Source organism: Pseudomonas laurentiana, assembly GCF_014648275.1.
Classification (GTDB): Bacteria; Pseudomonadota; Gammaproteobacteria; order Pseudomonadales; family Pseudomonadaceae; genus Aquipseudomonas; species Aquipseudomonas laurentiana.
This window is the reverse complement of record NZ_BMQU01000009.1, coordinates 57672-114463: the sequence shown is the minus strand read 5'-3', so window position 1 is coordinate 114463 and position 56792 is coordinate 57672. Positions and strand designations below refer to the sequence as shown.

51 protein-coding genes (2 of these 51 cut by a window edge) are annotated in these 56792 nt (G+C 60.4%); 25 read left to right on the top strand and 26 right to left on the bottom strand.

From position 1 onward, the window contains the following. The 4 genes from ccmI to IE038_RS11430 form a co-directional block, all read left to right on the top strand. Positions 1-1129 carry the 3' portion of a c-type cytochrome biogenesis protein CcmI gene (gene ccmI / locus IE038_RS11445; RefSeq protein ID WP_163939534.1) on the top strand. It extends 80 nt beyond the left edge of the window, so the window shows 1129 of its 1209 coding nt (coding positions 81-1209); its start codon lies beyond the left edge, outside the window; it ends in the stop codon at positions 1127-1129. Positions 1130-1141: 12 nt separating this feature from the next. Beyond that, positions 1142-1555: a hypothetical protein gene (locus tag IE038_RS11440; RefSeq protein WP_163939533.1), complete on the top strand. Its 414-nt coding sequence runs from the start codon at positions 1142-1144 to the stop codon at positions 1553-1555. A gap of 48 nt (positions 1556-1603) precedes the next feature. Further along, positions 1604-2542, top strand: coding sequence for a 2-hydroxyacid dehydrogenase (locus tag IE038_RS11435; RefSeq protein ID WP_189395649.1), 939 nt, complete (start codon positions 1604-1606; stop codon positions 2540-2542). A 98-nt stretch (positions 2543-2640) separates the two neighbouring features. Beyond that, the gene (locus tag IE038_RS11430; protein WP_163939935.1) at positions 2641-3507 is read left to right on the top strand and encodes a TylF/MycF/NovP-related O-methyltransferase; all 867 of its coding nucleotides are present in this window, start codon (positions 2641-2643) and stop codon (positions 3505-3507) included. Positions 3508-3520: 13 nt separating this feature from the next. On the opposite strand, the gene IE038_RS11425 is transcribed toward IE038_RS11430, so the two are convergent. Next, entirely contained in the window at positions 3521-4414 is an 894-nt protein-coding gene (locus IE038_RS11425) for a LysR substrate-binding domain-containing protein (RefSeq protein ID WP_189395648.1), read from the bottom strand. Between the two features lie 83 nt (positions 4415-4497). On the opposite strand from IE038_RS11425, the gene IE038_RS11420 reads away from it, so the two are divergent. The 11 genes from IE038_RS11420 (at position 4498) to IE038_RS11370 (ending at position 15840) form a co-directional block, all read left to right on the top strand. Then, positions 4498-5505, top strand: a complete 1008-nt coding sequence (locus IE038_RS11420) for a DMT family transporter (RefSeq protein ID WP_167524157.1) — start codon at positions 4498-4500, stop codon at positions 5503-5505. A 223-nt stretch (positions 5506-5728) separates the two neighbouring features. Beyond that, positions 5729-6610: a carbonic anhydrase family protein gene (locus IE038_RS11415; RefSeq protein ID WP_189395647.1), complete on the top strand. Its 882-nt coding sequence runs from the start codon at positions 5729-5731 to the stop codon at positions 6608-6610. Positions 6611-6811: 201 nt separating this feature from the next. Continuing rightward, positions 6812-7153 carry an FKBP-type peptidyl-prolyl cis-trans isomerase gene (locus IE038_RS11410; protein WP_065759838.1) on the top strand — a complete coding sequence of 114 codons (342 nt, stop codon included), beginning with the start codon at positions 6812-6814 and terminating at the stop codon, positions 7151-7153. Between the two features lie 232 nt (positions 7154-7385). Continuing rightward, positions 7386-9479: a putative bifunctional diguanylate cyclase/phosphodiesterase gene (locus IE038_RS11405; protein WP_189395646.1), complete on the top strand. Its 2094-nt coding sequence runs from the start codon at positions 7386-7388 to the stop codon at positions 9477-9479. A 19-nt stretch (positions 9480-9498) separates the two neighbouring features. Beyond that, complete coding sequence (locus IE038_RS11400; protein ID WP_163936933.1) at positions 9499-9909, top strand: hypothetical protein; 411 nt, start codon at positions 9499-9501, stop codon at positions 9907-9909. Between the two features lie 206 nt (positions 9910-10115). Next, positions 10116-10742 carry a CDP-alcohol phosphatidyltransferase family protein gene (locus IE038_RS11395; RefSeq protein ID WP_163936936.1) on the top strand — a complete coding sequence of 209 codons (627 nt, stop codon included), beginning with the start codon at positions 10116-10118 and terminating at the stop codon, positions 10740-10742. A gap of 8 nt (positions 10743-10750) precedes the next feature. Next, positions 10751-12505 carry a bifunctional alpha/beta hydrolase/class I SAM-dependent methyltransferase gene (locus IE038_RS11390; protein ID WP_163936939.1) on the top strand — a complete coding sequence of 585 codons (1755 nt, stop codon included), beginning with the start codon at positions 10751-10753 and terminating at the stop codon, positions 12503-12505. Continuing rightward, a complete protein-coding gene (locus tag IE038_RS11385) occupies positions 12505-13830 on the top strand; it encodes a phosphatase PAP2/dual specificity phosphatase family protein (protein WP_167524073.1) in 1326 nt (441 codons plus the stop codon). Before IE038_RS11390 ends, IE038_RS11385 begins: the two co-directional genes overlap by 1 nt. Continuing rightward, positions 13820-14275 (top strand): hypothetical protein, encoded by a 456-nt coding sequence (locus tag IE038_RS11380; protein WP_163936942.1) that lies wholly within the window; start codon positions 13820-13822, stop codon positions 14273-14275. Before IE038_RS11385 ends, IE038_RS11380 begins: the two co-directional genes overlap by 11 nt. Positions 14276-14285: 10 nt before the next feature. Then, a complete protein-coding gene (locus IE038_RS11375) occupies positions 14286-14909 on the top strand; it encodes a lysophospholipid acyltransferase family protein (protein ID WP_163936945.1) in 624 nt (207 codons plus the stop codon). 1 nt (position 14910) lies between these two features. Then, on the top strand, positions 14911-15840 hold the full coding sequence (locus IE038_RS11370) for a phosphatidate cytidylyltransferase (RefSeq protein ID WP_163936948.1): 930 nt from the start codon (positions 14911-14913) through the stop codon (positions 15838-15840). A gap of 16 nt (positions 15841-15856) precedes the next feature. Here IE038_RS11370 and IE038_RS11365 read toward each other — a convergent pair whose 3' ends face one another. After that, positions 15857-16294 carry an Lrp/AsnC family transcriptional regulator gene (locus IE038_RS11365; RefSeq protein WP_163936951.1) on the bottom strand — a complete coding sequence of 146 codons (438 nt, stop codon included), beginning with the start codon at positions 16292-16294 and terminating at the stop codon, positions 15857-15859. A gap of 131 nt (positions 16295-16425) precedes the next feature. Between IE038_RS11365 and IE038_RS11360 the strand changes: the two genes are divergently transcribed. After that, positions 16426-17334, top strand: coding sequence for a DMT family transporter (locus IE038_RS11360; protein ID WP_189395645.1), 909 nt, complete (start codon positions 16426-16428; stop codon positions 17332-17334). A gap of 31 nt (positions 17335-17365) precedes the next feature. Further along, on the top strand, positions 17366-18295 hold the full coding sequence (locus IE038_RS11355; protein ID WP_163936954.1) for a class I SAM-dependent methyltransferase: 930 nt from the start codon (positions 17366-17368) through the stop codon (positions 18293-18295). On the opposite strand, the gene IE038_RS11350 is transcribed toward IE038_RS11355, so the two are convergent. The 9 genes from IE038_RS11350 to gcl all read right to left on the bottom strand — a co-directional run bounded on the left by IE038_RS11350 (position 18292) and on the right by gcl (position 28889). Continuing rightward, a complete protein-coding gene (locus IE038_RS11350; RefSeq protein ID WP_163936957.1) occupies positions 18292-18615 on the bottom strand; it encodes a DUF3077 domain-containing protein in 324 nt (107 codons plus the stop codon). The two genes, IE038_RS11355 and IE038_RS11350, sit on opposite strands and share 4 nt — an antisense overlap. A 922-nt stretch (positions 18616-19537) precedes the next feature. Further along, a complete protein-coding gene (locus tag IE038_RS11345) occupies positions 19538-20536 on the bottom strand; it encodes a sulfate ABC transporter substrate-binding protein (protein WP_163935643.1) in 999 nt (332 codons plus the stop codon). A gap of 92 nt (positions 20537-20628) precedes the next feature. Beyond that, positions 20629-21453: an ion transporter gene (locus IE038_RS11340; RefSeq protein WP_163935646.1), complete on the bottom strand. Its 825-nt coding sequence runs from the start codon at positions 21451-21453 to the stop codon at positions 20629-20631. Positions 21454-21498: 45 nt separating this feature from the next. Further along, positions 21499-22386 (bottom strand): urea transporter, encoded by an 888-nt coding sequence (locus IE038_RS11335; RefSeq protein ID WP_163935649.1) that lies wholly within the window; start codon positions 22384-22386, stop codon positions 21499-21501. 98 nt (positions 22387-22484) lie between these two features. After that, positions 22485-23900: a pyruvate kinase gene (gene pyk, locus IE038_RS11330; protein WP_163935652.1), complete on the bottom strand. Its 1416-nt coding sequence runs from the start codon at positions 23898-23900 to the stop codon at positions 22485-22487. After that, positions 23890-25170 (bottom strand): glycerate kinase type-2 family protein, encoded by a 1281-nt coding sequence (locus tag IE038_RS11325; RefSeq protein ID WP_189395644.1) that lies wholly within the window; start codon positions 25168-25170, stop codon positions 23890-23892. Before IE038_RS11325 ends, pyk begins: the two co-directional genes overlap by 11 nt. A gap of 143 nt (positions 25171-25313) precedes the next feature. Then, positions 25314-26207 carry a 2-hydroxy-3-oxopropionate reductase gene (locus IE038_RS11320; protein WP_163935655.1) on the bottom strand — a complete coding sequence of 298 codons (894 nt, stop codon included), beginning with the start codon at positions 26205-26207 and terminating at the stop codon, positions 25314-25316. Between the two features lie 66 nt (positions 26208-26273). Then, complete coding sequence (hyi, locus tag IE038_RS11315) at positions 26274-27056, bottom strand: hydroxypyruvate isomerase (protein WP_163935658.1); 783 nt, start codon at positions 27054-27056, stop codon at positions 26274-26276. Positions 27057-27113: 57 nt separating this feature from the next. Beyond that, positions 27114-28889: a glyoxylate carboligase gene (gene gcl / locus IE038_RS11310; RefSeq protein WP_189395643.1), complete on the bottom strand. Its 1776-nt coding sequence runs from the start codon at positions 28887-28889 to the stop codon at positions 27114-27116. A 257-nt stretch (positions 28890-29146) separates the two neighbouring features. Here gcl and IE038_RS11305 point away from each other — a divergent pair, with 257 nt between their 5' ends. Continuing rightward, complete coding sequence (locus IE038_RS11305; RefSeq protein WP_163935661.1) at positions 29147-29587, top strand: GlcG/HbpS family heme-binding protein; 441 nt, start codon at positions 29147-29149, stop codon at positions 29585-29587. 34 nt (positions 29588-29621) lie between these two features. Here the strand turns inward: IE038_RS11305 and IE038_RS11300 are convergent, their stop codons facing one another. Then, complete coding sequence (locus IE038_RS11300) at positions 29622-30230, bottom strand: TetR/AcrR family transcriptional regulator (protein ID WP_163935663.1); 609 nt, start codon at positions 30228-30230, stop codon at positions 29622-29624. A gap of 154 nt (positions 30231-30384) precedes the next feature. Between IE038_RS11300 and IE038_RS11295 the strand changes: the two genes are divergently transcribed. Next, positions 30385-31293, top strand: a complete 909-nt coding sequence (locus IE038_RS11295; RefSeq protein ID WP_163935666.1) for a DUF808 domain-containing protein — start codon at positions 30385-30387, stop codon at positions 31291-31293. Between the two features lie 37 nt (positions 31294-31330). On the opposite strand, the gene IE038_RS11290 is transcribed toward IE038_RS11295, so the two are convergent. Next, positions 31331-33277 carry an LTA synthase family protein gene (locus tag IE038_RS11290; protein WP_163935669.1) on the bottom strand — a complete coding sequence of 649 codons (1947 nt, stop codon included), beginning with the start codon at positions 33275-33277 and terminating at the stop codon, positions 31331-31333. Positions 33278-33535: 258 nt separating this feature from the next. On the opposite strand from IE038_RS11290, the gene IE038_RS11285 reads away from it, so the two are divergent. Together IE038_RS11285 and IE038_RS11280 are read left to right on the top strand one after the other, a co-directional pair. After that, entirely contained in the window at positions 33536-33841 is a 306-nt protein-coding gene (locus IE038_RS11285) for a hypothetical protein (protein ID WP_163935672.1), read from the top strand. Between the two features lie 66 nt (positions 33842-33907). Continuing rightward, entirely contained in the window at positions 33908-35584 is a 1677-nt protein-coding gene (locus tag IE038_RS11280) for a phosphoethanolamine transferase (protein ID WP_163935674.1), read from the top strand. A gap of 61 nt (positions 35585-35645) precedes the next feature. Here IE038_RS11280 and IE038_RS11275 read toward each other — a convergent pair whose 3' ends face one another. The 8 genes from IE038_RS11275 to puuE all read right to left on the bottom strand — a co-directional run bounded on the left by IE038_RS11275 (position 35646) and on the right by puuE (position 43797). Beyond that, the gene (locus tag IE038_RS11275; RefSeq protein ID WP_189395642.1) at positions 35646-36431 is read right to left on the bottom strand and encodes an outer membrane protein OmpK; all 786 of its coding nucleotides are present in this window, start codon (positions 36429-36431) and stop codon (positions 35646-35648) included. A gap of 506 nt (positions 36432-36937) precedes the next feature. Further along, the gene (locus tag IE038_RS11270; protein ID WP_163935677.1) at positions 36938-37723 is read right to left on the bottom strand and encodes an outer membrane protein OmpK; all 786 of its coding nucleotides are present in this window, start codon (positions 37721-37723) and stop codon (positions 36938-36940) included. A 127-nt stretch (positions 37724-37850) separates the two neighbouring features. Next, positions 37851-39206: a nucleobase:cation symporter-2 family protein gene (locus tag IE038_RS11265; RefSeq protein WP_189395641.1), complete on the bottom strand. Its 1356-nt coding sequence runs from the start codon at positions 39204-39206 to the stop codon at positions 37851-37853. Between the two features lie 88 nt (positions 39207-39294). Beyond that, entirely contained in the window at positions 39295-40623 is a 1329-nt protein-coding gene (locus IE038_RS11260; RefSeq protein ID WP_189395640.1) for a urate hydroxylase PuuD, read from the bottom strand. A 47-nt stretch (positions 40624-40670) separates the two neighbouring features. Next, positions 40671-41174: an ureidoglycolate lyase gene (locus tag IE038_RS11255; RefSeq protein ID WP_163935680.1), complete on the bottom strand. Its 504-nt coding sequence runs from the start codon at positions 41172-41174 to the stop codon at positions 40671-40673. 95 nt (positions 41175-41269) lie between these two features. Beyond that, positions 41270-42265 (bottom strand): allantoicase, encoded by a 996-nt coding sequence (gene alc, locus IE038_RS11250; RefSeq protein ID WP_189395639.1) that lies wholly within the window; start codon positions 42263-42265, stop codon positions 41270-41272. Between the two features lie 90 nt (positions 42266-42355). Next, positions 42356-42871, bottom strand: coding sequence for a 2-oxo-4-hydroxy-4-carboxy-5-ureidoimidazoline decarboxylase (gene uraD, locus IE038_RS11245; protein ID WP_163938822.1), 516 nt, complete (start codon positions 42869-42871; stop codon positions 42356-42358). Then, complete coding sequence (puuE, locus tag IE038_RS11240) at positions 42871-43797, bottom strand: allantoinase PuuE (RefSeq protein ID WP_163938823.1); 927 nt, start codon at positions 43795-43797, stop codon at positions 42871-42873. Before puuE ends, uraD begins: the two co-directional genes overlap by 1 nt. Before the next feature lie 386 nt (positions 43798-44183). Here puuE and uraH point away from each other — a divergent pair, with 386 nt between their 5' ends. Both uraH and IE038_RS11230 read left to right on the top strand, forming a co-directional pair. Further along, positions 44184-44537 carry a hydroxyisourate hydrolase gene (uraH, locus tag IE038_RS11235; protein ID WP_163938825.1) on the top strand — a complete coding sequence of 118 codons (354 nt, stop codon included), beginning with the start codon at positions 44184-44186 and terminating at the stop codon, positions 44535-44537. Positions 44538-44709: 172 nt separating this feature from the next. Further along, positions 44710-49935, top strand: a complete 5226-nt coding sequence (locus IE038_RS11230; RefSeq protein WP_189395638.1) for a DUF6543 domain-containing protein — start codon at positions 44710-44712, stop codon at positions 49933-49935. A gap of 53 nt (positions 49936-49988) precedes the next feature. Here the strand turns inward: IE038_RS11230 and IE038_RS11225 are convergent, their stop codons facing one another. Together IE038_RS11225 and IE038_RS11220 are read right to left on the bottom strand one after the other, a co-directional pair. Next, positions 49989-50615: a LysE family translocator gene (locus IE038_RS11225; protein WP_163935614.1), complete on the bottom strand. Its 627-nt coding sequence runs from the start codon at positions 50613-50615 to the stop codon at positions 49989-49991. A gap of 65 nt (positions 50616-50680) precedes the next feature. Then, positions 50681-52030 (bottom strand): NCS2 family permease, encoded by a 1350-nt coding sequence (locus tag IE038_RS11220; protein ID WP_163935617.1) that lies wholly within the window; start codon positions 52028-52030, stop codon positions 50681-50683. Between the two features lie 356 nt (positions 52031-52386). Here IE038_RS11220 and IE038_RS11215 point away from each other — a divergent pair, with 356 nt between their 5' ends. Then, positions 52387-53154 carry a GntR family transcriptional regulator gene (locus IE038_RS11215; RefSeq protein WP_163935619.1) on the top strand — a complete coding sequence of 256 codons (768 nt, stop codon included), beginning with the start codon at positions 52387-52389 and terminating at the stop codon, positions 53152-53154. A 163-nt stretch (positions 53155-53317) separates the two neighbouring features. Next, positions 53318-54016 carry an aquaporin Z gene (gene aqpZ / locus IE038_RS11210; RefSeq protein ID WP_189395637.1) on the top strand — a complete coding sequence of 233 codons (699 nt, stop codon included), beginning with the start codon at positions 53318-53320 and terminating at the stop codon, positions 54014-54016. A gap of 4 nt (positions 54017-54020) precedes the next feature. Here aqpZ and guaD read toward each other — a convergent pair whose 3' ends face one another. The 3 genes in view from guaD to xdhB are tightly spaced (at most 49 nt apart) and all read right to left on the bottom strand, a layout consistent with a single transcriptional unit that may run on beyond the window. Then, positions 54021-55325, bottom strand: coding sequence for a guanine deaminase (guaD, locus tag IE038_RS11205; RefSeq protein ID WP_163935622.1), 1305 nt, complete (start codon positions 55323-55325; stop codon positions 54021-54023). A gap of 10 nt (positions 55326-55335) precedes the next feature. Continuing rightward, positions 55336-56181 (bottom strand): xanthine dehydrogenase accessory protein XdhC, encoded by an 846-nt coding sequence (gene xdhC, locus IE038_RS11200; RefSeq protein ID WP_163935625.1) that lies wholly within the window; start codon positions 56179-56181, stop codon positions 55336-55338. 49 nt (positions 56182-56230) lie between these two features. Continuing rightward, positions 56231-56792, bottom strand: the 3' end of a protein-coding gene (gene xdhB, locus IE038_RS11195) for a xanthine dehydrogenase molybdopterin binding subunit (RefSeq protein WP_189395636.1). 1835 nt of this gene lie beyond the right edge of the window; the window shows 562 of its 2397 coding nt (coding positions 1836-2397); its start codon lies beyond the right edge, outside the window; its stop codon occupies positions 56231-56233.

Genomic DNA, 56792 nt, shown 5'->3' with positions numbered 1-56792 from the left:
TCGCGCGCAACTGGAAGAAGACCGTACGGCACTGAACGTTGCCTTGTATCAGGAGCGCGTTGCTGAACTGCAGGCCCAGCAGGCGGCGGGTGTACTCAGCGCGGAACAACTGGCGAGTGGGCGTGATGAAGCGGCCCGCGAACTGCTAGAGGATACCGAAAATGCCGAGCCAGCACGCTTGGCTCGCCTCGGTAAACCGTTGCCGCTGCTGGCTGCTGTACTGGTGCCGCTGATGGCTATAGGCCTGTACCTGCACTTTGGTGCCAGTGACAAAGTGGCGCTGACCCAGGAGTTTGCTCAGGCACCACAGTCAATGGAAGAAATGACCGCACGCCTGGAGCGCGCCGTTGCTGCCCAGCCCGATTCGGCCGAGGGCCTGTACTTCCTCGGTCGCGCCTATATGGCGCAGGAGCGTTCCGCCGATGCCGCCAAGACCTTCGAGCGCGCCGTAGGCCTGGCCGGGCGTCAGCCTGAGTTGCTCGGACAGTGGGCGCAGGCGCTCTACTTTGCCAACGGCAAGCAGTGGACTCCGCAACTGCAGGCCTTGACCGACGAAGCCCTCAAGGCTGATCCGCAGGAAGTCACCAGCCTCGGGCTGCTGGGCATTGCGGCGTTCGAAGGCCAGCGCTACCAGCAGGCCATCGATTACTGGAACCGTTTGCTGGCGCAACTGCCTGCCGGTGATACCTCCCGTGCGGCGCTTGAGGGTGGCGTGGCACGCGCTGCCGACAGACTCAAGGCCAGCGGTGTTCAACCCGTGACAACCCCCGCCATTAGCGACAAGGCACCGGCGCGGCTCAAGGTAAGGGTCGAACTGGCTGCGGCGCTGAAGGACAAGGTTCAGCCTGGCGACAGCGTGTTTATCTTTGCCCGTGCAAGTGAAGGCCCGCCCATGCCGTTGGCGGTGAAGCGGGTGACGGTGGCCCAGTTGCCAATCGAGGTCGAGCTTGCCGATAGCGACGCAATGATGCCGAGCATGAAACTGTCGAACTTTCCTGAAGTCCAACTGGTTGCGCGCGTCTCCCGCGCAGGCCAGCCGACCAAGGGTGAGTGGATCGGCCGCAGTTCGCCGCTGGCCAGCAGTACCGAGGCGCAGCAGCATCTGACCATCGACAGCCCGGATCCTTAAGCGAGTAGCCTCATGAACAGCACCGTCCGCCTCACCCTGATTACCTTGGCTCTGGGCTTGAGTGCGTGTACGGTGCAGCAGCCTTCGAGCTACCCTGAACCGCCCATAGGGCGGCAGCCGCCAGGCACGGTGATCAAGCCGACGCCTCGCCCAGGGGCAGTACCGAGCAAGCCAACGGTTACCCCTTCGCAGAAACCGATGCCGCGGACCTCGGCCAGCTTCGCACCGCCGCCCGGTGGTGCCAGCCACTGGGATCCGCGCCTCGGGGTCTACGTGCTCGAAGGCCAGACCAACACCTTCTACCGGCAGCGCACCTACTACCGCTGGAACAATGGCTGGAGCTGGTCGACCAGCCTTCAGGGGCCCTGGCAGGAAACCGATAGCAGCGGTGTCCCGGGCGGTCTGGGACGGGCCTTTTCCAACTAGTCCGGGCTGGCGCACAATGCGCCCTCGCGGACAGCTCTGGAGCAAGGCATGACAAAGACGGTACTGGTGCTGGTAGAAACGGTCGACGACTACCTGCCCCTGTTGCGCAACAACGGTTTCAACCTGATCCTTGCGCAGACGCCTGCGCTGCGGCGAGAGGCCATTGCTCGCCATGGCAGTGAAATCGATGCCGTGCTTACGCGTGGGCCGTTGGGCCTGTATGCCGATGAGATGGCGGCCCTGCCACAGCTTAAAATCATCTGTGTGATTGGTGCCGGCTATGAGCAGGTCGATCTTGCGGCAGCGGCAGCACGCGGTATCACCGTCACCAATGGAGCAGGGGCCAACGCCTCGACCGTGGCGGACCATGCCATGGCCTTGCTATGTGCAGTGGTTCGCGATATCCCCCGTGCCGATGCCTCTACCCGTCGTGGTGAGTGGAACCGGGTCATCAGCCCGTCGCTGGCCGGCAAGCGCCTGGGAATTCTCGGGTTGGGTGCGATTGGCCGGGCAATCGCCAAGCGTGGCGCTCTCGGGTTCGACATGCAGGTCCGTTACCACAGCCGCCAGCCACGTAGCGACGTGCCCTACAGCTATTGCGACAGCGTGCTGGCGTTGGCACAGGCATCGGACTTCCTCGTTATCGCCACGCCGGGCGGTGCCAGTACCCAGCACCTGATCGACGCTACCGTGCTGGATGCACTTGGTGACCAAGGCTTTCTGGTGAACATCGCCCGTGCCAGCGTGGTCTGTACCGCCGACCTGGTCGATGCGTTGCAGCGAAAGCGCATCGCCGGTGCTGCGCTGGACGTTTTCGATGAAGAACCTGCGGTACCTGACGCGCTCAAGGCACTGCCGAATGTGGTGTTGACCCCGCATGTGGCCGGGCAGTCGCCGGAAGCGGCGGGTGATACGGTGCAACTGGTGCTGCGAAACCTGCAGGCGTTCTTTTCCGGCAAGCCTGTGCTGACCCCGGTAACTGCCTGATATTGCTGACTGATGGTCCATCGCTTAAGGTTTTTTGATGGTGGCCGATACGTTCTATGCCTTGATATTCAACGAGTTTTAGACTGGAGTGTCTGCTGATGTTGCCGGATGATTTTTCGCCCGAAGTATATTTGGAGCTGCATGCCGATGTTCGGGCCGCTGGCATGGACCCGACTCAGCACTACCTTAAATTTGGCAAAAGTGAAGGTCGTCCTTACAAGCATGGCGCTGTTGCCACCCGTGACAAAAGCCTGCTCCATCCTAAGCTCGAAGGTCACTATCAGTACGACGGCCTTGCCTCGAAGCACAACCATGACTTCATGATCGACCCGTCCTACGTTGCTGCCTATCAGCGTGGCATCGAAGCGACAGGGTGTGATTACAAGTGGTACTGGCGTGTCCATATCGGGCTGTGGGCTGCCCGCTCGGCAGCCAAGCACGAGGGCGATTTTGTCGAGTGCGGTGTCAACTATGGCTTTCTGAGTTCAGCCATCATGAAGGACTTGGACTGGGACACTACTGGCAGGCAGTTCTACTTGCTGGATACCTTTACCGGGCTGGATGAGCGCTACCTGTCCGAGAATGAAAAAAACGGCGGGGTGATCGAGCGCAATCAGAGCGAAATCGAGTCGGGGTTCTATACCACCAACCTCGATTCTGTGAAGAAGAACTTCTCTGAGTGGCGCAATGTGCGGATCGTACCGGGAAGCATTCCCGATACCCTGGAGCACATAGACGCCACCCGTATTGCGTTCTTGCACATCGATCTTAACTGCACGATACCTGAAGTGGCGGCTATCGATTATCTCTGGGACCGCCTGGTTTCTGGCGCCTTTGTACTGCTCGACGATTACGCCTACTTCGGCTATCAGCCACAGAAGGAAGGCATGGATGCCTGGGCAAAGAAAATGAACCTTTCGATTGCCAGTTTGCCAACCGGTCAGGGCTTGCTCATCAAGCCCTGATACCCGGGCGTGTTCAGCCGTTTGCGATAAGCCAATCCGCAAAGACCTTCGCCGCAGGCGAAGGCATCACCTGTTTGTCGTGTACCAGGTAGTCGGCCTGCCCGGTACGCACGGCAAAGTCCGAAACCGTGCGGATCTGCCCGCTGTCGATCCGCTCGCGTGCCATGAACTCCCAGCCCAGCCCCACCCCCATGCCCTGCATGACTGCGTCGAACACCAGGTTGACCTGATTGAACGTCACCGCATCGGCTGGTGCTTTGTAGCGCACGCCCTGGTGGTTGAACCAGTCGTGCCAGTCCAGGCAGTTCCAGGCTGAGGCGTCCAGTTGAATCAGAGGCAAGGCCTGCAGCTCACTCAGTGAATGCACCGCTGGCAGCGGGCGTTGGGCACTGACAATCGGGTAAATGCATTCGTCAAACAGCTTGCTGGCCTGCAGCGAGCGCCAACGGCCATGACCGTAGAGGATGCCGAAGTCGTAGTCGGTGATGACGCTCTCGCTGATCTCGTTGCTGGCGTGGATGTTCACCGTCAGTTCTGGGTGCTGTTCGTTGAAGCGCAGCAGGCGCGGGAACAGCCAGTACTGCGCGACAGCGTGTGTGCAGATAACGCTGACATTGCGGCTGCCATGGCCGCTCTTGAGCCGCAATACGTTAGCCAGCAGGCTTTCCAGCAGGGGTTCAACGATGGCATTGAAGGCCGTGCCGGCCTGGGTCAGCGCGATGCCTCGTGCGCGCCGCTCGAACAACGGCGCTGACAAGTGCTCTTCCAGTGTCTTGATTTGCTTGCTGACGGCGCTTTGGGTCAGGCACAGCTCGCTGGCGGCGCGGGTAAAGCTGCCGGTACGGGCTACCGCCTCGAAGGCAATCAGCGTGTCGAGAGGCGGCAAGTGTCGGTTGAAGCGGCTCATGTTCCAGGCCTGCGTTTACGGAATGCCCTGATCATAAGACCGAAGGCTGAAGGGTAAAAGGTATTCCGCAGGGGAATGGCTGCATGCCGAATGATCTTTTGTCGAGGCGCCTGCGAGCGGCTAGCCTGCTCGCTTCAATCGATCAAGAGGTGAATGCGGTGAAACGGGGTGTGGCCTATGCCGGCGTGGCCGGTGCGATGTGGGGAATGGTACTGATGGTGCCGCAGTTGTTGCCGGAGTTCAGCCCGGTGCTGCTCAGCTGCGCGCGCTTCGTATTGTTCGGTGTGATTTCGCTGGTGCTCGCCATTCCCTTGCGTCAGACCTTGCGCACGTTGACCCTGGGCGATCTGTGGATGCTCATGCGGCTATCTGTGATCGGCAACCTGATCTATTTCATCTGCCTGGTCGCCGCGATTCAGCGCCTGGGTGTGGCACCAGCCTCGCTGATTGTCGGGGTATTGCCCTTGACCATTACCCTGTACGGGCGCCATGACAGCGGCGCAATCGCCTTGTCGCGGCTGGCTGGCCCATTAGGTTTGATTCTCGCCGGAATGCTCTGCATCAATCTGCAAACCTTCGCCGTCGAACCGGGCGCCATGGCCGACAAGTTTGTCGGTGTGCTGTATGCCTTGGGGGCGTTGCTGAGCTGGACCTGGTACGCCGTTCACAACAGCCGTTACCTCAAGCAGTCCGGGCATTTCGACAGCCATCAATGGTCGGTGTTCTGTGGCGTGGCCACGGGCGTGTTCAGCCTGCTGCTGGTCGCTGCGATCTGGCTGTGGCAACCCGCGCAGTTGCAGGTCGAGGCGCCCGCTGGCCGCTGGAACCTGTTCTGGCTTTACAGCCTGGGCAGCGCCTTGTTTGGCTCGTGGTTGGCCGCGTTGCTGTGGAATGCAGCGTCCAAGCGAATGCCGTTGACCATGAGCGGGCAGTTGATTGTGTTCGAGACGCTGTTCGCCCTGCTGTATGCCTTCATCTGGCGCCAGAGTGGGCCGAGCGTACTGGAAGCCGCTGCGATCGTGCTGGTGATCGGCGGCGTGTGCTGGTCGATGCGTCAGCATGAGCCCCAGCGGGCGGTGAGCGTTGCCTGAGTCGAGGGTGTTGCCGGGTTGCGTGAATCGGCTGGGATGAGAGACTGATGGTGGCGCTCGGAGCGGGTCGATGAGGTGGTACGTAAGACGTTGAAATGATTGTTTTGGGGTGCTTGAATTTTGCGTGTCTATACTGCACCCGGTTTTGCTCTTGGGTGCCAGGGCGCAGGGCAACAGGGCGCATTTTTTGCGATTAATGCGTTTCTGAAGCTCGTTGGTGTGTATGAAAAAACTGGTGTTCGTGTTGGCTTTTCCGTGGTTGTTTTCTTCTGCCGTACAGGCGGGCGATGGGCATGTTGAACGTGGTTCGGATACCTCGTCCGCCGCCAGTGTCAGTATCTTGCCCATCACGGCCGACCCTCATCCCGCCCGGCCGCGTCCTCAGCCGTCGCGCCCGGATCACTCGCGGCCAAGGCCGAATGGCAGCCCCGCCATTCCTGTCAGGGAGGTGGAAGGGGTCAACTATTCCAACCCGGATAGCTGGGGTGCACGTTGTACAAGGCCGAGAAAGCCATCGCCGATCGACATCAATACCCGATTTTCGAGCCATTCTTCCTTTGCACCAACGTTATCAATCGCATACCGGGATGTACTGATCGATGAAATAGAACGGGGACCGCGCTACTTGGCGTTGTTGCCTGCCGAAGGGCATGACATTACGTTGGACGACCGGTTCAGGGCAGAGACCTATGAACTGGAATCGGTCGTTTTCCATGCGCAAAGTGAACACTCTGTCGATCAGGCCTTCTATCCCCTGGAGGTTCAGTACATCCACCGCTCGGCGAAGGGCAAGGTTGCCATAGTCTCGGTGCTGTACCGGCAAGGGCGCGCTGATAATGTGCAACTCGGCGCATTGCTGGACTACCTGGCAGGTACGAGAAAAACCAGGATGGACCGCTACTTCGATCAGTTCCCGCGCAAGCTCGGCAGTTACTGGACATACGAAGGCGCTGAGACATTACCACCTTGCGATGACGCCACCTGGATCGTCATGAAAGAGAACGCAACACTGTCGTCACAGCAGGCTCGGGCCTTCAGGCAGTTGCTGAGAGGTAATGCGAAGCAGCAGGGGTCGGTGAGCGGGTTTGTATACTCCAGGCAATGAATGATCGAATGGTCGCCCATTGTCAAAACGCTGCTCACTTACGACCTTTGAGTGGCTGAGTGTGCTCAATCAACCACATCAAGATCGAGAAAAGCGCTGTTGCCCTTTACGGTGTGTCAATGTTGTCGGTGCTTGCCAAACGCGCGCATTCCTGAGAAAAGGCTGCGGCAATAGCGTACGTACGTTTCAACGAGGACAAGCATGAGCAGCGAACTGCAAATTACCGATATCCAGGTGGGCGAGGGCAAGGCCGTGGTCAAGGGAGCCTTGATCACTACCCAGTACCGTGGTTTTCTTGAAGACGGCACTCCGTTCGATTCTTCCTATGAGCGCGGCAAGCCTTTCCAGTGTGTCATTGGCACCGGGCGGGTGATCAAGGGCTGGGACCAGGGCCTGATGGGCATGAAGGTGGGCGGCAAACGCAAGCTGTTCGTGCCATCGCACCTGGCCTATGGCGCACGCAAGATGGGCCCGGTGATCAAGCCTCACTCGAACCTGGTCTTCGAGATCGAATTGCTGGAAGTACTGACTCGCGACGATTGATCGCGGTGCCAGGCTGGCACGACCATCACTCATTCGGCCGTGTCAGCGCTCGCCCATTCTACCGGCCATCTGTTTGCAGGTTGCCTGCCCCTCCTTTGTGCGGATTTTCTGTCTGTCTGTAGGACAAGATTGGTAGCATGGTGCTATCGACTTGGTCTCGTTGCTCGCGTCTTCGGACACTGGGTTCTTGCTCGGTCGACGTGTTAATGGACGATTGGCGGCAATGAGTGCAATGACCTTAGATAATTCAGATGTGATGTACAGGTTGCTGGTGCAGGGTGTGGTCGATTATGCGATCTACATGCTAAGCCCAGAGGGCACGGTGGCGAACTGGAACGCCGGTGCCGAGCGAGCCAAGGGGTATCGGCAAGAGGAAATAGTCGGTCGGAATTTCGCCTGCTTTTACTCCCTGGAAGACCAAGCGGCAGGTGTGCCTCAGCGAGGCCTTGAGATCGCACGTCGCACGGGCCGCTTCGAGGCCCAAGGCTGGCGTTTTCGCAAGGACGGAAGCTCGTTCTGGGCGAACGTGGTCATCGACGCCATCTACGATGAGCAGGGCGTGTTCATCGGCTTCGCCAAGGTCACCCGGGATATCACTGAGTTGCGCAACCGAGAGCAGCAACTGCTCGAAGCCAAGGAACTGGCGGAACGCTACAGTGAACAGATGGCATCGATGTCGATGTTCCTGGATACAGTGATTTCCAATATCCCCTCCAGCGTTGTGGTTCAAGATGCCGTGACGCGGCAGATCCTGTTGGCCAATCGACAGGCTGAAACGCTGTTCGATTGCCCGCACGCGGACATGATCGGTAAACGCAGTGAGGAATGCCTGACCCCTCAGATAAGCGAGTACTTTGAGCAACTGGCGGATATAGCCGTGCGTACCGAGGTTGCACACCGTTCTGAGGAGCAGCTTGAGACGCCGCGCGGTGCTCGCACGCTGCGCTCACGCGCCCTGAGCATTCACGGCCATGAGTCAGGCAAGCGCTACCTGATGTTGATTGCCGATGACATTACTGAAGAGAACGCGGCCAACGAAAAGATTCGCTTTCTGGCGCATCACGACATCCTGACGGGCTTGCCCAATCGCGTGCAATTACGCCAGCGGCTGAATGACGCTTTGCTCCTCGATAACCTGAAGTCCTGTGCGACCGCCACCCTTTGTCTGGACCTGGACAACTTCAAGAACGTCAACGACGCCCTCGGGCATCAATACGGCGATGAACTGCTGCGCCAGCTTGCCGAACGATTGCGCAAGGTGTTGCGCAGCCATGACACCCTGGCCCGTCTGGGTGGGGATGAGTTTGCGGTGATTCTCCCGGGGCTTTCGAAACCGGCTGATGCAGCGGAAGCGGCTCAACGGCTGATCGAGGCGGTAAAGCCGGAGTTCCTGATCGATGGGCATCGCGTATCAGTGGGCATCAGTGTGGGGATCGCCTTGGCGCCTGGCGATCACACCACACCGGAAAAACTACTGCGTTATGCTGACATGGCGTTGTATGAAGCCAAGCGCAATGGGCGTAACTGCCATGCGTTTTTCCGGTTGGACATGGACGAGGCGGCGCGTAACCGGCGCACCATCGAGCTGGAACTGCGTGATGCGATTGCCAGCGAGCAGTTGCAGTTGTACTACCAGCCGATCACCGATCAGGACCACACGCAGGTGGTGGGCTACGAAGCGTTGATGCGTTGGTGTCACCCAGTCAACGGTCTGGTTGGGCCCTTGGATTTCATACCGATTGCCGAAGAGTCCGGGCTGATTCACGAGGTTGGCGCGTTGGCGCTGAAGGAGGCGTGCCGTGAAGCCGCCAGTTGGTCGGGGCAACAGACGGTGGCGGTAAACCTGTCACCCATGCAGTTCAGAAACAGCCAGTTCGTCGCGTTGGTCGAGCATGCGCTGAAGAGCTCGGGCCTTGAACCCCATCGGCTGGAACTGGAAATCACCGAATCGGTCTTGTTGGAAAATTCGCTAGGCAACATCGAAGCCCTGCGGCAGATCAAGGCCTTGGGCGTACGTATTGCCCTGGATGATTTTGGCACGGGTTATTCGTCATTGGGCTATCTGCGTTCGTTCCCGTTTGACAGAATCAAGATCGACAAAACCTTTACCCAGGACATGGAGCGCAGCCGCGAGGCGTTGGCCATTGTCAGTGCAATTACCGGTATTGGCAGAAGCCTCGACATCCAGACCACCGCCGAAGGTGTCGAAACCCGGACCCAATTCAAGGGCCTCGTAGAGCAAGGCTGCTCTCATTTCCAGGGGTACCTGTTCGGCCGGCCTGAGCCTGCCGAGCGGCGCCTGGAGAGCATTTCCTCACTGATCTGACGCAATGGAGACGTATCGCATGGAGGCTGTTGTACAGCAGGAACCTACCGGATGTGGCATTGCCGCCTGTGCTGCCCTGGCACAGATTGATTATGCTCAGGCGCGGCAGGTGGCCAATGCGCTGGGTATTTTTGCCGAGGACCGCGCACTCTGGTCGGACACCCACTATGTTCGCCGCCTACTCGGCGAACTGGGTATCGTTGCGGCTCCTGAGCAGCACCCCTTTGAAGGGTGGGACGCGTTGCCCGATCGCGCCCTGTTGGCGATCAAGTGGCGGTTGGTGGCCGGCCGGCCATTCTGGCATTGGGTTGTCTTCGTGCGCGATGGCGCTGGGTGTTTCGTACTCGACTCGAAGAAGGCCCTCAAGCACAACCGGCGCCAGGATTTCGGTCGTATGAAACCCAAGTGGTACATCGCCGTGTCGCGTTGACATTGATGGCCCTTTGCCTGATCTGTGACCGTTAATGTGTCGAGGATGTCGAACCAGGGAGTTGTTTCCCTTTTTGGCGATCTCGCCAGGTCGTTCGGGGCGAGAAACAACACCTTGTGCGGCATTACGGGCAGTTGCCAAGAGGGCAGCGTACGGTCGAGACAAGTCACCCAGGTCGTTTTGCATCAGTTAAAGGATGAGTGTTGATGCTTTCGATTTACCACCTCAAACCGCGCTTCCAGCGCGTATTGCGTCCGTTCGTTACCCGCCTGCATCAGCGCGGGGTGACCGCCAACCAGGTCACTGTGACGGCAGCAGTTGTTTCCTTGCTCATCGGTCTGCTGGTCGCGTGGTTTGCCAGCCAGGCCTGGCTGTTTGCCTTGATCCCGGTGTGGATGTTCCTGCGCATGGCCCTGAATGCCGTGGATGGCATGTTGGCCCGAGAGTTTGGTCAGCAGTCCAGGCTGGGGGCTTACCTCAATGAGCTGTGCGATGTGATCGCCGACAGTGCCTTGTACCTGCCGTTTGCCCTGTTGGTTGGGGTGTCGCCGTTGCTGGTGGTACTGGTGGTCGTGCTGGCGCTGATCAGTGAGTACGCCGGGGTATTGGGCCTGATGGTCGGGGCCGAGCGCCGCTACGACGGGCCGATGGGCAAGAGTGACCGCGCCTTTGTCTTTGGCGTGCTGGGCGCAGGCGTCGCCAGCGGCCTGTTGAGCAGCGTCTGGATCAACGGCCTGTTGGCCTTGGTACTGGCCCTGCTCATCTACACCATCGTCAACCGTGTCCGCCAGGGGCTGGCACACCCCAGCACCTCCATCAATCCAACGGAATGAATCAATTGATGCGCGAAGCCCAGCAGCAGTCCTTCAGTACTCATGACAACGTCAGCCTGTTCTACCGCCACTGGCCGGCGATCCAGCGCGATGAGGCCACGCCACGCCGGGCGTTGGTGCTGTTTCACCGAGGGCACGAACACGGTGGACGCATGGCCCACCTGGCCGACGAACTGGACCTGCCAGGCTTCGATGTCTTTGCCTGGGATGCACGCGGTCATGGCGAGTCGCCGGGTGCGCGTGGCGACAGCCCCGGCTTTGCCACCAGCGTGCGCGATGTTCAGACGTTCATCGAGCACATTCGCGACCAGTACGGTATTGCGGTTGAAGAAATGGCAGTAGTCGCACAAAGCGTCGGTGCCGTACTGATTGCGACCTGGGTTCACGACTATGCGCCGCCGATTCGTGCCCTGGTTCTGGCTTCACCGGCCTTCAAGGTCAAGCTCTATGTACCCTTTGCCCGGCCCGGCCTGAAACTGATGCGGGCCTGGCGCGGCAACTTTTTCGTCAACAGCTACGTCAAGGCCAAGTTCCTCAGCCATGACCCGCAACGTATTGCCTCCTATGAGAGCGACCCCCTGATTACCCGGCCGATTTCGGTCAACATGCTGCTGGGGCTGTATGACGCTGCAGAGCGGGTAGTGGCCGACGCACAGTCGATCCAGACACCCACCCAGCTACTGATCTCAGGTGCCGATTTTGTCGTGCACCGCAAACCGCAGGAGCAGTTCTTCGACCGGTTGGGCAGCGTGCGCAAGGAGAAACACATCCTGCCAGGCTTTTTCCACGACACCCTGGGTGAGCGTGAGCGCGCACAGGCTACCGACCGTATGCGCCGCTTCATCCTGCGCAACTTTGCCGAGCCAATCGTCAGGCCGTCGTTGCTCGACGCCGACCAGATCGGCTGGAGCTGCGCCGAGTCCGAAGCCCTCGCTGCACCATTGCCGTTGAATTCGCCACGTGAACTGTATTGGCGGGCGACTCGCGCCGGGCTGAAACTGGGCGCTACGCTCAGTGCCGGGGTCAAACTGGGCTTCGACACCGGCTTTGATTCGGGCAGTACCCTGGACTACGTCTACCGTAACCAGCCGACCGGCAACTCGCCACTGGGCCGCCTGATCGACCGCAACTACCTGAACGCCATCGGCTGGCGCGGTATCCGTCAGCGCAAGGTGCATCTTGAGGAGCTGTTGCGCCAGGCGATGGCATCGTTGCGCGAGCAGCAGCGCCCCGTGCATATCGTCGACATTGCTGCCGGGCATGGCCGCTACATCCTTGAATCGTTGGAGCAGGGCGCGCAACGACCTGAGTCGATCCTGCTGCGCGACTACAGCGACCTGAACGTACGTGACGGCTCGGCCCTGATCGAGCAGAAAGGGTTGGGCGATATCGCCCGCTTCGTCAAAGGCGACGCCTTCGACCGCGAGGACCTGGCCGCACTGGAGCCCAAGACCCTGGCCGTGGTTTCAGGGCTCTATGAACTGTTCGCCAGCAATGCCATGGTGAGTGATTCGCTGGCCGGTCTGGCGGCCGCAGTGGAAGCGGGGGGATACCTGGTGTACACCGGGCAGCCCTGGCACCCACAACTGGAGTTCATTGCCCGTGCCTTGACCAGCCACCGTGAAGGGCAGGCCTGGGTGATGCGTCGGCGCAGCCAGGTTGAAATGGACCAATTGGTTGAGCGTGCCGGTTTCCGCAAGGTGACCCAGCGTGTGGATGAGTGGGGTATCTTCACCGTGTCTCTGGCTCAACGGGTGTCGTGATGGCGCTCGTTGAGGCAAGGGAGGCTGGGCTGTGGAAGCGCGGTGTGCTCTGGCTGTTACTGCTCGGGCCGCTGTTTTTCGCCAGTTACGGCTTTGCCAATCGGTTTACCAGCCAGCGTGATGATGTTGGCAGCCTGGTCTTTGCCTGGGAGCAACACCTGCCGTTATGGCCCTGGACAATCGTGCCTTACTGGTCGATTGACCTGCTGTACGGTCTGTCGTTCCTGCTGCCGGCCAGTCGCCGTGAAATGGATCGGCATGGCCTGCGGCTGCTCAGCGCGCAGGTGATCTGCATTGCCTGTTTTCTGCTGTGGCCACTGCGCTTCACCTTCGAGCGCCCACCACTGGAGGGGACGTTCGGGCTGATGTTCGACCTGTTGATGGGCTTCGACAAACCGTTCAATCAGGCGCCTTCGCTGCACATCACCTTGTTGGTCGTGCTCTGGGCTTGCTTTGCCCGCTATGCCCACGGTGCCTGGCGCGTTGTGTTGCACGGTTGGTTCGTGCTGATTGGCCTGTCGGTCCTGACCACCTGGCAGCACCATTTCATCGATGTGCCGACGGGGGCGGTCGCAGGTTTGTTCTGCCTGTGGCTCTGGCCCAGCGAAGGGCAAAGCCCCCTGCGCAGGCTGCAGTGGGCGAGCGATCCGAAACGGCGTCAGCTGGCGCTACGCTATGGGCTGGGCTGTGCCGTTTTCGTTGCACTGGCCTTGACCCTGAAGGGGAGCGCACTGTGGTTGTTGTGGCCAGCGCTGTCGTTGCTACTGGTGGCATTGAACTACCTCGTCTTCGGTGCCGAGGGCTTTCAGAAACGAGCGGACGGTCACCTCTCCCTCGGTGCCCAAGGGCTGCTGGCGCCTTACTTGCTTGCCGCCTGGGTCAACTCCCGTGTATGGACCCGCCAGCATCCCCATCCCGTACAGGTTGCCGATAACGTCTGGCTCGGGCGGATTCCAGCGTCCGGGCAGGCCCAGCCGTTTGCCGCGATCGTGGACCTCTGTGCCGAGTTGCCGGTCGACAGCCGTGGCAAGGCCTATCGCAGCTTCCCGGTGCTCGACCTGACGGCACCCAGCGCGGCGTGCTGCGAGGCCGCGGCGCAAGCCATCGAGACCTTGCGCCAGCAGGGGCCGGTGCTGGTGTGCTGTGCGCTGGGTTATTCGCGTAGCGCAACGGCGGTGGCGGCCTGGTTGTTGTACACCCGCCGCTGCGGCGACATCGACAGCGCCCTGGCGTGTGTGCGCAGGGCACGACCGCAGGTGGTACTGGCCCAGGCCCAGTGCCAGGCGCTGCTGTCGCTGGTGCCGGCGGTGTCTGATGGCTACTGAAATGCACCTGCGGCTGGTTGTCAGCCTGCTGCGTCGAGGGCGCGACCTGGATCGGTTTTCCACGGTCTTGACGGTGTTGGCGCTGCTTGTCGGGTTGGCCCCGTTGTGTGGGGTTGCACCGTCGTTGTTCGCTGCGCTGCTGGCCGTCCTCCTGCTGCTTTGTGGGCTGATACAGAAGTATTTCGCCCTGCGGGTTGCCCTGGATGCCGACCTGTTCGCCTGCATGACGGCGCCTCCACACGCCTTCGACCTGAAGGCCGACGCCCTTGACAACGCATTGCACGAGCTAGGGCTGCAGCCCGCGGCGACGGTCTCCAGGAGCCTGTTTCAACGCAGCCGGGGTGCATTGCGCTTGCTTAGGTTCCAGGCGCTCTGTGTCTGCGCGCAATGCCTGATCGTGCTGCTGGCGTGCCTGTGCATGCCGTGGCTTTCCCTCATCGCGTAAGGAATTCTCGATGCTTGTTTCTCTGGTTGCCTTCGCCATAACTTCCGGTGCGCGGTTGCTGACGGGCGCACGTGCGCTGTGGCTGGGGTGTACGCCTGAGCCGGTTCAACGTATCTACTTTGCCAACCACAGCAGCCATGGTGACTTCGTGCTGTTCTGGGCCTCGCTGCCGCCACACTTGCGTCAGCGTACCCGCCCGGTGGCCGGCGCCGATTACTGGCTGACTGGGCGGTTGCGGCGCTTTCTGATCCAGCGGGTGTTCAATGGCGTGCTGATAGACCGCCAGCATGCGCTTCCAGACAGCCAACCGTTGCAGGCGATGCTCGATGCACTGGAGCAAGGCGACTCACTGATCCTGTTCCCTGAGGGTACGCGCAACCTCAGCGATGAAACCTTGCTGCCGTTCAAAAGTGGCCTGTACCACCTGGCACGGCAACGGCCTGACATCGAGATCATTCCGGTGTGGATCGCCAACCTCAACCGCGTCATGCCCAAAGGCCGGGTGTTGCCGTTGCCACTGTTATGCACCTTGAACTTCGGCGAACCGATTTCGCTGGCGCCGGATGAGAGCAAGGCCATGTTCCTTGAACGATCACGGGACGCCTTGCTGGCCCTGGCAAAGGAGGGGGTCTGAAATGGACAGCACAACACTGCAACTGTTTGCCGGTATTGGCGGCATTCTGGTACTGGCCACGTTAGTCGGCCAGCTTCTCAAATGGCGCGCCTCGGCACCGAACCCGGTGATCGACAACCTTAATGCCCGCATCAATGCCTGGTGGGTGATGGTCGCGGTGATCGGCATCGCTTTCATGATGGGGCAGGTCGGCGTGATTCTGCTGTTCTACGGCGTATCGTTCTATGCCCTGCGCGAGTTCATGACCCTGACGCCTACCCGGCGTAGCGACTATCCGGCGCTGGTGGCCGCGTTCTACTTTGCCTTGCCGGTGCAGTACCTGCTGATCGGGATGGACTGGTACGGTCTGTTCTCGATCTTCATTCCGGTCTACCTGTTCCTGCTGATGCCGATCCTGTCGTCACTGGGCGGGGATACCACGCACTTTCTCGAGCGCACCTCGAAAGTCCAATGGGGCCTGACCATTGCGGTCTACTGCGTATCGGCCGTGCCCGCATTGCTGACCCTGGATATTCCAGGTTATGAAGGGCGCAACCTGCTGCTGATCGCCTGGTTGATCCTGGTGGTGCAGTTGTCGGATGTGCTGCAGTACGTCTGCGGCAAGCTGTGGGGCAAGCACAAAATTGCGCCTAACCTGTCGCCGTCGAAAACCACCGAGGGCTTTTTCGGCGGCATCGCGCTGGCGACCTTGATCGGTGCTGCGCTGTACTGGATTACCCCGTTTGCGCCGTGGCAGGCCGCGCTGCTTGCGCTGATAGTGTGCCTGCTGGGCTTTGCCGGGGGCTTGGTGATGTCGGCCATCAAGCGTGATCGTGGCGTCAAGGACTGGGGGCATATGATCGAAGGCCATGGTGGCATGCTCGACCGGCTGGATTCAGTCTGTTTTGCCGCACCGGTGTTTTTCCATCTGGTGCGCTACGGCTGGAGTTGAGCCGGCCATCGCCCCGTCAGTTCATCGGTGGTAAACGGCGCTTGACCGGCGTCTTCTTGACGATGGCGGTGTTGGTCTCGGCATGGCTGTTGAGGCGGTCGAGCAGGGTGTCCAGTTGCTCCATCGAGCGCACATGCAGGCGGGCAATGAAGCAGTCATCGCCGGTCACCTTGTCGCACTCAGTGAACTCGGGGATGGCCTGGATCTGCCGCTCGACCTCCTGCAACTGACCGGGCAGCGGGCGGATACGCACAATGGCCTGCAACTGGTAGCCAAAGCTGCGTGGGTCGACCTCCACCGTATAACCCTTCAGTACGCCGCGCTCTTCCAGGCGGCGCAGGCGCTCACTGACACTCGGCGCCGACAGCCCGCTGAGTTGGGCCAGGGCCTTGAGCGAGCGCCGCGAGTCATCCATCAAGGCGTTGATCAGCAGTTGGTCGATGTCGTCGGTCATATCCACCTCGTTAGGCAAAAAGGAAAAAGTGCCTTGATAAAAAAGGTCTGTGCCGAGTTTAGCCTGCTTTTTCATCTGGAATGGTCGGCCCGGCGCTCGTCATACTTTGTCCATCGTTTCGGAGGTGAGTGATGGACAGTTCAATACGTCGTAGATCGTTGGAAATGGTCGCCGCCATGTTGATTTCGGGGACCATCGGCTGGTTTGTGCTGGTGTCCGGGCAACCGGTGTTGGATGTGGTGTTCTGGCGTTGCGTATTCGGTGCCGGCACCTTGCTGGTGATTTGTGCACTGTTCGGCTTCCTGCGCCCCGGCATCCTCAGCCGGGCTACCTTCGCCCTGGCGGTGCTCAGTGGCGTGGCCATCGTCGGCAACTGGGTGCTGCTGTTCGCCTCCTATTCGCGGGCGTCGATTGCCATCGGCACTGCGGTGTACAACGTCCAGCCGTTCATGCTGGTGGCTCTGGCCGCCCTGTTTCTCGGTGAGAAAATCACCCTGCCGAAGGTGTTCTGGCTGAGCATTGCCTTCGCAGGCATGCTGGCAATCGTGAGTGCTCACGGCGGTCAGCAAGGGTCGGGTGACGATTACCTGGCGGGTATTGGCCTGGCCTTGGGGGCGGCGTTCCTGTACGCCGTTGCGGCGTTGATCATCAAGCGGCTGAGCGGCACGCCGCCACACCTGATCGCACTGATTCAGGTCTGCTCCGGTGTGTTGCTGCTGGCGCCCTGGGCCAACACAAGCGGGTTGCCGCACGACACGAGCGAACTGGCCAGCCTGGTGACGTTAGGTATGGTTCATACCGGGCTGATGTATGTGCTGCTGTACGGCGCCATTCAAAAACTGCCGACCGCCCTGACCGGCGCCTTGTCGTTCATCTACCCGATTGCGGCGATCTTCGTCGACTGGCTGGCGTTTGACCATCGCCTGAGCCTGCTGCAGTGGCTGGGTGTCGCCGCGATCTTGCTGGCAGCAGCCGGCATGCAGCAGGGCTGGTGGTTCAAGCCGGCAAGGCCAGCGCCCAGGGTGGGGGAGTCGGGTTAGAATAGGCCGCTTTACAGCCTCGATCCTTGCCATGACTTCTGTTATCGACACCCTGCGCGAACACCTGCTCGACGCCCTCAACCCCGCTCCGGCCGAAACCCGGCGCCTGTTCCATGGCCGCGGTCGTTGCTGGCCGGGGCTTGAGCAGATCACCGTCGACTGGTTGCAAGGCGTGGTGTTGGTGTCATTGTTTCGTGAGCCGCCTGAGGGCCAATTACCGGCCCTTGAGCAGATGCTGCTGGCGCTAGCTGCAGGCCCGCAGTGGCCCGGGCAGGCAATTCTGATTCAGCACCGCTATCTGCCGGACAGCCCGGGGCATTGGCTGCTGGGCACGCCAAGCGAGCATTGGCTGATTGACGAAGACGGCCTGCGCTACAAGCTCGACCTGGGCCTGAAGCAGAACACCGGGCTGTTTCTCGACATGCGCCATGGCCGTCGCTGGGTGCGTGAACAGGCAGCGGGCAAGCGCGTACTGAACCTGTTTGCCTACACCTGCGGTTTTTCCGTGGCAGCAATTGCCGGTGGCGCCGAGCAGGTGGTCAACCTCGACATGGCCAAGGCCGCCTTGAGTCGTGGGCGCGAAAACCACCGGCTTAATGAGCATGAACTGGCGCGGGTGAGCTTCCTCGGCCATGAGTTGTTCAAGTCGTGGGGCAAGGTGCGCAAGGGCGGCCCCTATGACCTGATCATCATCGACCCGCCGACCTTCCAGGGGGGCAGCTTTGTCCTGACCCACGACTACAGCAAGATCCTGCGCCGCTTGCCGGAACTGCTGACTGAGCAAGGCGTGGTGCTGGCGTGCGTCAACGACCCGGCCATTGGCCCTGAGTTTCTCATTGATGGCATGGCGGCCGACGCGCCGGAACTGCATTTTGTCGAGCGCCTGAGCAACCCGCCGGAGTTTCCCGACAACGATCCGGCGGGTGGCCTCAAGGCACTGGTATTTGCCCGAGGCGTCTAGTGGTTCTGCGCTTCGCGGTGCTCGTTCAGGTTGTGGCTTTCGATGCCGTCGAGCACGGCATCGATCAGCCCTTTGGCCATTTGCACCGAATGCAGCGTGCTCCAGGCAAAACCACGGCCCGTTTCATCGGTGTACTGCACGGCCTGAGGGCACGTATCGATGGCGCATTTGAGATAGAGAGCCGCATGGACCAGTGCGTCTTCAGCACTGATGCCCGGTCGCACGGTAAACAACGGCGGGTGCCCTTCGCACTCGCCAAAGGTGGTTTCGGCTGTTTGGGCGAAAAGGAACGCGGGGGGATCGGGGACGATTTTTTTCATGGTGAACTCCTGTATTGAACTGGAGCTACCACCGGAGCCGTCGCCAAACGAAAGGGTGGCAGCTGTACGCAGGTTGGCGAACCGGTCAACACAGGAAATCCGGCAGGGCCGAAGCCCTCCCGCGCACAGCCACCATAAAAACGACGCAGACGTCTATCACGCCAACCATCGAAATCGGGGCATCTCTGCATATATTCCCGGGTCGCCAAACCCGATCGCTGAAACGTCAGCGACCGTTCGAGACTACGTGCGAAGCGCTTCCCCGTGCAATCACTCGAGGCGGACAGGGGTTGTAGGATAATTCCTAAAGCTGGATTCGGCCATCAAGGTGAGGGGGACTATGTGCACCCTGTGGGAGTTGGCTTGCCAACGATTGCCGACACCGCGCACTGACTGACACCCCGCCAAAGCCATCGCAGGCAAGCCTGCTCCCACAGAGAATGCAGTGTTCCTGGAGTCGTAATGGAGCTGCCACATGCTCGTCGCCAAACGAAATGGGTGGCAGCCGTGTGCAGGTTGGCGAACCGGGACGACACCAGGATAACCCGGCAGGGCCGAAGCCCTCCCACACACGGCCACCATAAAAACTGCACTTATGCCTGCTGGCATCTGCGCGCTCTAATGGTTGCTCGTTGGTATCGTTTCCCGGGTCGCCAAACCCGATCGCTGAAACATCAGCGACCGTTCGAGACTACGTGCGAAGCGCTTCCCCGTGCAATCACTCGAGGTGGACAGAGGTTGTAGGATAATTCCTGTAGCTGGATTCAGCCATCAAGGTGAGGGGGACTATGTGCACCCTGTGGGAGTTGGCTTGCCAACGATTGCCGACACCGCGCACTGACTGACACCCCGGCAAAGCCATCGCAGGCAAGCCAGTTCCCACAGAAAATGGGTGTTGGCTTGCCAGCGATCAAGGCGTTGCTTACTGCCCGGTGTAGATCTGGTCGAAGACGCCGCCGTCATTGAAGTGGGTCTTTTGCACGGTGCGCCAGTCGCCGAAGGTCTTCTCTACCGAGAGGAAGTCGACTTTCGGGAAGCGGTCGGTGTATTTGGCCAGTACGGCAGGGTCTCGTGGGCGCAGGTAGTTGTTGGCAGCGATTTCCTGAGCCTCGGGCGACCACAGGTACTTCAGGTATTCCTCGGCGGCGGCACGGCTGCCTTTCTTGTCGACCACTTTGTCGACCACGCTCACCGGTGGCTCGGCTTCGGCTGAAACGCTCGGGTAGATCACTTCAAACTGATCGCGACCGAATTCACGGGCAATCATCTCGGCTTCGTTCTCGAAGGTCACCAGCACGTCGCCAATCTGGTTGGTCATGAAGGTGGTGGTGGCGGCACGGCCGCCGGTATCGAGCACGGGGGCCTGTTTGAACAGCTTGCCGACAAAGGCCTTGGCCTTGTTCTCGTCGCCACCGTTCTTCAGCACATAGCCCCAGGCCGAAAGGTAGGTGTAGCGGCCGTTACCCGAGGTTTTCGGGTTGGGCACGATCACCTGGACGCCGTCCTTGAGCAGGTCTGGCCAGTCTTTCAGGGCTTTCGGGTTGCCCTTGCGGACAATGAACACGGTGGCCGAGGTGAAGGGTGCGCTGTTGTTCGGCAGGCGGGTCACCCAGTTCTCTGGAACCAGTTTGCCGTTGTCAGCCAAGGCATTGATGTCGGTGGCCATGTTCATGGTGATGACATCGGCAGGCAGGCCGTCGATCACCGAGCGTGCCTGTTTGCTCGAACCGCCAAAGGACATCTGTACGGCGATTTTCTCTTTGTGCTCGGCTTCCCAGTGCTTTTGGAAGGCGCTGTTGTAGTCCTTGTAGAAGTCGCGCATCACGTCATAGGAGACGTTGAGCAGGGGCGGTGCGGCCTGGGCCAGGTTGCCCAAGGCCAGGCCTGCGGCGAGAAGCGAGGCACTGAAGAGTTTTTTCACTGCGCATTCCTTGTTCTAGTGGGGTTGAAGGCATGATGCCCGCGACTATAGCGGTTCGGCCTTAGTCGATAAAAGATTAAAAAGTGATTTGTTTATTCGCTTTTCTTGAACAGCGCATTGCCACAGCGTGAGCAGAATGCGGCGTCTTGTTCGTGGTTGTCTTTTGGGCAGACCGGGCAGCGGTGTTGCAGTTTTTCACCGCGCATGGCGTTGGCCAGTTCGGCAGTGAAGATGCCGGTAGGCACGGCGATGATCGAGTAACCGGCAATCATCACCAGTGACGAGAGCATCTGCCCTAAAGGGGTTTTCGGCACAATATCGCCGTAGCCGACGGTGGTCAGTGTGACGATGGCCCAGTAGATGCCTTTGGGGATGCTGGTAAAGCCATGGTCCGGCCCTTCAATCACGTACATCAGGGTGCCAAACACTGTAACCAGGGTAGAAACGCTGAGCAGAAAAACGATGATTTTCTGTCGGCTGCCTTGCAGGGCCGCGAGCAGGTAGTTGGCCTGTTTGAGGTAGGGCATCAGTTTGAGTACCCGGAAAATCCGCAGCATTCGGATCACTCGGACAATCAACAGGTACTGTGCGTCGCTGTAGTACAGGGCGATGATCCCAGGCACGATCGCCAGCAGGTCTACCAGGCCGTAGAAGCTGAAGGCATAGCGCAGCGGTTTGGGCGAGCAGTACAGGCGCAGGATGTATTCGACCAGGAAAATGGCGGTGAAGCCCCACTCCAACGTCGTCAGCAGCCCGACATAGTTGCGGTGTATCTCGTCGATGCTATCCAGCACCACGGTCACCAGGCTGGCGAGAACGATCAGCAACAGGATGCTATCGAAGCGTCGGCCCGCTGGGGTATCGGTTTTGAAAACAATGATGAAGAGCTGTTCGCGCCAGCTCATTGGGGTGTCCATAGGCTCGTTCCATTGGATAACGGAACAGAGCCTAGGGGTTGGGTCTTAGCGGTGCAAGCGACGTGAGCCGTGAGCAAGCGGCTGGCGCGATGCCCGAATACCAACATGCAGTAACCAGCACGCCAAAATGAACGGTGCAGTCAGGCCGGGGACGGCCAGGTGGGCGAAGCCGGGTTGCAGCAGGATCGCCAGGGCGATGGCCAGCAGTGGGCGCCAGGGCTGGCTTCGGGTCTGGCTGAAGGCCAGCGCGGCGAGCGCGGCGTTGAAGCCATAGAGGCCATTGAAGACGGCATTGGTTTCAGCGCCGACAAGCAGTGCCACGCTGCCGCCGAGGGCCGAACCGAGCAGGGCCCAGGCGGCGGCGTAACGGTTGGCGATCAGCAGGCCGAGGGCAATCAGCACGCCGGCCAGGGGCTGATCGAGGAGGAATATCTGGCCCAGGCCACGGGCGAGGGCGAACAACGGGTTGCTATCGACCGCTGTGCTGCTTGCGGTCGGTTCACTCATTGCCAGGGCCGCCCAGCCTAACAGTACGAACGGTGTGGTATAGGCCGGCAGCAGGCTGTTGGGCCCGGTGCGCTTGAGCCACTGGTGGACGAGCATGCTGCTCAAGCCACCTGCGGCAATGATCAGTGGCGGCAGGATCGCCGTCCAGGGTAATGCGTGGCTGAGCAGCAGGCCGATCAGGACCCCGTTGTAGCTGTACAGGCCCGATTGTCGGTCACTGCGGGTGTAGCCTCGGCGTTGGGCGGTGAGTAACCCGGCCAGGGCGCCGAGCAGGGCGCCGCCGATCAGGTCGGGGGCCGTCAGCAGGATTGCCAGCAGACAGCACAGGCCACACAGCGGGTTGCACTGCAGCAGTACCTGGCTGAAGCCGTTGAGCAAGGCGGTGGCCCAGTCGGGGCAGGGGTTTACGAAATGCTTGGTGTACATGGCAGTCGGTCTGGGGTGGAACGTATTTTGGGGTGGCCCTATCGCAGGCACGCCTGCTCCCACACACCTGTAGGAGCAGGCGTGCCCGCGATGTGCTGTCAGATCAGGGTTTCGATCCGCAGCGAGTTAGTCGATCCCGGCTTGCCAAAAGGCACACCGGCGGTGATCAACAGGGTGTCGCCACGTTCGGCCATGCCCTGCGCCTGAGCGATTTCCAGTGCGGTGGAGCAGACTTCGTCAACCTGGCGCAAGCGGTCGTTGACCACCGAGTGCACGCCCCATGCAACGGTCAGGCGGCGTGCGGTGTTCAGGTTCGGGGTCAGGTTGAGGATCGGTGAGCGTGGCCGCTCGCGGGCGGTGCGCAGGGTCGAGTTGCCCGACTCGCTGTAGTTCACCAGCACGGCAATCGGCAGGATGCTGCTGATGCGCCGGATCGCGCAACTGATGGCGTCGGACACGGTTGCCTCGGCCTGGGGCCGGCCGACATCGAGCTGGGCCTGGTAGTCCGGGCCGCTTTCCACCTGGCGGATGATCTTGCTCATCATCTGCACGGCTTCGAGTGGATAGTCGCCAGACGCGGTCTCGGCGGAGAGCATCACTGCGTCGGCACCTTCGGCTACCGCATTGGCAACGTCGGTGACTTCCGCACGGGTCGGTGCCGGAGAGAAACGCATCGATTCGAGCATCTGGGTAGCCACCACCACGGGTTTGCCCAGTTGTCGGCAGATACCGATGATGCGCTTCTGGATGTGCGGCACGCTTTCGGCAGGCACTTCTACACCCAGGTCACCCCGGGCCACCATGATCGCATCGCTCAGTTCGGCGATGGCCTGCAGTTGGGTGACTGCCGAGGGCTTCTCGATCTTGGCCATCAGGTAGGCGCGGTCGCCGATCAGCTCGCGGGCTTCGCGAATGTCCTCGGGGCGCTGGACGAACGACAAGGCCACCCAGTCCACGCCCAGGTCGAGGCCGAAGGCCAGGTCGCGACGGTCTTTTGCGGTCAGTGGGCTCAGGTCCAGTACGGCCTGTGGCACGTTGACGCCTTTACGGTCAGACAGCTCGCCACCGTTGAGTACTTGGGTGTCGATGGCGTCAGCGTGCTTGGCGGTTACTTGCAGGCGCAACCTGCCGTCGTCGACCAGCAGGTCCATGCCTGGTTCCAGCGCGGCGATGATTTCCGGGTGTGGAAGGTTGACCCGGCGCTGATCGCCCGGGGTTGGGTCCAGGTCAAGGCGCAGTGCCTGGCCGCGTTGCAGTTGGACCTTGCCTTCGGCAAAGCGGCCAACGCGCAGCTTGGGCCCTTGCAGGTCCATGAGGATGCCCAGCGGGTAGTTCAGTTGTTGCTCGACTTCGCGGATCCACTGGTAGCGTTGGGCGTGGTCGGCATGTTCGCCGTGGCTGAAGTTGAGACGGAAGATGTTCACCCCGGCCTCGACCAGTTGACGAATGTCGTCGATGCCAGTGGTCGCGGGGCCGAGGGTGGCGAGGATTTTGACTTTTTTGTCAGGCGTCATAGTGGGCAGTCTCAAGAATCAGGATGGCGCGGAAGTCGTTGACGTTGGTCCGGGTCGGTTCGGTAACGATCAAGGCGTCGAGCGCGGCGAAGTAGCCGTAGCCATTGTTGTTGTCCAGCTCGTCGGCGGCCGAGAGGCCCAAGGCCTCGGCGCGGGCATAGCTGTCGGGGGTCATGAGTGCCCCGGCGTTGTCTTCCGAGCCGTCAATGCCATCGGTGTCGCCCGCCAGGGCGTAGACGCCAGGCAAGCCTTTCAGGCTGTCGGTCAGGCTCAGGAGGAATTCGGCATTGCGTCCGCCACGGCCATTGCCGCGCACGGTCACGGTGGTTTCACCGCCGGAAAGGATCACGCACGGCGCAGGCAATGGTTGGCCATGCTGGACGATCTGCCGGGTGATACCGGCGTGAACCTTGGCCACTTCCCGGGACTCGCCTTCAAGGTCGCCGAGGATCAGTGGATTGAAACCGGCCCGGTGCGCTTTGACCGCCGCCGCTTCCAGTGACTGCTGGGGGCGCGCGATCAGTTGGAAGTGGCTGCGGGCCAGGGCGGGGTCACCGGCCTTGACGGTTTCCGAGGCAGGGTTGTTCAGCCAGTCGATGACCGCCGCGGGTGCCTGGATGTTGTAGCGCTTGAGAATCGCCAGCGCTTCTGCCGAGGTGCTCGGGTCGGCCACGGTCGGGCCGGAGGCGATGACCGTGGCCAGATCGCCCGGTACATCGGAAATCGCATAGGTGTAAACGGTCGCTGGCCAGCACGCTTTGGCCAGACGGCCGCCCTTGATCGCCGAGAGGTGCTTGCGCACGCAGTTCATCTCGCCGATGGTCGCGCCGGATTTGAGCAGGGCCTTGTTGATCTGTTGCTTGTCGGCCAGGGTCAGGCCTTCAGCCGGCAGTGCGAGCAGGGCCGAACCACCGCCAGACAGGAGGAATATCACCCGGTCGTCGGCACTCAGGTCACTGACCATCGCCAGCACACGCTTGGCCACTGCCAGACCGGCGGCATCGGGTACCGGGTGGGCGGCTTCGACCACCTCGATTTTCGAGCAGCTGGCGCCATGGCCGTAACGGGTGACGACCAGGCCGGAGACCTCGCCCTGCCAGTTTTTTTCGACGACTTCGGCCATGGCGGCAGCGGCTTTGCCTGCACCGATGACGATGACGCGACCGGTGCGATCACTGGGCAGATGGGGTTCAAGGACGTGGCGCGGGTGGGCGGCTTCAATGGCCGTGGCGAACAGTTCGCGCAGAAAGTGTTGCGGATCGACCGACATGGCAGGCTCCCAATCGTGTTGTTCTGTGTCTGTCTGAGAGGGCGGTGTCGTCCGGAATCGCCGCCAGGGTCGGCGCGGGCAGGGCGCCCCTGGCGGCGATGAGGGCCGTAGTGACGACACCTCATCTCACGGTGAAGCGGGTCTTACTTGTCGCCACGGATCGAAAAGTTGGCCATGTGTTCCAGGCCTTTGATCAATGCCGAATGGTCCCAGTTTGCACCACCGATGGCGGCACAGGTACTGAACACCTGTTGGGCGTTGGCGGTGTTGGGCAGGTTGATCGACAGCTCTTTGGCGCCTTGCAGGGCCAGGTTCAGGTCTTTCTGGTGCAGGCTGATACGGAAGCCTGGGTCGAAGGTACCTTTGATCATGCGCTCGCCATGTACTTCAAGGATCTTCGAGGAGGCAAAACCGCCCATCAGGGCTTCACGCACCTTGGCTGGGTCCGCGCCGTTCTTGGCGGCGAACAGCAGCGCTTCGGCAACGGCCTGGATGTTCAGGGCGACGATGATCTGGTTGGCCACCTTGGCGGTTTGGCCATCGCCACTGCCGCCGACGCGGGTGATGTTCTTGCCCATGGCCTGGAACAGCGGCAGTGCGCGCTCGAAGGCATTCGGGCAACCGCCGACCATGATGCTCAGGGTCGCGGCTTTGGCGCCGACTTCGCCACCGGATACCGGTGCGTCGAGGTAGGTGGCGCCAGTGGCCTTGATTTTCTCTGCGAAGGTTTTGGTCGCGGTCGGCGAAATCGAACTCATGTCGATGACGACTTTGTTCGGGCCAACACCGTAAGCCACGCCGTTCTCACCGAACAGGACAGCGTCGACCTGTGGGGTGTCCGGGACCATGACGATGATGAACTCAGCTTCCTGAGCGACTTCTTTCGGGTTGGCCAGGGCCACGGCACCCGCAGCGAGCAGTTCAGCCGGGGCGGCGTCGTGGTGGGTGGAGACGAACAGGCTGTGGCCTGCTTTCTGAAGGTTCTGAGCCATTGGGCGGCCCATGATGCCAGTGCCGATAAATCCGATTTTAGCCATGAAAAATGCCTCTTATAGTTGTATGCATGCGGCCGGCGCGCAGCCCCATGGGGGCGTGAGTGCGCGTTAGAGTGCGTTGTGGGTCTTCAGCCAGACCAGACCGGCTTCAGTGGTGGTCAGTGGCTTGTACTCAGCGCCGACCCAGCCCTGGTAGCCAATACGGTCCAGGTGCTCGAACAGAAAGCGGTAGTTGATTTCGCCGGTGCCCGGTTCGTGACGGCCCGGGTTGTCGGCCAACTGGATGTGGTTGATGCGCGACAGGTGGGTTTCCATCGTGCGCGCCAGGTCACCTTCCATGATCTGCATGTGATAGATGTCGTACTGCAGGAACAGGTTGCTGCTGCCCACGGCGTCCTGGATTTCCAGCGCCTGTTGGGTGGTGTTCAGGTAGAAGCCGGGGATGTCGCGGGTGTTGATCATCTCCATCACCAGCTTGATGCCCTCGGCCTGGAGCTTTTCGGCTGCGAACTTCAGGTTGTCGATGAAGGTTTTCTTCACCGTGGCGCAATCCGGGCCTTGTGGGCGAATGCCTGCCAGGCAGTTGACCTGGGTGTTGCCCAGTACCTTGGCGTAGGCAATGGCCAGATCGACACCGGCACGAAATTCTTCAACACGGGCCGGGTCGCAGGCGATTCCGCGATCACCCTTGGCCCAGTCGCCAGCCGGCAGGTTGAACAGCACTTGGGTCAGGCCGTTGGCGTCCAGTTGCTGCTTGATTTCAGCCGAGCTGTAATCGTACGGGAACAGGTATTCGACCCCGGTGAACCCGGCATCGGCAGCCGCTTTGAAGCGGGCGAGAAAGTCCTGTTCGGTGAACAGCATGGACAGGTTGGCGGCGAAACGTGGCATGGTTGTCTCCTTGCAAAGTAGGGCCCGCTGCCACTGGGGCAGGGGCCGCTTGTGCGATCAGTCGAGCAGCGAAATCGCAGTCGGTGCATCGTCGCCGACCAGCGCCAGGTCTTCGAATTCGTTGACCGCGTTGATTTCAGTACCCATGGAAATATTGGTCACGCGTTCGAGAATCACCTCGACCACAACCGGTACCCGGAACTCTTCGGCCATCTTCTGGGCCTTGAGCAGGGCCGGCGCGATCTCGCCCGGTTCAGAGACGCGGATAGCCTTGCAGCCCAGACCTTGAACCACGGCAACGTGGTCAACACCATAGCCGTTGAGCTCCGGCGCGTTGAGGTTCTCGAACGCCAGCTGTACACAGTAATCCATCTCGAAGCCACGTTGGGCCTGACGGATCAGCCCCAGGTAGGAGTTGTTCACCAGTACGTGGACGTAAGGCAGATTGAACTGCGCGCCGACGGCCAGTTCTTCGATCATGAACTGGAAGTCATAGTCGCCGGACAGGGCGACGACCTTGCGGGTCGGGTCCGCCTTGACCACGCCCAGCGCAGCCGGAATGGTCCAGCCCAGTGGGCCGGCCTGGCCGCAGTTGATCCAGTGACGTGGCTTGTAGACGTGGAGGAACTGGGCGCCGGCAATCTGCGACAGACCGATGGTGCTGACGTAGCAGGTGTCTTTGCCAAATACCTGGTTCATTTCCTCGTATACGCGCTGTGGCTTGACCGGCACGTTGTCGAAGTGAGTCTTGCGGTGCAGGCTGGCTTTGCGCTGTTGGCAGTCTTTCAGCCATTCGCCACGGCACTTGAGCTTGCCGGCGGCTTTCCACTCGCGGGCCACTTCCAGGAACATGTCCAGCGCGGCGCCCGCGTCCGAGACGATACCCAGGTCCGGGTTGAACACACGGCCGATCTGGGTGGGTTCGATGTCGACGTGGATAAAGCGACGACCTTCGGTGTAGACGTCAACGGAACCGGTGTGGCGGTTTGCCCAGCGGTTGCCGATGCCCAGCACCATGTCGGATTTGAGCAGGGTGGCGTTGCCGTAACGGTGCGACGTCTGCAGACCGACCATGCCGACCATCTGTGGGTGATCGTCAGGGATGATGCCCCAGCCCATCAGGGTTGGAATCACTGGAATGCCGGTCAGCTCTGCGAACTCAACCAGTTTCTCGCAGGCGTCGGCGTTGATGATGCCGCCACCGGCGACCAACAGCGGGCGCTCTGCGCTGTCGAGCATGGCCAGGGCCTTCTCGATCTGTACGCGGTTGGCTGCAGGCTTGTGTACGGGCAGTGGCTGGTAGGCCTCGATGTCGAATTCGATTTCGGCCATCTGCACGTCGAATGGCAGGTCGATCAGTACAGGGCCTGGGCGACCGGAACGCATTTCATAGAAGGCTTTCTGGAAGGCGTAAGGCACTTGGCCGGGTTCCAGAACGGTGGTCGCCCACTTGGTCACCGGCTTGACGATGCTGGTGATGTCGACGGCTTGGAAGTCTTCCTTGTGCAGGCGTGCGCGAGGTGCCTGACCGGTGATGCAGAGGATCGGGATCGAGTCTGCCGAGGCGCTGTACAGGCCGGTGACCATGTCGGTACCGGCTGGGCCGGAGGTGCCGATGCACACGCCGATGTTGCCGGCCTTGGTACGGGTGTAGCCCTCGGCCATGTGCGAGGCGCCTTCAACGTGGCGAGCGAGGACGTGATCGATACCGCCGACTTTTTTCAACGCCGAGTACAGCGGGTTGATCGCTGCGCCCGGGATGCCAAAAGCGGTTTCAACACCTTCGCGGCGCATCACCAGAACGGCTGCATCAATTGCTCTCATTTTGCTCATGGTTTTGTGCCTCATTGGTTTTGTAATTGTATACAAATGGCTTTGCGTCAGAGTGTATTCACGGTATGTGGCTCTGGTCAATCCATTTTCATCGGCTGCCAGTGCTTTGCTCTTCGTGCCGCTAGAAAAGGCATTTTGTCCGATTGTTATCAGCTGGCGAAAATTATTGTATACAAAAATATTCTCCATTGTGTTCTATTTGTCGTATTGGATTTTCACTTGCCCCTCTGGGCTTCTAACAACAAGAGGACCTGTCCATGAACGCTCTGACCTTGAAAGTCGCTGTCAGCCTGATAAACGGCGCCATTGCTGCCGGGCGCAAGATCTCGGCTGCACCCTTGACCATTGCGGTGCTCGATAGCGGTGGTCACTTGCTGGCCCTGCAACGTGAAGACGGCGCCAGCCTGCTGCGTCCGCACGTGGCGACGGGCAAAGCCTGGGGCGCGATTGCGCTGGGCAAGGGCTCACGCCTGCTGGCGCTGGACGCACAGCAGCGCCCGGCATTTTTCGCCGCGCTCAATGGCCTGGGCCAGGGCGCGGTGGTTCCGGCGCCGGGTGGGGTGTTGATCCGCGATCAGCAGGGCGTGGTGCTGGGGGCGATCGGTATCAGTGGCGATACCTCGGACATCGACGAGCAGTGCGCGATCAGTGCGATCGAAGCGGTTGGGTTGACGGCGGATGCAGGCGTGGCAGCCTGAGGATAGCGGCGGGTTTACCTGCAATAGCCGGGTTTCAGGCGTCTGGTGCGCAGCCCTTGAGCACCAGGCGAATGATGGTCTGGGCTGCCGCTTCATAGTCAGCATCGTCCAGCTTGGCTTTGCCGGTGACGACAGAGATCTGCCAGTCGAAATCGGCGTAGGTCTGGGTTGCGGCCCAGATGCTGAACATCAGGTGATGTGGGTCGAGCGGGGCGATCTGGCCGCGTTCGATCCAGCGCTGAATGCACGCGATGTTGTGCCGGGCCTGCAGGTTGAGCTGTTCGACCTGGGTCGGGCTCAGGTGCGGGGCGCCATGCATGATTTCACTGGCGAACACCTTGGAGGCAAAGGGCAGGTCGCGCGATATGCGGATTTTTGAGCGAATGTAGGCGCTCAACACGTCCTCGGGTTCACCCTCGGCATTGAACGGGGTGGAGGCCTGCATGATCGGCTCGATAATGCTTTCCAGGACTTCGCGGTAGAGGTTTTCCTTGGATTTGAAGTAGTAGTAGACGTTGGGCTTGGGTAGCCCCGCCTTGGCCGCGATATCGCTGGTTTTGGTGGCGGCAAAGCCCTTTTCGGCGAACTCTTCGCTGGCTGCGCGCAGGATCAGCTCTTTGTTGCGCTCGCGGATGCTGCTCATGATTGGCGCTGTTCCTTGTGTCGGACCGCAGGCGGCCCAGGCCTGGGCAGGCGGTGCCGCATGGTAGCACCGGGTTTGCGCGAGGCTCAAGGCTGCCACTTTCACGCACAGTCACGCTATGCTTTCGGCCTTTGAACACTCTGGATACGCAAGCATGGCAGGAAGCAGTCTACTGGTGTTGATCGACGATATCGCCACGGTGCTGGACGACGTCTCGGTGATGACCAAGGTCGCGGCAAAAAAGACCGCCGGGGTTTTGGGCGATGATCTGGCGCTCAATGCCCAACAGGTCAGTGGCGTGCGCGCTGACCGGGAGTTGCCGGTGGTATGGGCCGTGGCCAAGGGGTCGTTGTTGAACAAGGTGATTCTGGTGCCGGCGGCACTGGCAATCAGTGCGTTCATTCCATGGGCGGTGACCCCGTTGTTGATGGTCGGCGGTGCTTACCTGTGTTTTGAGGGCTTCGAGAAGCTGGCCCACAAGTTTTTTCACAGTGCAGCCGAGGACGATGCCGGGCATGCGGCCCTGAGCGAGGCGGTGGCTGATCCGTCAGTCGATCTGGTGGCCTATGAGAAGGACAAGATCAAAGGCGCCGTGCGTACCGATTTCATCCTGTCGGCGGAAATCATTGCCATCACCCTCGGTGCAGTCGCCGCTGCGCCGTTGACGCAGCAAATCATCGTGTTATCGGGCATCGCCTTTGTCATGACCGTAGGGGTGTATGGGCTGGTTGGCGGGATCGTCAAGTTGGATGACTTAGGCTTGTGGCTCACGCAAAAATCCGGACGCGTCGCCCAGGCGATCGGCAAGGGTATTCTGCAGGCGGCACCGTACCTGATGAAGGGCCTGTCGGTGGTGGGCACGGCGGCGATGTTTTTGGTCGGTGGCGGGATTCTGGTGCATGGCGTTGCGCCGTTGCATCACGCCGTTGAAGCGTTCAGTGAAGGGCGGGGCGGGGTGCTGACGTCAAGCCTGCTCAATGGCGGCGTGGGTATTCTTGCCGGTGCCGCCGTACTGGCGGTGGTAGCACTGACCAGCAAGCTCTGGCGGGCGGCAAGAGGCTGAGTACGGCGCCCTGTCAGCGGGCGCCGTGTCGGTTCAGTCAGTTTTTACCTGCGGTCTTCTCGCTCTCTTCGGGTACCCAGTCGAGCAGGTGGTGCTTGAAGCCATAGCTGGCCGCCTGGTAATAGCTGATCGCGCGCTTGATCAGCGGGTTGTTGCTGTCACCCACGACCTCACGGCTTTCGCCCAGGGCCTGCTCATGAAGGCGCAGGCCGTCGCGTGGGCTGAGGATGGCCAGGTCCTGGCCATCGAACAGGCCCAGGTGCTGGTAGTTACCGATCAGTACGCGTGGTGGCAGTGCGTCTTCAAGCATCAGGTTGCGGCCGAAGAAGGTTGAGGTATAGCTCATGTTCAACAGGCCGAGCAGGGTCGGCGCCAGGTCGATCTGGCTGGCCAGTTTCGATTCCTCACGGGCGTCGATCAACTTCGGCCCGTAGATGAACAGCGGAATCTGGTAGTTGCGAACCGGCAGGTCCTCTTTACCCGCGCTGCCAGCGGTATGGTCGGCAACGAAGATAAACAGGGTGTTGTCGAACCACGGCTTGCTGCGCGCCTGTTCAAGGAAGCGACCGATGGCGTAGTCGGTGTACTTCACCGCGCCTTCACGGCCATCGCCAGACGGGATGTCGATGCGACCGTCGGGGTAGGTGTACGGGCGATGGTTGGAGGTGGTCATCAGTTGCAGGAAGAACGGCACCTGGTTGGCGAAGTCGGCGTCAGCCAGCTGCATCGCCTGGTTGTAGAGGTCTTCGTCCGACATGCCCCAGGCGTTCTTGAAGCTGATATCGCTCTCTTTCACGCTGCTCTGGTCAACCACCCGATAACCGTTGCCGCTGAAAAACGCGTTCATGTTGTCGAAGTAGCCACGGCCACCGTAGACGAACACGCTGTCATAGCCCGCTTCACTCATGTGCTGGCCGAGGCTGGCGAAACCGCTCTCGCGGCCCACACGCTTGACGATCGAGCGGCCAGGGGTTGGCGGAATCGACAGGGTGATGGCTTCCAGGCCCCGGTCTGTACGAGTGCCGGTGGCATAGAAGTTGTTGAAGTACAGGCTCTGTTTGCGCAAGGCATCCAGGTTAGGGGTCAGGTTGCGGTTATCACCGTTGCTGCCCATGTACTTGGCACTGAAGCTTTCAATGGTCACCAGGACCACGTTAGGTGTACGCGCCGGGGCATTGCTGGTGATCGTGCGGCGAATATCCAGGGGTTCCTTGCCGACGAAACTCGCAACGGGTTCGCGCAGCTCGTTCTGGATCTGTGTGGTGACATCCTGCTCGGGCAGGCTGCTGTAGAACTGCGGGTAATCGAGTTCGTTGTTGCGGAACGCCGCGAAGAACTGGTAAGGGCCGTTACTGGCCAGTTCACGTTGGTAGGCATTGCCACCTTGGCCGCGCGGGCGGTCTTGATCGATCACCTGCACGCAAAGCCCGGCCAGCACGGCCAGCACGGCAAAGCTCATCAGGCGCTGGCGAAAGGCGGGTATCGGTGCGTTCAGGGCCTGCTTGAGCGGAGCGCGCAGTGCAAGGCTCAGGGCGATGGCGATAACCGCCAGGACACTCAGCAGCAGGCCGATAGGGTAGGACTCGAGGATGTTGTTCAACACTTCATCGGAATAGACCAGGTAGTCGACGGCGATGAAGTTGAAGCGCACACCGAATTCGTCCCAGAACAGCCACTCGGCAACTGCCGTGAACAGCATCAGGAAAACGCTCAGGACCATGATGCCCTGCAGGAACCACTGATGTGCCCGCGAGCGCCACAGCCGTGCAGGACACAGCAGCAGGTACAGGCCCAGCGGCAATGCGGCGTAGATCAGGAAGCTCAGGTCGTATAGCAGCCCGATACCAAAGATCGAGAAGACATTGCTTCCGGCTTCATTCAAGTGGCTGAAAAACAGCACGCCTCGGGTGAGTAGAAAAATCGCAAGCCACACTGAGGTCAGTAGCAGCAGGTAGCGCTGGGGCGCTGATTGTGGAGCGCGCATATGAATTCCTTTTGTCTTTCTTGAAGCCCTGGCCTTTGCAGGCAAAGCAGTGTCGCAGCCGCTGTTGCGGCGGTGTTGTGGTCGCGTGTTCATGCCAACCGCGAAACATAGCAGGTTCAACGAGAAAAAAACGTCAAGACACTGCTAGGCAGGGGCAAAAAACTGAACTACGCTCGGGGGCTGCAACACACGCACATGGAATGTGTGAATGATAATAAAAGTTGTTCGCGATGTCGTATCGCGTAAGGGAGCACGCTTATGCTCGGTAGTGCCTTGGCCTACGGTGTGTATCATTTGAGCATCTATATGTTTGCAGCATTGGCATGGTTGTGCCTTTGTTTGCTACTGACCTTCAATGCGCATGTGCTTTTTCCGCAATGGGAAAGGCTTGGCCGTTGGACAATTCCAGTACTGGCGTTGGCAATCTGCCTTGGATTGCTGGTGATCGATGTCCTGAAAATTCTGGATAAATCCATTGTGATGGCCGGCTTGATTGTCATCGGCCTGTTGTTGCCGATGCTGGCATTCGGCGTGGCATACCGTCGCTTGCGCGCCACGTGGTAAGTCATGCACAGGCGCTTCATCGCGCCGGGTTTATGTAACGGACATATACGCTGTCAGGAGACGTTTGTGAGTTCGTCGGTAAAGTTTGAACGCGACTTTTCGCCGCGTTCCCGTTCAATACAAACAACAGTCTTGTTGTTGCTGGTATCGCTGTGGTTAACCCTGGTCTTGAATTTTACCTTCTGGCGAGCGGTCTGGCAGGCCGTCGGCGGTTGGAATAACGAACACCTGCTCTTTTTATTCAGCCTTCCGCTATTTGTCTTTCTTTGGAATTACCTGTTGTTGAACCTGCTGGCCTGGGGACGGTTGACCAGGCCCGTACTTGTCGTGGTCATCCTGGTTTCTGCAGTGGCCAGCTTCTTCATGAGCCGGTACGGCATAGTGATTGACTATTCAATGGTCATGAACGTGCTGCAGACCGATCAGGCAGAGGCGTACGACCTGCTGGGTGTCGACGTGTTGCTGTGGGTGCTGTGCCTGGGCATCCTGCCGGCGATCATCGTCAGCCGCGTTCCGCTGACCAAGCAACGCTGGACGCGTGCCGGCGCGATAAAACTGTCGGGCATGCTGGCAGCCCTTGCGGTGATAGGTGTCATTCTGGCTGTCGCGTATCAGTCTTATGCATCGCTGCTAAGAAACCACCGCGACCTTCGGTTGATGCTGGTCCCCTCGAACGTTGTAGGGGCCATTCATGGTTACGCCAAACGGCAGTTGCGTACGTCGGTAGCCTTTGAACAGGTTGGCCTGGATGCAGTTCAAGCGACCGATGTCGGCCATCCTGGGCGGCACAAGGTGCTGGTGCTGGTCATCGGCGAAACGGCCAGGGCTGCCAACTTTTCGCTCAACGGCTACCCGCGGGTGACCAACCCGGCGTTGCCCGATCAGGGCGTGGTCAGCTTTACCAATGTCAGTTCCTGCGGCACAGCCACGGCCATTTCCCTGCCGTGCATGTTCCTGGATGTCGGGCGTGCGAACTACAAGACATACCAGGCACACAATCGCGATGGGGTGCTTGATGTGCTGCAGCGTGCGGGTGTTGCGGTGCTCTGGCGTGACAACAATTCGGGGTGCAAGGGCGCCTGTGATCGCGTGCCCAGCGAGGATGTGTCACACCTGAGTGTGCCTGAGCTCTGTAATGCCGACGGCTGTTTCGATGAGGTGCTCTTGCATGGCTTGGCCGAACGCATTGACCGCGCCACGGCCGATACGGTCATTGTCTTGCACATGGAAGGAAGCCACGGCCCGGCCTACTACAAACGCTACCCGGCAGCATTTCGTCGATTTACCCCGACTTGCGATACCGGCCAGCTCGACACGTGTGCGAATGACGCCATTGTGAACAGCTACGACAACTCGCTGCTGTACACCGATCATGTGCTGGCGCGTCTGGTCGAGCTGCTCAAGGGTAAGGAGGATCGTTTCGATACCGCAATGCTGTATGTCTCCGATCACGGCGAGTCGTTGGGTGAGAAGGGTGTTTACCTGCATGGGTTGCCCTACGCCATGGCCCCTCGTGAGCAAACGCAGGTACCGATGGTCGTCTGGTTGTCACCGAAGCTGTCTGCGCAAAGCAAGGTGTCAATGGGCTGTCTGGATCAGCAGCGAGGCGTCACGTTGTCCCATGACAACCTGTTCCATTCCGTGCTGGGCCTGATGAAAGTGCGTACGTCGGCCTATCGCAGCGAGCTCGACCTGTTCCAGCCATGCGCTGCTGCTCGGGTAGCAGTCGCCGCTGAGGGTTGACTCGGGCTGTGCCAGGGCTGCGACGTAAACCGACGTGGCCCTGGCAGTCATACGCAACCGATCAGAAGTGCACTTTGACCAGCAGGCTGGTGGTGTTCTGGTTGGTGTCGAAGGCCGGGGTGTCTTCGATACCGTACTTGTCTTTCCAGTAGTCGTATTCGACACCCACGTACAACTGTTTCTCACCCAGGCTCAAGGCTTTGCCCAGGTCGTACTTGATCTGTGGGTTGAAGTGCAGGTTGGCGTGGTAGGTGCCATGGTTGCGGGTTTCGTCGTTGTCGACGACCCAGTCCATGTAGCCGTCGATCAGAACGTCGGATTTGCCCATTGGGATGGTGTAGGACCATACCGGGGTGATCTGCCAGACCTTATCGCCTGCACGGCTGCCTTCGGTGTTGCGCTGGTAGAAGTTCAACTGGAAGTAGTCGAAGCCTGGAATCGCCAGGTCGAAGCCCGGGCCGATCAGGTACGACTCGTTGTCACCTTCGCCAAACTCGTAGGTCATGGCCAGCAACACGTCTTTCACCGGGCCGAACTCAAGCTTCTGATCGAAGATCTTGCCGAACGACAGGCGAGGGGTGAATTCGCCGTAGTAGGTGTTAGGGCCGGCGTTCGAGTCCTTCTTGCCGTTGTAGAAGATCTTGTCGATGAACAGGAAGTTGTCACCGTACTTCCAGGCGTCAGCGTGCTCGAAGGTGAAGGTCTGCTGGATTTCCGGATTAACGGTGAAATCCTTGCCGTACAGGTAGGTCAGGCTGTTGTTCTGCCATTGCAGCAGGTCGCCGGCCATGGCGCTGCTGGCGGCCAGCAGGCCGCTGGCGAGGATCAGGCTGTTACGGGTACGCATGGTGTGCTCCAAAGGTTGATTTCTCGTTGTTCTGTTGTCGGCATTCGTGAGTGATGCCGTTTGTTGACTTAATGGTCGGTTTTTCGGTTCGGCGCAGCGATACAGCAAGGGTTGCGCCAACCTTTGAGGTGGCGCGCAATCAGCCTGTTCGACCGTGCTGTGAACCGATGGAAAAGGGGCGCTTCAAGCGGGCAAGAGGTCTGTTGAGCGGCTGTATTGGTTGACGGATAGGTCAGCAAACCCGAGCGCATGCCGTCTTGCCCTGTATAAAAGGGCGCGCAGATTACTGGCTGGACGGACAGCTGTCCACGGTGAAGTGGTCGATGGGAGGCAGGAGGGCGGGGCGAGAGACGTCTTGATTGATGTCTTGATTGAGCGGTCAGCAATCGAGGGCAGGATGCGGCCTGCCCTCGATTGAAGGGCGCGCAGCATGGGGGCTGGCGCGCCGGTCCCTGAATGCCCCGTTCAGGAGCGCAAGGGTTTAATACTGTGCATGGGGTCAGCTTTTAGAAGTGCATTTTCACCAGGAAGCTGGTGACGCTCTCGTTGGTGTCAAAGCGCTGGGTGTCCTCGATGCCGTACTTGTCTTTCCAGTAGCTGTACTCCACGCCCACGTAAAGCTGCTTGGCGCCCAGGTTCAAGGCTTTGCCCAGGTCGTATTTGACCTGCGGGTTAAAGTGCAGGTTGGCATGGTAGGTGCCACGGCGAGTGCTGTCGTTGTCAACGACCCAGTCCATGTAGCCGTCGACGAGGATGTCGGACTTGCCTGCGGGGATGGTATAGGAGAACGTCGGTGTGATCTGCCATACGCGATCGCCTGGGCGGCTGCCCTCGGTGTTGCGCTGATAGAAGTTCAAGGTGAAGTAGTTGAAGCCGGGAACTGCCAGGTCAAAGCCCGGGCCGATCAGGTAGGCCTCGTTATCACCTTCGCCAGACTCGTAGGTCATGGCCAGCAACACGTCCTTGATGGGGCCGAACTCGAACTTGCGGTCGAAGATCTTGCCGAACGACAGGCGAGGGCTGAATTCGCCATAGTAGGTGTTGTTGCCTTTGTTACGGTCAGTGGCGCCGTTGTAGAAGATCTTGTCGACGAACAGGAAGTTGTCGCCGTATTTCCATTTGTCGGCGTGCTCGAAGGTTACGGTTTGCTGGATGGCGGGGTTGACGGTGAAGTCTTTGCCATACAGGTAACTGATGCTGTTGGTTTGCCAGAGCAGCATGTCTCCCGCTACTGCAGGCAAGGTTGCCAGCAGTCCGCCGCCCAGCAGGAGAGATGAGGTGATCCGTTTCATGGTGTGATTCCCGGCTGTTGTTATTGTTCGTTTGCGGTTTTTTCGGCGCAAAGCGCCCCGATCGACCCGTTCCTCGGGTCGACGGTCGTGCTCGTGGTGTGCCGGGCGGCGTGCGCCGCCCGAAGACTCAATGCTGGTGGGCGGTTTCGTTATGGGCTGCGCGTTCGACACCACCGAGGATGTTGAACAGCAGGTTCAGGATCAGCGCACTGACGGTGGCCATGGCGATTCCGCTGTGGGTGATGGGCTCCATCCAGTGCGGCATTTGCGCAAAGAACTCCGGACGGACCACCGGGATCAGGCCCATGCCGACGCTGACGGCCACCAGCAATTGATTGCGGCGGTCGCCGATATCCGCTTCCTGAAGAATCTTGATGCCGGTGGCGGCTACCATGCCGAACATGGCGATGGATGCACCGCCCAATACGGCTGGCGGAATCGAGGCGATCAGGAAGGCGGCTTTGGGCAGCAGGCTGAGCATGATCAGAAAGACGCCCGCAACGATGGTGACGTACCGGCAGCGCACACCGGTCATTTGCACCAGACCGATGTTCTGGGCAAACGAGGAGTGGGTGAAGGTGTTGAAGAAACCCGCGATGAAGGACGCACCGGCATCGCACAACAGGCCGCGACGGAGCATGCCAGGGGTGACTTCGCGGTCGGTGACCTTGCCCAGTGCGAGAAACATGCCGGTGGACTCAACGAAAATGATCACCACCACCAGACACATCGACAGGATTGGCGCCAGGCTGAATGTCGGCATGCCAAAGTGCAGGGGCGTGACCACCTGCAGCCAAGGCGCTTCGTTCAGTCCGGAAAGATCGACCATGCCGATGGAACCGGCCAGGATGTAGCCGACGCCCATGCCGATCAGCACTGAGACATTGACCCAGAAACCACGCATGAAGCGGTTGATCAGCAGGATGATTGCCAGCACCAGGCTGGCAACCATCAGGTAGACAGGCGAACCGAAGGGCGCTGCACTGGCACCACCACCGGCCCAGTTCACTGCGACCGGGAACAGTGACAGGCCGATGGAGGTGATCACGGTACCGGTTACCAGTGGCGGGAAGAAACGCACCACCTTGGACATGAAGGGCGCGATCAGCAAGCCAAAGAAGCCGGCAGCGATGGTCGCACCGAATATCCCCTGCAAGCCTACACCCGGCATTCCGGCCATGGCGACCATGCTGCCGACGGCGGCGAAGCTGGCACCCATCATGACTGGCATGCGGATACCAACGGCACCAATGCCGAACGACTGAATGACGGTAGCGACACCGGCAACCAACAGATCGGCATTGATCAGAAAGGCGACTTCTTCACGGGACAGGCCGCAGGCCTGGCCAATGATCAGCGGCACCGCGATGGCGCCTCCATACATCAGTAATACGTGTTGCAGACCCACCAGGATGAGTTGCGGCAGTGGCAGTGGCTGTCGTGGGGGCGCAACGGGTATGGACGCCTTGCGTGACTTTGACATGCAACACCTCGGTTTTGTTTTTATTGTTCATTGTTCTATTGCGCCAGGCGGGGCGCCAGTGGGCGGCTCTGGCGAGCCGCCCGGTACATCAGTTGGTTGGAGCGCCTTTGGCGATCCAGGCGCCGATCAGTTCACGTTCTTGCTGGGTCATCTGAGTGATGTTGCCCAACGGCATGATCTGGCTGGCAACGGCCTGGGCCTGGATACGTGGTGCCAGTTGCTGGATTTGTTGCGGGGTGTCGAACATGACACCGGCAGGTGCGGTGCTGAACAGTGGGCTGCTCGGCTTGGCCGAGTGACACACGGCGCAGCGTTCCTGGATGACATTGTGGATCTTGTCGAAGTTCGCGGTGTCGGTCGACGCCGTGGCAGGCTTGGCCTCTTCCTCGGCTTTAGCGGGAGCTGGAGCCGGTGCGGCTGCCTGTTGGGCCGCTTTCTCGGCAGCGGTCTTGCCACCCAGTGCGGTTTCCGGCAGTGGTTGGTACTCGATTTTCGCAGCCGCCTGCTCAGGCGCTTTTGGCATCGGCGAAGGGCCGGTGACATAGGCCAGGCAGATCATTGCCAGGGCGCCGACAGGCAGGGTCCAGGCGAACTTGTTGCTCTCGTGACGGGTGTTGAAGTAGTGACGTACCAACACGGCTGCCACCGCGATACCGGCCAGGATCAACCAGTTGTACTGGCTGCCGTAGGTGCTCGGGAAGTGGTTGCTGATCATGATGAACAGCACCGGCAGGGTGAAGTAGTTGTTGTGACGCGAGCGCAACAGACCCTTGGCCGGCAGCACTGGATCGGGCGTACGGTTCTGCTCGATGGCCGCGACCAGTGCACGCTGGGCCGGCATGATGATGCGGAACACGTTACCGACCATGATGGTGCCGATGATCGCACCGGTGTGCAGATACGCTCCACGACCGCTGAACACCTGGCTGAAACCGAAGCAGGCCGCGATGATCAGTACGAACAGCACCAGGCCCAGCAGGGCAGGGCGTTTGCCCAGCGGCGAGTCGCAGAGGAAGTCGTAGATGAACCAGCTGGCGATCAACGAGCCGATACCAATGGCAACGCCTTCTGCGCCACTCAGGCCGCTGCCCGGTGCCAGCAGATAAAGCGTCGGGTTGGAGTAGAACACCACGCACAGCAAGGCAACGCCCGACAGCCAGGTGAAATACGCTTCCCATTTGAACCAGTGCAGGTTCTCCGGCATTTTTGGCGGAGCCAGCTTGTATTTTTCCAGGTGGTAGATACCACCGCCGTGGATGGCCCAAAGGTCACCCGACAGGCCCTCGCGCGGGTTGGCGCGGTTCAGGTTGTTTTCCAGCCAGACGAAGTAGAACGATGCACCGATCCAGGCGATACCGGTGATCATGTGAACCCAGCGCACGCTCAGGTTTAGCCACTCGAACAGATGTGCTTCCACAGTATGTACCTCTTTCCGATCACCGATTTCCGATGATCAGTCTTCTCTTATTGGTGGGGGTTGAGGATCAGCAGCTCATCCTCATTGAAGAAATGTTCGTCGCAGTTGTTGCCGGAACCACTGCGATCAACCACCAGGAAGTCATCCCGCTTTTCGATCGTCAGCACCGGGTGGTGCCAGACGCCGCGATGGTAATTAATGCCCTGCCTGCCATTACTGACAAAGGCACGGACCAAGCCTGATACAGGTGCATCGCCAATGGGCGCGACCACGATCAGAAAGGGATTGCCGAGCAGCGGAATAAACGCTTGGCTGCCCAGCGGATGGCGCTCCAGCATGCGGACGGTCAGGGGCATGTCCAGCGCATCGGCGCGGAAGATGCTGATGATCGCCTTGTCGTCGGGCTGCGCGGTTTCTACCGTGGCCAGACGATGGAAGCGCATGGTCGAGCCGTTGTTGATCATGAAGTGGTCGCTGCCATCGGTTTCGATTACGTCACCGAAGGGGGCGAAGGCTTCTTTGGTCAAAGGCTCAATCACTAAAGTGCGCATGCGGATCTGTCTCTAATTCTATGTTGTTGGGGCTGTCGCTCTCGCCCATGACGCCGGCTTCAGGGGCCGGCGTCATGGGTGATCAGGGGCAGGTCTTACTTCGCGACTTTGCCCAGTACGCGCAGACGGCTGATACCACCATCCGGGAACACGTTGATACGGATGTGGGTGATCGGGCCCAGGTCATTGATCTGTTCCTGGAAGCTGTGCTCGGCGTGCATTTGCAGCTTCTGGCTTGGCAGCAGTTCGCGCCAGAACAGGCTCTGGGTTTCGATCTGGCTGTCGGTGCCGCCCTTGACGAATGCTCCCTGGATCGAGCAGCTGTCGGGGTAGTTGCCTTTGAAGTGCAGGGTGTCGACGACGACCTGCTCGACCACGCCAGCATGGCCCAGGGCAACGATGACCCAGTCATTGCCAGGGGTACGGCGGCGGGCCGTTTCCCAGCCGTCACCCATGTTGATGCCACGGCCCGGGTTGAGGATGTTGCTCATGCGGCCGAAGTGCTCGTCGGAGCAGGCCAGGGCACGACCACCGTTCAACGCTGCTGCCAGGTCGACCTGCTCGTTGTCGCCTACGGCCGACCAGTCACGGAATGGCACACCGTACACACGCAGACGGGCAACACCGCCGTCCGGGTAGATGTTGAAGCGCAGGTGGCTGAAGGCCTGGTCGTTGTTGATTTCGTGGTAGTGATGGCTGTTGCCTTGCAGTTCGACGGCAGACAGCACTTCAACCCACTGGGTTTGCTCGGTCGGGTCGCCTTCAGCGACGAAGCAGCCTTCCAGGGACGCCGACGGCGGGAAGTTGCCGGTGAAGAACGAGGTGTCGATGTCCACGCCCTTGATGGTGCCAGCAACGCCCAGGCGAATCACCGCGCTGTCGAAGCCTTCGAAACGCTTGCGGCGCGTTTCCCAGCCATCCATCCACTTGCCGTTGTCGTCGAACACACCCTCCTTCCACACGGCCGGAGTCGGCTGGAACAGGCGCTCGGCAGCGGCGAACCACTCATCGGTGACCGAAACGATCTTGGTGCCCAGGCGCGCATCGGCCAGGTTGACGAACTTCTCGAAGGGTACGGCGTATGCTTTCATTTTTTCTTGTCTGCCTTGAATAGGTGGCTGGGGATGCTTGCAAGGCCCTGGGTACGCCCGGCGTTCATGGGGGCACTCGGGCCATGCTCACTAAAGCTGCAGTAATCGGAACAGGGCGATCAGGTTGATCTGTGCCAGCGCTTCCTTGAACTCGGCCTCGACCGAGTTATGGATGCGCGTTTCGAACGCGGCGAGGATCTGATGCCGGTTGCTGCCTTTTACCGCCATGATGAAGGGAAACTTGAACTTGGCTTTGTAGGCGTCGTTCAGCTCGGTGAAGCGTTGGAACTCTTCGGCCGTGCATTGGTGAATACCGGCGCCAGCCTGTTCGTGAGTGCTGGCTTCGGTCAGTTGGCCCTGGACGGCAGCTTTGCCGGCCAGGTCCGGGTGGGCGTTGACCAGTGCCAGTTGGCTGGCAGGGTCGGCGCTCAACAGGATATCGCTCATGCGTTGGTGCAGGTTTTCGATCTGGTCCAGCTCGTGGAGCTGACCCAGGTCGAACGCCTTTTCTGCAACCCAGGGCGAGTGTTCGTAGATGTCGGCGAAGGCCTTGACGAACGCGGTGCGGTCGAGGGTCGAGGGCTTCAGCGTCTTGAAGTCGGTCATTATGCGTTCTCGGCGTTGAAAGGGTGGGTGGCATGCCAGTGGCGGGCGATGTCCACGCGCCGGGCGAACCAGACCTGCTCATGGCTTTGTGCGTAGTCGATGAAGCGCTTGAGCGCTGCCAGCCGTGCAGGGCGGCCGACCAGGCGGCAGTGCAAGCCGATGGAGAGCATCTTCGGCGCCTCGGCACCTTCGGCATACAGCACGTCGAAAGCGTCCTTGAGGTACTGGAAGAACTGCTCGCCGCAGTTGAAGCCCTGCACCTGGGTGAAGCGCATGTCGTTGGTGTCCAGGGTGTAGGGGATCACCAGGTGTGGCTTGCCAGTCGGGTTGTTGGCTTCCCAATAGGGCAGGTCGTCGTCATAGGTATCGCTGTCGTAGAGGAATCCTCCTTCCTCCATCACCAGGCGGCGGGTGTTTGGCCCGGTACGGCCGGTGTACCAGCCCAATGGGCGTTCGCCCGTCAATTCGGTGAGGATGCGGATGGCTTCGAGCATGTGCTCGCGCTCCTGGGCCTCGTCCATGTACTGGTAGTCGATCCAGCGGTAGCCGTGGCTGCAGATCTCATGGCCGGCTTCGACCATGGTACGGATCACGTCCGGGTGGCGCTGTGCAGCCATTGCCACGGCAAAGACGGTCAGCGGAACCCCAGTGTCCTTGAACAGCTTGAGCAGGCGCCATACACCGGCACGGCTGCCATACTCGTAGAGCGATTCCATGCTCATGTTACGTGCGCCCTGCAGTGGCTGGGCAGCGACCATTTCGGAGAGAAACGCTTCAGACTCTTTATCGCCGTGGAGAATGTTGCGTTCGCCGCCTTCTTCGTAATTGAGCACGAAAGACAAAGCGATGCGGGCATTCCCCGGCCAGCGCGGATGGGGTGGAGTATTGCCGTAACCGATCAGGTCGCGAGGATAATCAGCGCTCACTGCAGTCTTCCTTCTTGTACGTGAAAACGGGAGTAGGGTGGCCTGTGTGCGGTATTGGCCACACTGATGGGGTGATTGTATACAACTTTATTGTCACTTTGTAAGCCTGTTTTTTCGCATTTCTTTCCTGACCCACCACCCCATGCCTCTGCAATAAATCTGCCGGACTGGTCAGATAATGATGTGATCGCTCTTGGTCTGCTTGGGTTTGCGACTGATGGCCTGTTTATGGGCTGCTGGCGCTACGCTAACAAAGAAGTCGGAATTATTGTGTACAATTTTTCAGAAAAATGTCTTAATAATCCAACAGCCGTACGCTGCCGTGCTCATGTTCGGTGCGATACGGGTACTTTTTGCCCATGGATCAAGAAGAGGCGAGCAACCTTATGGGACGTTTGACCACGCATGTACTGGACGCCGCGCATGGCTGCCCTGGCAGCTCGATCAAGGTCGAGCTGTATCGTGTCGAAGGTGAGCAGCTAGCGCTGGTGACCACAACCCTGACCAACAGTGATGGCCGTTGCGACGCACCGTTGCTGCAAGGCGACGATTACCGCAGCGGTGTCTACCAACTGCAGTTCAGCGCCGGCGACTACTACCGTGCACGCGGTGTAAAGCTGCCTGAGCCGGCGTTCCTGGATGTGGTCGTTTTGCGTTTTGGTATCAGTGCCGAGCAGGATCACTACCACGTTCCGCTGCTGATTTCGCCTTACAGCTACTCGACCTACCGCGGAAGCTAGTAGGTCACTGGATAGAATCTTCGTAGGTCCTTGCCCGCTCACACTGCGGGCTTTTTTTTGTTTGCAGGGCTAGCACTATTTATCTCATGGGGCATGGTCGCCTGGTTTGAAATGTCGACAGCGTAGCTTGCACAGGGTGTGCGAGCGCCTTTCGATAGCAGGAACACAGACCATGGATGTAGCGACTCCCCCTCATTTACTGGGCCGCGATGAAACGTTGGCGGATCTGGAAAAGGCTGCGGCGCGCTGGGTGCTGCAGTGCAACGGGCTGCCAGGTATTGAGCCACTGATTGCAAAAGCGTTTGATGATGAACTCAAGCGCCAGTACCCCCAGTTGGAACTGGACGCGCGGCAAGCGTGCGTGAAAACCTTTACCGTCACGAGCACTCCAGAGCAGTACGCCTTGCAGACGAGCACTACACTCGCGCAGGTGATGCGTGAGTGCCTGGTGGGCGCTGCGACGGCATATGACGAGGCGTTGTCAGGGATTTACCTCGATGGCAGTCATGATGATCAGCCCGACACTCGGCGGGCACGTACCCGTGGGCTGGAAGCGGCCATCGATGCACTGAACCCTACGCTGGGTAATCTGTACCGGGATGCTGTCGTTGCCTACTGGAATACTTCGGTGGCTGACACTGGATCATGCGCGCAGCAGTTGGCCGATGCCTTGGCGCAGGCCTTGCAACTCGATGCGCAACGACGCTTGAGCGACGAAGAGCAGACCTTGCTGGCGAGTGCGCTGGCGACCTCGGCAGGCAGCAGCCGGGCCTGTTATGCCTATTCCCTGAACCTGCTGTTCGAAGAGGCAGAGGTCGTGCCCTTGGCGGGTGCGTTCGTGCTGCGTCGGCAAGCGGTTGTCGATGCGTCGAAGGCGGACGATGCCCCTACACTGCTTTACCTGCCAGGCGATGGGCTTTCCAGCCATGCTTCATTGGGCGAACTGTTCGACGCCCTGTTGCCGCGTCGAGAGCAATGGGCCGGGCTGTTGAGCATGCGCCATCAACGCGCCCTCGATGGCCAGCGGCGTATCGAATGGCAGTGCAGCGAAATCGTCGATCACTTGCTCAGTGACGTTGTGCAGGCCCAACTGAAATGTCAGCAGGCCGACATCATCGACATTCTGCAAAGCCGTCGCACGTCCTTCGCTTCTTATCGGATGCTGTTTGAAGCGCTGACCGAGGCCACCCAGCGGCTCATCGCTCACGGCCCGTCCGGCATGGCTGCGGTGTGGCGAGCGGAGCACGCGGCCTATGAGGCCTACCGGCAGTTACCCTATTGGCTGAAACTGTGCAGCGTCGACGAGCGGCAGCGCTATGTCGACAGGTTGCAGGCGTATCAGCAGGCGCAGGAGGACCTGCGTCAGGCGCTGGGCAAGGCCGAGTCGCCCGAGCAGTTCGCCCGTGCCAGTGTGGCGGTGAGCCTCAAGGGGGCACTGGGTGTGGACCTTGACCCCGATGAACTGTGGGTGACCACCGCGCGCAGTGTGCCGGTAACCCAGGAGGTCTACACACAGCAGGCGTCCCTGAGTAGCCTGGCCTTGTATGGGTTGCACCCAGGGGATGAAACCGAGGGCTCTGACTTCATCCAGCACAGCACGTTGCAGTATCAAGGTGTGCCTGTTGAGCAGGTGTTTGACCGGTTAACTCCCGCGGCGCTTGCCCGGGTGCTGGCACCCTTGCAACTGAGGACTTCATTTGCTCGGCAGTGGCGCGATGCGATCACGCCGGACGTTCTCCAGCTCATGCAGGCCGTGATGTCGCTACGGCTTCAGGCCACGCTCTGCGCTGCGCGTTTTCAGGGCATCCTGGCTGACGATCAGGTTCAGGCCGTTACGCTGCTGAACACGCCGTTTACTGAGCCGTCGACGCTTGTCGCAACGGCCTATTTGTTGAAAATTGATGGTGCCGAGCTGGCGGATGTCGTGGTCTTTCGCCTGACGCATGCCGAAGACGGTGCCGCTGGTTTGTTGCTCTACACCCCTGATATTCCAGGCCGCGAAGCTTGGCTGATGGTGCTGGATGAGCGCCGTTTGCTGCATGAAGTGGTGGGCTGGACTGCCGTGCCGGCGCTGCGCGACTACCTGTTGGCGCGAGCTCCGCAAGCCGCACGGCACACCCTGAGTCGGGTGTTGGAAGAATTGGCACAAAAACCTGCTCCAGAGGCTGGTTTTCTCGCACTCACACCACAGGAAGACTATCCACGTGCATTGCAGCGCCTGGTAGCGCTTGATATTGAGCGAACCCATGAGCGCTTTGAAGAGCATACACCCTCCTGGTATCGCAGTGCGTCACTGGCGGAGCGCCGGCAGTTGCACGCACTGGAGACCCAGGTGGCTGCAGCGTCGCAACGGTTTACCGAGCAACCCTCGATGCAGGTGCCGGATTTTGAGGACTTCGTCAAAGCGCGTGCCACGGAAAAAATCAACCAGTTGCTGGGAACGCCGCCGGGTACGGTTGATCCGGACACGATTATCATCACCACGCCGCGAGAGAAGGACACCTTCACCCGTTTGTTGCGCAATGGCTACGACGATTCGATCAGCTTGACCGAAGCCACGCTGGACACGTCAGCAACCTTTGAAGGGCCGGAGGGTGTCGACCTTTCATCCCTGAGCCCGGAGAGCGTCTCGGGTGCCATTCGTGGCCAGTGGGTGGCTGATCGCTATATCGAGAGGGTGCGCAATACGTTGTTGCACCCCGAGAGTGAAGGCTATGCCAGCCGCCGACAGGCCAGCGTCACGCTCACTCAGTTACAAATGTCGGTGGCAGCGTTGCGCAGCAAGCTGATGGGGCAAATCACCAGCGAGCAGTACGGCTGGTTGAGTCAGACCCTGGACTCTTTGCAGCATGAGGATGCCCCGACACGTCTGGCACACCCGGTGCATCTGCTGACCTTCAATCTTGAGGCGGTATTCAATACTGCCGAGTACCCTTGGTTGGCGTACTTGGGTCACCTGTCGTGGATGAACGAGCACTTGGGGGCGACGGAGACTGTCGAAGGCAATTTCGTCATGCTACCCCCGGCAAACGCGGGGCAGTCTGCCTTGCTGTACACACCCGATGCGCCGGATGGCCTGACGTTCCGAGCATTTCAGTCATTCCGGGCGTCCCTGGCCCATGCAGGCATGGCTGACTACTACAAGGATCGCATGCGCCTGCGTTTAGGTCGCTGGATGTCCTACAGGTTGCACGCGGTCAGGCAGGGGGCGGCTGCCGGGCCGGTGTTCTCCAACGAGCCGGTCATGAGCCTGCAAGACGCCGTTCACGACCAGCGTATTGAGCGCAAGATGACCCAGGTCGCGGATCTGGAGTTGGGTCGGGCGGACATGATCAGCCGTACTGCCTGGATCGGGGTCGAGTTGGTGGCTACGGCGGTCACACTGCCATTTCCGCCTGCCAGCTTCGCAGTGGGGGCGTTTTTCGCCATCAAAGAGTCGGCTGCGGCGATAAAGGCGCTTGCCGGCGGCGATCGCGCTCAGGCGGTACAGTACGCTCTGTTTTCGGCCTTCAATACCTTGGGGGCCCTGGGCGACCTGAAGCACGGGTTCAAGGGTCTGGGCAAGCTCTGGAAGATGCTGCCTCATGCGTCTGACGTCAGCACCACACGGATTGCCTTGGCGGGTAACGATGCGCTGCACGGTGTTGCACCGCCGTTGTCGAACAGGGTCATTGATCGCTCCCTTGCGCTCAAGGGTCGGCCGCAGGACCTGACCTTGCGCACGGAGGGCGATTTCAATGGCGTCTTTGAGGGAAGTGTCGGGCCAGACGGCTTCCCGCGCTACTACATTGCCGATACACGGGGCCGCTTTTATCAGGTTCGCTACAACGGGGGGGCGGCCCTTGAACCTTGGCGCATCGTTGAGCCGCGACGTCAGGGCTACGGCCCGCCCGTGCGGCGCAATGTGCTGGGGCATTGGGAGGTCTCGTTCGACGTGGGGTTGCGCGGCGGTGCACCGCAGACTCCGGCTGAAATTATCCAGCAAGGGTTACAGTCGGTGACGCGCGAAGACGTGATGACGCTGGCAAGCCAGCTTGGGCTTTCCTCGCAATGGGCGATGGAGGCGATACTCGCGGTGTTCCGACGCTTTACCCTGGATGAGGCTGCGCAGGTCTTGCAGCGTTTCAGTCTGCCGGCCAATGATCCGGATCTTGCGCGTTTGCTGGCTGAGCAGTTTGCTCGACAAAAGCGCTTTCCTGAGTGGGCCATGCAGTTCCTGCCAGGTCGCACACCGGACCCGGCCTGGAAGATGATTCAGCGCACGGAGCCTGGGCAGTCACAGGCAGCAGCCGAGGCGTTCCTGCGTCGTTTCAATTTCACCGAGGACGAGCGAGCCGCAAAGGAGTGGGCGCTTGCGTTGCACTTCGAGACCCGAGGCTACTTGCCATTCTGGAGCATCGAGCATCTGCCGCCATCGACAGGCGCGACAGTACCCGTCATTTCATCCCTTCACGGGCTTTCCAGGCATCAACGGATGTTCGAATGGCGCAGTTGGAGCACCCCTGTTGATGGCCCGCTGATTGAAACCGCCAGCAACTCGGGTGTTTTCGTGAGCGCTCAAAACACTGCGCGGCGTGTGATCCAGGTGGATAATGCGTACTACGAGGTGCTCGACGACGGGGTTGGGCTCGTGGCCGACTGTGCGGTACTCAAGCCGCCTCCGAGCCCGGACGGCGTTCCGCAGCGTTATCATCGGATGCAGCGCGTCAATGGCGTCTGGTCGCTTGGTTCAGGGCTTCGCGTTGATCACATGATCTACACCATCAAGCGTCGTTTCCCGCGATTGACCAATCAGAGCATCGAGCAGTTCTCTCAGCGCTTGATGGAGTCGGCCAGCATAAACGGCAAGGTGACCGCTGCCGGCGTCCTCAAGTTGGACCTGTTGTTGGGTGTGCTGGATAACCCGCTGACTAAAAATGGCGCGTCCGTCGTCGACCCGTTCGGGTGGCTGCGCGGTCGTTCGGAGGTGGCTGCGGGCGCAGGGTTCAGTTTGCACAGTGAAACGGCCCGGTTTACCGCGGTGGAGTTTGTGGTTTCCGAGGAGCAGTTCGCACGGGGCCCGCTGCATACGGTTGTCCGGCATGTGCTGACGGCAAACTATTACACGGTGAGCGAGGTCTTCAGTGACCTGGCCTTCGGGGTAGGGCAACTGCTGGTGCGTTGCAACGGCTCAGACCGGCTCTACCTGGTGATCGTCAGGCCAACGCACGCGTCGCATGTGTACCCGCTCTCGTCCAGCACGCTCAAACGACTGATGGCGTCGATGGATGCCGAGACGCGTCAGGCGCTGCGTCAGGCCAGGGCGGCGAAAGAACTGGTTGTGCTGATGGCGGGCAAGCGTGTCAGTGCCTCTGGCAGGGATGAAGGGCTGGTCTTTATCAGGCCGCAGTTCGCCTGAGGCTCTGCCCCGTTGCCGCCAGGCGGCAGCGGGGCAGGCTTTGGCTTGGCGGCTTAGCGGCTTAGCAGTGCGGCGACGCCCGCGCCCCCGAACAGCCCGGCGCTGATCCGGTTGAATCCACTCTGCCCCTTGCCGGAGCGCAGGTAGCGGGCGGCACCTTGCGCGCCGAGGCCATAGGCGAGCTTGCACCCCAGGTCGAGTACCGTCCAGGTGGCGATCAAGATCAGCAATTGACTGAGCAATGGCTGTTCTGCATTGAGAAACTGCGGTAGGAACGCGGCGAAGAACAGGATGTCTTTCGGGTTGCTCGCGCCCAGCGCAAAGGCGCGCAGGAACAGGCTGCGAAAACCTGGCGTCGGCATGGCCTCAGGCACCTTGGCGCCCTGCGAGGGTTGGCGTGATTGCTGCCAGCTTTGCCAGGCAAGGTAAAACAGGTAAAGGCCGCCGACAATTTTCAAGACGCTGAACACCTGCTCCGAGGCCATCAGCAGCGCGCCCAGCCCCAGTGCCGAGGCGCTGAGCAGGCAGATCGAAGCGATGACACCACCGAGAAACGCGGGGTAGGAGCGACGCAGGCCATAGTTCAGGCTGTTGCTGATCATCAGCAAGGACAACGGGCCGGGGATCGCAATGACGATCAGTGCCGCGCCACAGAACAACAGCCAGGTTTCCACACTCATTTATGTTCTCCTTATGTGCGAAGGCCTCACCCGAAGGCGAGGCCGTTTTTACTGCGGTACAACCCTTACAAAAACATGAACTTGGCGATGAAAATGGCGCACAGCACCCACAGGCTCGCTGAGATTTCTTTGTGTCGGCCTGTACCGGCCTTCAGTGCGACATAGGTGATGAAGCCCAAGGCGATGCCGTCGGCAACCGAAAAAGTCAGGGGCATCATGATTGCGGTGACGATTGCCGGGATGCTGTCGGTGGCTTCATCCCAATTGATGTGGGCCATGCTGCCCATCATCAGCATGGCCACGTAGATCAAGGCGCCAGCGGTGGCGTAGGCGGGGATCATGCCCGCCAGTGGCGCGAAGAACATGGCGGCAATGAACAACAGCCCGACAACCACGGCGGTCAGGCCGGTGCGCCCGCCTGCGGCCACTCCGGCGGCGCTTTCCACGTAGCTGGTCACGGGCGGAACGCCTACCACGGCGCCAAAGACGCTAGAGGCACTGTCGGCTTTCAGCGCGCGGGAGAGGTTCTCGATGCGGCCCTCGGCGTTCACCAGGTTGGCGCGCTGCGCGACGCCCATCAGGGTGCCGGCAGTGTCGAACATGTGCACGAACAGGAACGCCAGGACTACGCTGATCATGCTGACGTTGAACACCCCGGCCACATCCATGGCCATCCAGGTCGGTGCAAGGCTGGGTGGCAATGAGAATACGCCGCCGTATTCCACCAGCCCCAGGCTCCAGCCGGCCAGCGTGACGCTGATGATGCTGATCAGGATGGCGCCGAACACTCGTCGATAGCTGAGTATCGCGATCATCAGGAAACACACTGCGGCCAGCAGGGGGGCGGGTTCGTGCAGCGAGCCGAGCTTGATCAGGGTGGCTGGGCTGTCGACGACAATGCCGGCGGTTTTCAGGCCGATCAACCCGAGAAACAACCCGACCCCGGCGCCCATGGCATGACGCAGGCTGACCGGGATGCTGTTGAGAAGCCACTCGCGCACCCGTGACAAGGTCAGCAGCATGAACAACACACCGGAAACGAACACCGCACCCAGGGCCGCTTCCCATGTGTAACCCATGGTGCCGACGACGGTATAGGTAAAGAACGCATTGAGGCCCATGCCCGGCGCCAGGCCGACCGGCCAGTTAGCGTACAGGCCCATCAACAGGCAGCCCAGGGCGGCGGCGATGCAGGTGGCGACGAACGCGGCACCATGGTTGATCCCGGCATCGGCCATGATGTTGGGGTTCACGAAAATGATGTACGCCATGGTGATGAAGGTGGTCATGCCGGCAATCAGCTCGGTCTTGACGGTGGTGCCATGCCGCTTGAGTTTGAAAATCCGCTCCAGCCAGCTCGTTTCGAGCGGTGGAGCAAGATCCAGCGTAGGGGCTTCGGATTTGCGGCTTTCCACAGCATGTACTCCTCAAGTCTTTTCTTGTTTTGCAGAGCCTGGCCTGCGCACGCACTGGGGGGCTCTGTGAGGGGGTAGGGTGGCAGGCGACCGGACTGCTTTATTGACCTTTAAGTCAGGAAGTTGCACGCTGCGATTATGCTTTTGTATACAAATAAATCAAATAATGTTTTATGCAGTGTGTGCATATTATTTGGCAATACCGCTATAACGGCTATCGCTACCTGCAGAATTGCTGTTGGCTGTGTACAATGTGCCGTACTGTTTTCCTTAATTTTTCTACTCACGGCTTGCCAACGACCCACTGTGCGGTATTACAGTTCGGATCCAATTGCCGGTTATCTGCTCGAGAACCCATGAACGAACAGCTGCAACCCCTCAAGAAACCCGCGCGTGCAGGCAAGGCCGGCCGCAGTGGCACTCAGGACGACATCGTTTACGCGCACATCTTCGAGGCGATCCTCGAGCAGCGTCTGGCGCCGGGTACCAAATTGAGTGAGGAAGCCCTGGGCGAGATTTTTGGCGTCAGCCGCACCATCATTCGCCGCGCGCTGTCGCGTCTGGCCCATGAAAGCGTGGTGCTGTTGCGGCCCAACCGTGGTGCCGTGGTTGCCAGCCCTACGGTAGAAGAAGCGCGCCAGGTGTTCTTTTCCCGGCGTCTGGTCGAGCGGGCGATTACCGAGCTTGCGGTCGAGCACGCTACCGTCGAGCAATTGAACGAACTGCGGCAAATGGTGCGTGACGAGCGCGACAGCTTTTCCCGAGGTGACCGCGGTGCCGGTATTCGCCTGTCTGGCGAGTTTCACCTCAAGCTGGCCGAGGCCGCGGGCAATGCACCGCTGATCAGCTTCCAGCGCAGCCTGGTGTCGCAGACCTCGCTGATCATCGCCCAGTATGAAAGTGGCAACCGCTCGCATTGTTCCTATGACGAGCACATGCAATTGATCGACGCCATCGAAGCCCGTGATGCGACGCTTGCGGTCAACCTGATGATGCACCACATGGACCACATCGACAGCAAGCTCAACCTCGATGAGGACAGTGCGTCCGATGACCTGCATGCAGTGTTCTCGCACCTGTTGCAGACCAAGAAACGCGGCAGCCCGGCGTCGACCAAGGGCTGATGCGCACGGCAAACGCGGGCTCCGGTGATTTCAGCAACCCTGCAATCACTGGCGCTTGCTCCATCCTCTGCTAGATTCTCAGCTGAACCACACCGCAAACCTTCATCAAGCAGTTGGGCTTGCGCTTTTTGCGTGCTGCTTCTAACTACTTGAGGATTGATCCATGTCGATGCCCCTGAGTAAACGCATGGGTGCTGAGCTGATCGGGACGTTCTGGCTGGTTTTGGGTGGGTGTGGCAGCGCAGTGCTGGCCGCGTCGCTCCCCAGCGGTATCGGGCTGGTCGGTGTTTCCATGGCCTTCGGGCTTACCGTACTGACCATGGCTTTCGCTATCGGTCATATCTCTGGCTGTCATTTGAACCCTGCGGTGTCGCTCGGGCTCGTCGTCGGCGGGCGCTTTCCCGCCAAGGAACTGGTGCCCTACATCGTTGCCCAGGTGATTGGTGCGGTCATCGCAGCGGCGTTGATTTACTACATTGCCAGTGGAAAGGCCGGGTTTGATGTGGCATCGGGCCTGGCCTCGAACGGCTATGGCGAGCATTCGCCGGCCGGCTATTCGTTGGCAGCCGGTTTTACCAGTGAAGTGGTGATGACTGCGATGTTCATCGTGGTCATCATGGGCGCGACCGACTCGCGGGCGCCGGCGGGTTTTGCGCCCATCGCGATTGGCCTGGCACTGACACTGATTCACCTGATCTCGATTCCCGTCACCAACACCTCGGTCAACCCGGCCCGTAGTACCGGGCCGGCATTGTTCGTTGGCGGATGGGCACTCCAGCAGCTCTGGCTGTTCTGGGTGGCGCCGCTGATCGGTGCTGTGATCGGCGGCGCACTCTATCGCGGGCTGGCGCGCGAACCTTAGCCGTTCAGCGTTGGTGCACGCTGCGACCCGCCGCGAAGGTTTCACGGACGGTGCGATCGTCGCCCAGGGTCATCAGCACGAACAGGGTTTCTTCGATGCTTTTCGACTGCTGCAAGCGGTAGGACAGCAGCGGTGTGGCGTTGTAGTCGAGCACCACGAAATCGGCATCGAGGCCGGGCGAGAGGCTGCCAATGCGCTCTTCCAGGCACAGGGCCCTGGCGCCGCCCAGGGTGGCCAGGTACAGCGACTTGAATGGGTTGAGCCGCGCGCCCTGAAGCTGCATGACCTTGTAGGCTTCGTTCAGGGTGTTGAGCAGCGAGAAGCTGGTGCCGGCCCCCACGTCAGTCCCCAGGCCGACCTTCACCTTGTGCTGCTCGGCTTGTGGCAAATTGAACAGACCACTGCCGAGAAACAGGTTGGAGGTCGGGCAGAAGGCCACGGCGGAGCCGGTTTCCGCCAGGCGCTTGCACTCGTCATCGCACAGGTGCACGCCATGGGCAAACACCGAGCGCTGCCCCAGCAACTGGAAGTGATCGTAAACATCCAGGTAGCCCTTGCGCTCCGGGAACAGTGCCTTGACCCATTCGATTTCCTTGAGGTTCTCGCTCAGGTGGGTGTGCAGGTACACGTCGGGGTACTCGCCCAGCAGTTGCCCGGCCAAGGCCAGTTGTTCTGGCGTGCTGGTCGGGGCGAAACGCGGCGTTACGGCATAATGCAGGCGGCCCTTGCCGTGCCAGCGCTCGATCAGGGCCTTGCTTTGCAGGTAGCTGGACTCGGCGGTGTCGGTCAGGTAATCCGGTGCGTTGCGGTCCATCATCACCTTGCCGGCGATCATCCGCAGGTCCAGGCGCTGGGCCTCTTCAAACAGGGCGTCCACCGATTCGGGATGAACGCTGCCGAACACCAGCGCGGTGGTGGTGCCGTTACGCAGCAGTTCCTTGATGAAGCGCTTCGCGACCTGCTCGGCATGGGCTTTGTCGGCGAACTGCCGTTCGCAGGGGAAGGTGTAGGTATTGAGCCAGTCCAGTAGCTGTTCGCCGTAGGAGCCGATCATGCCCGTCTGTGGAAAATGGATATGGGTGTCGATAAAGCCCGGGGTGATCAGGGCATCCTGATAATGCACCACGTTCACGTCTGTCGGCAGTGTCGGCAGCAACTCACTGGCATGGCCAATGGCGCTGATCTTGCCGTCTTCGACCACCAGCAGGCCGTCTTCAAAGTACTGGTAGGACGCTTCCACGCCGACTTCAGCGGGGTCGTCGAGGCTGTGCAGGATCGCGGCACGGTAGGCGTTGGGTTTTGCGCTCATGAGGCTCTCGTCAAAGGGCTTGGCTGCGCCGCGAGGGCGGCAGCAGCTGGGCAATGGGGCCGGCATTGGCGGCAGCGTCATGCTGGCCAAAATTGGCGTTGTAGGTGGCAATGATTTCGGCGGCGATGGACACGGCGATCTCGATCGGCAGCTTGCCCTTGACCTCGGCAATCCCCATCGGGCAGCGCATCCGTTGCAGCCGCTCCGGGGTAAAACCACGGTCATGCAAGCGGTGCTCGAACTTGGCCCGTTTGGTTTTCGAGCCGATCAATCCGAACCAGGTGAAATCATTGCGTTTGAGGATGGCAGCCGTCAGCTCCAGGTCCAGTTGATGATTGTGGGTCATGACGATGCAGTAACTGCCGACCGGAAGGTCGTCGACCTCATCGACCGGGTCTTCGCTGACGATTGTGCTGACCCCCGTTGGGATCGCCTCAGGGAACTCCTGCTCGCGCGAGTCGATCCAGCGAACCCGGCACGGCAAGGCGGCCAGCAAGGGTACCAGCGCCCGCCCGACGTGGCCTGCACCGAAGACGGCGATCTGCGCCTGTACCCGACCCATCGGCTCGAACAGTAACACCGTGGCGCCGCCACAGCATTGGCCGAGGCTGGCGCCGAGGCTGAAGCGCTCCAGGTGAGGTGCCTGGCGCCCTTCGGCCAGCATCTGCCGGGCGATGTGCAGGGCTTTGTATTCCAGATGACCGCCGCCAATGGTGTCGAACAACTGCTCGGCACTGACCACCATCTTGGAACCGGCGTTGCGCGGGGTCGAGCCGCGCTCCTCAATGATGGTGACCAGTACGCAGGGTTCGCCGCGTGCCTGCAGGTCGGCGAGGGCGTTGATCCAGGTGTGCATGTTCAGTGACCTCGTGGGTGACCGTATGGCTGTGCTGGCGATGGGGCGGTCATGGCGCTGCGGTCTCGGCCTCGGTGTGCGGTTGCGTCGCCATCGCCTTGCGCATTTGCTCGCAGCCCCAGAGTACCCGCTCCGGTGTGGCGGGGGCGTCGATCAGCGGTTGCTCACGGTAATTGGCGAGGCTGGCCACGGCATCCTTGATTGCACACCAGACGGCGATACCGAGCATGAACGGCGGCTCGCCCACGGCCTTGGAATGGAACACCGTGTCTTCCGGGTTCTTGCGGTTCTCGACCAGACGCACCCGCAGGTCGATGGGCATGTCGGCCACGGCAGGAATCTTGTAACTGGCCGGGCCGCTGGTCATCAGTTTGCCCTTGGCGTTCCACACCAGCTCTTCGGTGGTCAGCCAGCCCATGCCCTGGACGAAACCGCCTTCCACCTGGCCGATGTCAATGGCCGGGTTCAGCGAGGCGCCGACGTCATGCAGGATGTCGGTGCGCAGCACCTTGTATTCGCCGGTCAGGGTGTCGACGATGACCTCGGCGCAGGCCGCGCCATAGGCGTAGTAGTAAAAGGGTCGGCCGCGGGCCTGGCTGCGGTCATAGTAG

What these genes read in the sequence shown, in the direction of transcription:
- IE038_RS11415 (WP_189395647.1), top strand. Translation starts at nt 5,729, where the DNA reads ATGAAAAAACTGGTGTTCGTGTTGGCTTTTCCGTGGTTGTTTTCTTCT.
- IE038_RS11430 (WP_163939935.1), top strand. Translation starts at nt 2,641, where the DNA reads ATGTTGCCGGATGATTTTTCGCCCGAAGTATATTTGGAGCTGCATGCC.
- uraH (WP_163938825.1), top strand. Translation starts at nt 44,184, where the DNA reads ATGGGACGTTTGACCACGCATGTACTGGACGCCGCGCATGGCTGCCCT.
- IE038_RS11290 (WP_163935669.1), bottom strand. Translation starts at nt 33,277, where the DNA reads ATGCGCGCTCCACAATCAGCGCCCCAGCGCTACCTGCTGCTACTGACC.
- IE038_RS11410 (WP_065759838.1), top strand. Translation starts at nt 6,812, where the DNA reads ATGAGCAGCGAACTGCAAATTACCGATATCCAGGTGGGCGAGGGCAAG.
- IE038_RS11395 (WP_163936936.1), top strand. Translation starts at nt 10,116, where the DNA reads ATGCTTTCGATTTACCACCTCAAACCGCGCTTCCAGCGCGTATTGCGT.
- pyk (WP_163935652.1), bottom strand. Translation starts at nt 23,900, where the DNA reads ATGACGCCTGACAAAAAAGTCAAAATCCTCGCCACCCTCGGCCCCGCG.
- IE038_RS11355 (WP_163936954.1), top strand. Translation starts at nt 17,366, where the DNA reads ATGACTTCTGTTATCGACACCCTGCGCGAACACCTGCTCGACGCCCTC.
- IE038_RS11340 (WP_163935646.1), bottom strand. Translation starts at nt 21,453, where the DNA reads ATGGACACCCCAATGAGCTGGCGCGAACAGCTCTTCATCATTGTTTTC.
- IE038_RS11435 (WP_189395649.1), top strand. Translation starts at nt 1,604, where the DNA reads ATGACAAAGACGGTACTGGTGCTGGTAGAAACGGTCGACGACTACCTG.
- IE038_RS11320 (WP_163935655.1), bottom strand. Translation starts at nt 26,207, where the DNA reads ATGGCTAAAATCGGATTTATCGGCACTGGCATCATGGGCCGCCCAATG.
- IE038_RS11440 (WP_163939533.1), top strand. Translation starts at nt 1,142, where the DNA reads ATGAACAGCACCGTCCGCCTCACCCTGATTACCTTGGCTCTGGGCTTG.
- IE038_RS11385 (WP_167524073.1), top strand. Translation starts at nt 12,505, where the DNA reads ATGGCGCTCGTTGAGGCAAGGGAGGCTGGGCTGTGGAAGCGCGGTGTG.
- alc (WP_189395639.1), bottom strand. Translation starts at nt 42,265, where the DNA reads ATGAAAGCATACGCCGTACCCTTCGAGAAGTTCGTCAACCTGGCCGAT.
- IE038_RS11270 (WP_163935677.1), bottom strand. Translation starts at nt 37,723, where the DNA reads ATGAAACGGATCACCTCATCTCTCCTGCTGGGCGGCGGACTGCTGGCA.
- IE038_RS11335 (WP_163935649.1), bottom strand. Translation starts at nt 22,386, where the DNA reads ATGTACACCAAGCATTTCGTAAACCCCTGCCCCGACTGGGCCACCGCC.
- IE038_RS11400 (WP_163936933.1), top strand. Translation starts at nt 9,499, where the DNA reads ATGGAGGCTGTTGTACAGCAGGAACCTACCGGATGTGGCATTGCCGCC.
- IE038_RS11420 (WP_167524157.1), top strand. Translation starts at nt 4,498, where the DNA reads ATGCCGAATGATCTTTTGTCGAGGCGCCTGCGAGCGGCTAGCCTGCTC.
- IE038_RS11285 (WP_163935672.1), top strand. Translation starts at nt 33,536, where the DNA reads ATGCTCGGTAGTGCCTTGGCCTACGGTGTGTATCATTTGAGCATCTAT.
- IE038_RS11305 (WP_163935661.1), top strand. Translation starts at nt 29,147, where the DNA reads ATGAACGCTCTGACCTTGAAAGTCGCTGTCAGCCTGATAAACGGCGCC.
- IE038_RS11350 (WP_163936957.1), bottom strand. Translation starts at nt 18,615, where the DNA reads ATGAAAAAAATCGTCCCCGATCCCCCCGCGTTCCTTTTCGCCCAAACA.
- IE038_RS11225 (WP_163935614.1), bottom strand. Translation starts at nt 50,615, where the DNA reads ATGAGTGTGGAAACCTGGCTGTTGTTCTGTGGCGCGGCACTGATCGTC.
- uraD (WP_163938822.1), bottom strand. Translation starts at nt 42,871, where the DNA reads ATGACCGACTTCAAGACGCTGAAGCCCTCGACCCTCGACCGCACCGCG.
- IE038_RS11375 (WP_163936945.1), top strand. Translation starts at nt 14,286, where the DNA reads ATGCTTGTTTCTCTGGTTGCCTTCGCCATAACTTCCGGTGCGCGGTTG.
- IE038_RS11405 (WP_189395646.1), top strand. Translation starts at nt 7,386, where the DNA reads ATGACCTTAGATAATTCAGATGTGATGTACAGGTTGCTGGTGCAGGGT.
- IE038_RS11370 (WP_163936948.1), top strand. Translation starts at nt 14,911, where the DNA reads ATGGACAGCACAACACTGCAACTGTTTGCCGGTATTGGCGGCATTCTG.
- IE038_RS11390 (WP_163936939.1), top strand. Translation starts at nt 10,751, where the DNA reads ATGCGCGAAGCCCAGCAGCAGTCCTTCAGTACTCATGACAACGTCAGC.
- IE038_RS11230 (WP_189395638.1), top strand. Translation starts at nt 44,710, where the DNA reads ATGGATGTAGCGACTCCCCCTCATTTACTGGGCCGCGATGAAACGTTG.
- IE038_RS11365 (WP_163936951.1), bottom strand. Translation starts at nt 16,294, where the DNA reads ATGACCGACGACATCGACCAACTGCTGATCAACGCCTTGATGGATGAC.
- IE038_RS11255 (WP_163935680.1), bottom strand. Translation starts at nt 41,174, where the DNA reads ATGCGCACTTTAGTGATTGAGCCTTTGACCAAAGAAGCCTTCGCCCCC.
- guaD (WP_163935622.1), bottom strand. Translation starts at nt 55,325, where the DNA reads ATGAGCGCAAAACCCAACGCCTACCGTGCCGCGATCCTGCACAGCCTC.
- gcl (WP_189395643.1), bottom strand. Translation starts at nt 28,889, where the DNA reads ATGAGCAAAATGAGAGCAATTGATGCAGCCGTTCTGGTGATGCGCCGC.
- IE038_RS11295 (WP_163935666.1), top strand. Translation starts at nt 30,385, where the DNA reads ATGGCAGGAAGCAGTCTACTGGTGTTGATCGACGATATCGCCACGGTG.
- IE038_RS11325 (WP_189395644.1), bottom strand. Translation starts at nt 25,170, where the DNA reads ATGTCGGTCGATCCGCAACACTTTCTGCGCGAACTGTTCGCCACGGCC.
- xdhC (WP_163935625.1), bottom strand. Translation starts at nt 56,181, where the DNA reads ATGCACACCTGGATCAACGCCCTCGCCGACCTGCAGGCACGCGGCGAA.
- hyi (WP_163935658.1), bottom strand. Translation starts at nt 27,056, where the DNA reads ATGCCACGTTTCGCCGCCAACCTGTCCATGCTGTTCACCGAACAGGAC.
- IE038_RS11380 (WP_163936942.1), top strand. Translation starts at nt 13,820, where the DNA reads ATGGCTACTGAAATGCACCTGCGGCTGGTTGTCAGCCTGCTGCGTCGA.
- IE038_RS11300 (WP_163935663.1), bottom strand. Translation starts at nt 30,230, where the DNA reads ATGAGCAGCATCCGCGAGCGCAACAAAGAGCTGATCCTGCGCGCAGCC.
- IE038_RS11425 (WP_189395648.1), bottom strand. Translation starts at nt 4,414, where the DNA reads ATGAGCCGCTTCAACCGACACTTGCCGCCTCTCGACACGCTGATTGCC.
- IE038_RS11360 (WP_189395645.1), top strand. Translation starts at nt 16,426, where the DNA reads ATGGACAGTTCAATACGTCGTAGATCGTTGGAAATGGTCGCCGCCATG.
- IE038_RS11265 (WP_189395641.1), bottom strand. Translation starts at nt 39,206, where the DNA reads ATGTCAAAGTCACGCAAGGCGTCCATACCCGTTGCGCCCCCACGACAG.
- aqpZ (WP_189395637.1), top strand. Translation starts at nt 53,318, where the DNA reads ATGTCGATGCCCCTGAGTAAACGCATGGGTGCTGAGCTGATCGGGACG.
- IE038_RS11215 (WP_163935619.1), top strand. Translation starts at nt 52,387, where the DNA reads ATGAACGAACAGCTGCAACCCCTCAAGAAACCCGCGCGTGCAGGCAAG.
- IE038_RS11275 (WP_189395642.1), bottom strand. Translation starts at nt 36,431, where the DNA reads ATGCGTACCCGTAACAGCCTGATCCTCGCCAGCGGCCTGCTGGCCGCC.